Origin of the sequence: Enterovibrio litoreus (genome assembly GCF_045679545.1) — a bacterium.
In the GTDB taxonomy this organism is placed as follows: Bacteria; Pseudomonadota; Gammaproteobacteria; order Enterobacterales; family Vibrionaceae; genus Enterovibrio.
On sequence record NZ_CP166195.1, the window covers coordinates 980414 to 1037731 of the forward strand.

Sequence of the window (57318 nt, forward strand, 5' to 3'; positions counted from 1 at the left end):
TAAGAATGCGGTCGTTGCTGATCCCTGCTTCGTTATACATGCTGATAAGTTTGCGAGCTTTCGCCACGCTACCTTCAAAATCATAAGAAAGACGCGCGTCTACTTCGGTAGAAATACGGCCTGGAATAACGTTAAGGATTTCTTTACCGATGTTAACGGCAAGGCGATCGCTGGCATCTGCCAATTGCTGTTCTTCGTCTTGGCTTTTGGCTTTTGCATAAGTAATCGCTTCTTCAATGAGAGGCGCATACTGAGGGATTTGGGCAGCTTTCAGGATAAGAGAAGGGTTAGTGGTAGCATCCTGAGGTTGATATTTAGCAATCGCGTCAATGTCACCGGTGTCCGCAACCACGGTTGTGAGCTTGCGTAATTGTTCGAGTTTCGTGCTCATCTTATAGACCTTTAATGTAGAGTTTCACCATGACTGCCTAGCAGCCAGCTGCTGCTCGGTGACATTTCTATCAATCTGTTCTGAATAATGTCAGAAACAGACTGAACAAATGCAACGTACCCGAGCAAATGATAGGGTCATATTTCTTGTTTTACGCGACAAAGTCAACGATTTGAGTGGATAAATCTCACGACGATCTCACTCATTTCCCCCTTGATAACCAAATCTGTTGAAAGGGTGCTGAAACATTGCGCAATCCGAGTTTCAGAGAAGTGTAGATCACTGTTCGTTATCGACCATATTTAGCAGTGCCATGGCACAACTTGCACTGGTGGCTAACACGTCAATAGTCTGTGTTTTTAGTGCGCCAAGAATTGACAGCGCTTTTCGGCTTTCACTGGCCATGGCGATGACATTAGGAATGTTGATCAGATCCTGCATTTCTAAACCGACAACGCGATCGCGCATTAACGTATTGGCGCGACTGCCATCCAATTTAAAGAAGTCAAACCCACCAATATCACCCACAATGCCGTCATTGACACGCGCTTCGACGAACTCGCGTGCAGAGAAGCACCCCAGTTTCACCATGTGGCTGTTTTCATCCATATCACCAATACCGACCAAGGCAAATTCGGCTTTCCGCGCCTGATTCAAGGTTTCATTGATATTGGGATGATTCAGAAATACGTCTCGAATTTGTGGGGTATCCACATAAGCTGGCGCATAGAGGGTTTCACTGCTGCCACCGAACTTCTTGGCCAGACGACGGCAGATGTGGTCAGCATTAATGATGTCGCCGCTGCGATGCGTGCCTCCGATTGCACAAACAAACCGTGCGTTTCGATGAGAAACAATGCCCGGTTGGTCAGCGACGGCTGCGACGTTTTGGCCTTGCCCTACGGCGACAACCATGCCGTCTTGCAAGTTACCGTCGAGAAAAGAAGAAACCAAGGTGGCCACTTGAGTCCGTTGCTCTTGCACGCTAGGTTGGTCAAGTGCGATCAACGCGCGTTTGAGATTGAATTTTTCCATCAATCTTTGTTCAAGCTGCGCACTGTGCACAGGGTGAAATTTAACAGTAATCTCGACAATGCCTTCTTCACGAGCACGTCTTAGCAGGCGACTTACCTTGGCGCGGCTGATGCCAAATTTCTTCGAGATCTCTTCTTGAGTGGTGTTTTGTTGGTAGTAAAGAATAGCGATTTCGGTCAGAAGGTTCGTATCGTCCAGCAGGCTCTCAAAGTTGCTGCTCAATGTCCGCGTGGTACTCATTGTCTCGTCCTACTCTGAATCATTCGCTTTTAGTCTACTGACTTTTCCTTTTGTGAACAAATGTTCAGCTCGGTTTCATTTGTTCATGCTGATGTGGGCGATAAATCATATGAACTTTATACTTCACACTGTATTCATGTTTGAAAAATTGGTCATCCGTATCTAGATTGAAACATATCGTTGTCGCTTTTTAGCGGCATAGACGAATGATGGTATGCCACTGTTGAACAGTGGCTTGGCAACTTTATCGCTATATCTCTGATTTGGTTACAGTTTGGTTGGTTAGCTTATGAATGTTTTATCAAAGCCGTATATTTTTGTGTTTCATTTGTTTATCAGTAGCCAAAGTCAGCAAAGCGGAGCTTGGGCATGACATTCCAATCCCTGATACCTAACAGGACGCTTTGGGTTTCTGTCACGCTCCTTGTTGTGTCCTTATTTGCCATCGCAGGCGGGCGATTCGCTGGGCTGTTCCCCTCATTGTCATCCTATGCCGCGAATGTAGGCGTCAATTATGGTTATTTTGTTGATAGCACCAACAGCCATATTCTTGGCTATGTCAAAGACTCAGCGATATTCCGAAACATTGATGATCCCAAAGATATGCCTTGGGAGCTGGGTAAAAAAACCTATTGGGTCAAAATGGACATCGATAACTTTGACTCGGAACATCGATATCTGACGCTTTACTTTGACACTCCAATGATCGACCGACTCAACATTTATCAATATTCACAGGATGGTGAAGAAATCCAGCGCTGGCATTTAGGCGACAGTACCCCGCAGGGATATAGCCAATGGGACATGCCTCCCGCTGTTCAATTTACGCTGGATGGCTTTGAAAGCTCGACCATTTATTTACAGGTGTTCTCGACAGGCATCCCTGTCATGCCAATTTGGTTATTAGACGCCCAAGAATTTCACGTGTTAAGCCAACTTCTGCATACCGTATGGGGGGGCTTTATCGCGATTATGTTGGTGGTTGCGAGCTATAACTTAGCCGTGTTCATTTCGCTGAAAGAACGTGTTTATTTGGTTTATGCAGGCTATGTCACTACAGCCTTGGTTCAGCTTGGCGCTATTCATGGGTTTGGTATTTACTTGTTCCCTGCGCCTCTGCAAACCTTCTTTAGCAACAATATTGTTGCCTTAACTTTTGGCTTGTTCTTGCTCTCTCTTGTCTTTGCACACTTGTATCTCAGAGTTCATAAGAATCAATCTCTGCTTAGGCAGGTCGTTCACTACGGGGTCATGGTGTTGGGCAGCTTGATGCTGATCTCATTCGCTTTACCTGAACATATTTCTGGCACTTTTTTAATTGCGATTCAGCCCTTGTTCTACGGTTTGATTGGTGTACTGATTTGGCGGCGATGGAATGTGGATAAACGCTGGAGCAGCATGTTCATCTTTTCTTGGTTGCCACTTGTCGTTACGGGTATTTTCCCACCGCTGCTTGTGACGGGGATGGTTGAGTACACGTTGCTGACACGCTACGCATTTATGTTTGGCACGGTATTGGCTGTGCTATTTATGGCGCTGGCTTTGGCAGAGCGTTTTCGTCAGCAAAGAGAAGAGTCTGTTTATCAACTGACCCATGATGCGATGTCGGCAAAGCCCAATGCGAATGTGCTGTTGATGGTTGTCGATAAACTGATCAGCAAAAACATGCACTTTAATTTGTGTTGCTTTGAAATTGGACGTTTTTCAAGCCTTGCACCTTATATGTCAGCGGAAGAAAAACTCTATTTCATTGGGGAAGTGTGCGCAAAGCTCGATGGAGCATTAGACAGCGATGCAGTTCATGTCTTGGAGTCGGGCTTTCAGCAACCACATCGGGTTGCTTGCATCAAGGAAGGTCAGTTTGGCTTTATTGTGCTGTCGTCTGATAGTGAGAAAGTGGCGCTGTTATTGTCGAGCGTGATTGATGAACTAGACAGTTATGTGCAGTTGAATCATTTTGCGCTGAGAGTTCAGGGAGCGATTGGTACTAGCTTATATCCCAAAGACGGCAATGTAAGCGATGTGCTCTTCAATAAGGCCCTACAGGCACTCACTGAAACATCGTCTACGGCGAAAAAAGTCCGTGCTTATGATTCGCTGAATAACTTTAACCGTACCTTGAACATGTCGTTAGTTGCTGACCTGAGAAAAGCCATCGACAATGATGAGTTGGAACTCTACCACCAAGCGCAGATCGATTTGCGTACCGGCTCAATACACGGCTCAGAAGTGCTGTTGCGTTGGGACCACCCCAAATTTGGACAAGTGTCACCTGAGGTATTTGTGAAGCTGGCAGAGGGGGTCGGGCTAATCAATGATCTTACTTTATGGGTTATCAAACGGGCATTTTATCAACAAAGTAAATTGATTGAGCTTGGATACAGTCGGCGGTTGTCTATCAATGTCAGTGCATCCGATATTGCGATTCCTAACCTTGTCGACAAAATTGCCGATATCGCCCAGACCTATAATGTACCGACTGGATTGCTGTCTCTTGAGCTAACAGAGTCGACCATGGTCTCTGATTATGATCGTCTTAACAATGTCATTGAGAAGTTGTCAAAGTTTGATATTGAAGTGTCGATAGATGACTACGGTACTGGTTATTCATCACTGACGTATCTGTCACAGTTGCCGTTTACCGAACTGAAAATTGACCGCAGTTTCATTACGGGCTTGCCCAGCAACCCCCGCCAGCAAAATATTGTGAGAGCAACAACGGAAATGGCCAAGTCACTGGGCTTGATGGTTGTGGCAGAAGGAGTTGAAGATCTCGAAACCGCCGTGATACTTAAACGCTATGGTGTTGATATTGCGCAAGGTTACCATTATTCGCGTCCGCTGAGTTTTAGCCAATATTTGCTTTATCTCAAGCGGGTATGCCACCAAATGCCAGTCTCTGTTAAAAAGCCACGTCGGTTGGGCTCTCAGTCTGGTTAGCGCGCAAATTTCGCCCACCAAGACGCGCAATAATTCAAGACGGCGCTCAATCCGGATAATAGATAGCGCCTAGTCGGCATAGACGGCTCGCGCCAGTGACTTCTGGCAAGTTGCCGGGTTCACCTTTCAGTGCCTGACGTGCCAGCCAGGCAAAGGCAAGCGCCTCCATTGAGTCACCATCGACACCCTTGGCATCTGTTGTCATGACTTGCCAACTTGGCAGCGCGTGTTGCAGCGCCTTCATCAGGGTCGAATTTTTCGCCCCACCGCCACACACTAACAACTCTCCTGCGTCGTCATTGCTGAGTTCATTGGCGATTGACGTTGCAGTGAAAGTTAACAATGTCGCTTGTACGTCTTCTGGCGCGATCTCTTGCCCAAACTGTGTCAATTGCTGTGTTAGCCAGCCCTGATGGAAACGTTCGCGTCCCGTGCTTTTAGGTGCGGTTTGAGCAAAGTAGTTGTCGGTCAACATTTGTGTGAGCAGTGCTTGATCCACAGTACCGGAGGCGGCCCACTTGCCATCTTGGTCGTAGGGGGTGTTTTGGTGCTGTAGTACCCAGCTGTCCATCAACATATTGCCAGGGCCGGTGTCATAGCCAATCACCGGTTGGTTTGGTGTCATGATCGAAATATTGGCAATACCGCCGATGTTGAGTACAACACGTGTTTTGTTGTTTTCACCAAACAAGTAGCGGTGGAACGCCGGGACGAGCGGTGCGCCTTGCCCACCCAGTGCCATGTCTTTTCGACGAAAGTCAGTGACCGTGGTGATCCCTGTTAATGCGGCAATGATGTTAGCGTCGCCAAGCTGCATAGTGAAGGGCATAGGGCCACTAGGCTGGTGGAACACAGTTTGGCCGTGGCATCCAATAGCCGTAATACTCTCAGCACGCAGTCCTGTTTCAGCTAAGAACTGATTCACGGCGCTGGCGTAGGTTTTACCGAGGAAATGATCAATAGTGCCAATTTCTTCCAGTGTGACAGGCGCACCTTGGCTCAATGCAATGAGCTTTTCTTTGAGCGATTCCGGAAACGGATACATAGTTTGATGATGCGTTCGGGCAGATTGGTCATCAAAGTCGGCGGCGACCAAGTCGATCCCGTCCAGACTCGTGCCTGACATAATGCCGATGTAAATGCTCACGGATAAGCCTCTTAATGCGTTTAAATCTGATGGCTTAAGTCTCTCACAGTCCTAAGAATTTGGTGATCGAAATTGTGTTGAAGATGTGACTCGTCGTAGTATTCACCTCAGAGTTTATTATCAAGCAGGAGAACACCATGGGCCCATTGTGGCTTGATGTGGAAGGATGTGAGCTAGACGCAGAAGAGCGCGAGCTATTGGCGCATCCAACGGTTGGCGGCGTGATTCTTTTTGCACGCAACTTTCATGACAGTGAGCAACTTGCTGCGCTGAATCAGGCAATTCGAAAAGCAGCGAAACGTCCTATTTTGATTGGTGTTGACCAAGAGGGGGGGCGCGTACAGCGTTTTCGAGAGCATTTCACGTTGATCCCGCCCGCACAATCTTATGCACGAATGCCGGCTGGTGAGGCGCTTGCAAAAGAGTCTGGCTGGTTGATGGCTGCAGAGCTAATGGCGCACGATTTCGATTTAAGCTTTGCGCCAGTGCTAGACAGAGGGTTTGATTGTAAAGCCATTGGTAGCCGCGCATTCGGCGATGACAACGCCACTGTGATTCGGTATTCAGGCGCGTTTATGTCTGGTATGAAAGAAGCAGGCATGGCAACCACGGGAAAACACTTCCCGGGACACGGTGCCGTGCTGGCTGATTCTCACGTTGAAAGCCCAATCGATGGACGTGACAATCTGTTTGAACAAGACATGGCCATTTTCAAGGCTCAGATTGATGCGGGTACCTTGGATGCCATGATGCCAGCACATGTGATTTACCCCCACTATGATGATTTGCCTGCAAGCGGTTCGTCATACTGGTTGAAGAAGGTGTTGCGGGAGCAACTGGGCTTCAAAGGTATTGTTTTCTCAGATGATCTGAACATGGAAGGGGCAACGGTGATGGGGGGGCCAGCAGAACGAAGCCAGCAGGCTTTGAGTGCGGGGTGCGACATGTTACTGCTTTGTAATAACCGTCAATCATCGATTGAAGTGTTGGATAAGCTGCCAATCTCTGAGGTGCCACAAGCCGTCAACTTGGTGAAAAAACATCAGTTTACGGTGAATGAATTACAACGTTCTGAGCGTTGGCGTGACACGGCGAAGAAGGTTGAATCCTTCTATGCGCAGTGGCAAGAACAAAACGCTTAACGCTATCAATGACAATGTAGAATCCAGAACTCAACACTGAGCGACAGGGTGACGCTAGACACGAGTCACCCTGTCGCTAATTCTTCGTAAACGTGCTGTGATTCACGGCCAGGCTAGTTTTTCATCTCTTCGTCAGCACAGCACTCTTCTTGTAAGAAAGTTAGCACACCGTCCAATTGTTCAAACTGAGGCACACAGTAAAGTACACGGCCTTCACGACGTTGAGTGATGAGCCCTGCCGACATTAAGCTAGAGAGATGATGTGACAAGGTAGAGCCGGGTATACCTAAATCATGTTGAACGTCCCCAACGGCTATACCATTCCGACCAGAGCGCACTAAACGTTTGAAGATCGATAAGCGGGTGGGGTGCCCCAACTCTTTCAGTGCTTTCGCAACCGTTTCCAATTCCATGTCATTTACCCTTTGGGAAATTATATTTCGATATTAACAGAAATATCTTGATCACGTCTTCGATGATCTTTATATTTCGATCATTCTAGAAATGTAGTTAATTTAGGGTATTTATGAATACTGACGTTGTTACCTCTGCTTTGGGCATGTTTGCCTTCCTAGCGATAGAAATTACCCTTCTATTTTTGGCCATCAGCTACTTGGTTGGTGTTCTGCAAATGTACATACCGCCAGAGCGCATCCGTAACGTTTTGAGCAGTCAGAACGGTAAAGGCTACGTGATGGCTGCGTTCCTTGGTGCCATTACGCCGTTTTGCTCATGCTCGACGATTCCCTTTTTGAAAGGTCTTATCCGCGCACAAGCGGGATTTGGCACCATGATGGTGTTTTTGTTTGCCAGCCCACTGCTGAACCCAATGATCATTGGGTTATTTGCCGTGACGTTTGGGCTGGAAGTGACGGGGTACTACTTTGTATCGGCACTTGCTGTGTCGATTACCGCAGGATACTTGTTAGAAAAGCTAGGGTTCGAAAAATACGTCAAGCCAGAGGTTTATGCGGAACCGGATCAACGTTGTTGCGGTTCGACATGTTCAGGTTCGACTGAGCCCGTCAACAAATGGATGAAAATTTGGCAAGGCGTATGGAAAGACTTTAAAAAGGCGATGCCCTATATCTTTGTCGGTGTTGGGGTGGGGTCGCTTATCTATGGAGCAATTCCGACCGACTGGATAGCGTCATTTGCAGGTGCCGACAATCCGTTTGCGATTCCATTTGCTGCGATTGTGGGTATTCCATTGTACATCCGCGCAGAAGCCGTGATTTTATTAAGTGCGCCGCTTGCGGCGAAAGGCATGAGTATTGGTGCGATTGTGGCGTTGGTGATTGGGAGTGCAGGCGCAAGTTTAACAGAGGTAATATTGCTCAAATCAATGTTTCGCAACCAGATGATTGTGGCGTTTTTGACTGTGGTGTTAGGAATGGCTGTTGCAACAGGTTACAGCTATGGTTTGCTGTTTTAATGCGCGATGTAGGCACAAGACAACAAGCACATAGCACATAACCCACACGCTAAGCGGTATTAGCTGCTCAACACATAGGTTGAGACAAAGGTGACTTCAACATAAAACAATAAAAGCCAGGGAAATTCGTTTCTCTGGCTTTTTTCATCAATTAACTTTCTACGTCATCAATCGAACGGGTAACCCTCATGCGCAGGTCGACCCTGTCGCGGCTTGCGTCGCTTCTTGTCGCGTTGAGCAAAGTCGGCAAATTCGTCGTTGAACTTAGAATGTGCTTTATCTTTTCGAGTTGTGTCGTTTTTCAGCCACTGTTCCCACTTGGCCATCTTAATTTACCCTGTTCGTTTTCTCGTTACTTTGGAAACTTACCACCGCTAAAAGCTCTCGTTTTTAACGGGCTAAGACTTTGTCATTCAAATATAACCAAAATAACATGACATATTGATGAAGTTTCTTTGGCGTTTCCATTACGCCAATTCCAAGTAAGCATAAGTCCATACCACAAATTAAATACAACGAAAAAAATCATTGAGCTTGATTAGAAAATTCGATTGAACGGCGGGGTGTCTTACATTTTTGAGACACATGACTCATTGAGATGTGATGATGATGTATTGATCGTGATGAATTGGCTGAAAGCCAGTAAATTTGGGCGTTTTTGGGAGCTTAATGTCCTGATTTAAAGTGTGACGAGAAGCTGAAAATCGAAAAAAACGAGTGTAATTTTTGTCAGGGAATGACGTTTTTCACATTGTTACAATAACTTACTTTATTCGTACTCGACCAAAGAAAGTTTAACGGCTACCTTACTAACAAAGTTCATCACCAAATAGGTGTTTGATACTCGACAGAATTCAAAAACACCGCTATAACGCATAGAGAATCGATTTTCTTTGTTGTCAGGCTAATAATATTTTTCTTTACACCTTAACCGTTTAATGAAGAATATTGCGCAAAGTATGTTAAGGAGTTAAATAATGTTTAGTGGTCAAAGGTTTTTTGATGACAGGCATTTTCCAAAAGGTTTCGCTCGATCTGGCTATTTTACTATCAAAGAATCGCAGCTTTTGGAAACCTGTGGACGCACCATGAAAGCACTGTTTGAGGGTGTGATGGTGCCGCAAGACGAAGAGCAGCAAAAGTTTGTCGACGAGATAAACGGTCGTCGCGCTGCTGAGTCACAATACGCGCTGTGTTGGTTGAAGTATTTAAAAGAAATCAACCATAAGCATGTTGTGTATAACTTGTGCTCTACCTCTCGTAGCGGTGCTGTTGAAGATTACTCTGAAGCTGAAGCAGACGAATAAGCAACATCCCTGGGTAACCTCAACAGAAAGAAAAAAGCGAGCATCGAGCTCGCTTTTTTGTTTTGTTGACGAAAGATTACGCCAGAAGTTGTGCCAATGTGTAGGGGTGTCTCGTCAGCCCAAGAGCTTGTGCTGGCGTTAGTCCTTCACTGTTTTGATGGCACAAGTTGCTCCAAGCACGGAAGATATCCAGCAGAGGTAGCAGGCCTCCCGGTCGAAGTCGCCGTCTTGGCTCGTCAATCAGAGAACGAAAATTCACATGGAAGCGCGCTTGATACTCTTCCAGCATAAAGGTGCTTGCACACTGGAGCCACTTCTTTTCCGTTCCTGTTTCACGACCAAGGTGACATATTGCTTTGGCCGCTTCGCCCTTCTGTGTTAATGCCCAGCGATCACGCCACCAGCTCAACAACATGATGTCAATGTTGTCCGCGGTATCGTTTTCTTGCCATTGCGGTGTTTGAGCAACGTAGACGGGATGACAGCGTCGTTGTTCCATTCTTTCTTTAAAGACGCTAATGACTGCCGAGCGAAGCAAAGGTTCTTGTGGAAGATAAAGTGTCAATTCACCCCAGTGTTCAATCAGTTCCTGTAAACGCAGGTACTGCGCATATGCGGTGTACTGAGGGCGGATCAGGCAACCTTTTGATGGGTAATCCACATTGACTGGGCGCGTATAAAAGTCTTCAACATTGCTGCGAGACATGACTTCTTGGTATTTGGCATTCACTCGATTGAGTAAATTGTCACTGCTTGGCTCACCGACTTCAGCCAAGTGAATAAAGTTATCAGGCATGCGTCGAGAATTGGGCGTATATACGTCTGCTTCCTCATCTGGCTTTTCTTCATCCGACGAGTAGTTGATGTTTTGTAGCAGCACGTAGCCTTGGGCTGCATCCCCTGTCGCAAGCCACATCACGCCATTGTCACTTCGCGGTTGCAATGGTGCAAATGTTGAGGCCATCGGTGTCTCTTTGGCTTGCTGCAGAAAGCGTGCGTCAACACTTGCCAACTTGTTACGACAGCGTGCCGCTATTTGATCCAAGTGGTCATAGAATGTCTTGGGGTTCATGTCTAATTTGCGGCAAATTTCTCTGACCGGGTGGCCGGTGAACAATAAACCCAGAAGTTTTTGTTGTACTTCTGACTTTGAGTTAGCGTTCGACCATTTATCCACAAAGGTAGATTGGCAATGCTTGCACCGGTAACGTTGGCGTTCGCCGCTGTATCCGAATGCGTGATAGAACTCGCGATGAGTAAGTACAGGCTGGCCGTGGGCAATACAGCCTTTTGTTCCGCAAGCGGCTAAATTGCCTGAGTCTTGCGTTTTAAGCCTTGTAAACTCGCATTTTACTGCTTGGTTGTTAAGGAGAGGAGGAAAGGCGCCACACTCACGACATACCAGACCGGGACGAGACGGATCAGTATCTTGAAGCAAGTAGTACTTCGCATCACTCAATCCAAAGTTTCGACACGCCAATGTTTTACAAAAGTTGAGTTGTAACCCATCTGCCGCCGGCGGTAGCTTCCCTGTAGACACCAGTCCTCCTCGAGTTTTCTTACGTCTTTAATAGAAAATACAAACTGTCACACGCTTCGCTAGATATGTACTAAACAGCTTTTTTCAAGAAAAGAACCGATCAATCATGGCGTGATAAGCCACACCACCTAAGTAAATGCCGACAATACCCATAATGCCGGAAATCACTGGCGGCGCCGGTAATGGCAATTTGATTGCGCTGAAGAAGAAACCCACAACAGCGCCTGCTAAAACGGCCAAAAGAACTTCACTCATCACAATCCCTTCCCTTCTTGTCACTCACAGCATGTTTTTAATTGTGTATTTGCTGTTAACGTTTCTGACCTCAGTCTATGAGACCCGCAACATGCTTCAGCAGATCGGGATCACATTCGTTGGTATTCCATTTGGCTTTTCGTCTCTAATTTACCATTTATGTTGATTAAGTGATCTGGATTTTATTTCTGTCAACAAAATACCGGATTTTAGTGGCTGCGCCTTATCGCTTTAAGTGGATAAACTTCCTCCCTATTTTTTCTGTGCCAATTCTTCATTTAATGAGAAGACTTTTAATTTCAATCTATTAGCTTGGTCAATGACGACTGACTCTCTTCCATGTCAATCCTCGCTTATTTCCACAGTAAAACTAAGCTTTATTCATCATCTCATTATTAAGATGAGTGTATCGATTGTATTCCTTGGCCTGTAAGTAGGGGTAGGTATGAAAGGTGTAATAAGACTGGCGTGTATTGGGGTGTTGTGCAGCGTGATCTGGGGATGCGGAGATAGCGGTTCAGCAACTGCCACATCTACGAGCAGTTTGAAACTGCCTCAGCAATTGGAGGTCGTGACCAATGAAGATGAATAAAGTGCTGTATCTTTGCGTTTCTGCATTGTTTTGGTCAGGTGTTTCAGGTGCGGCCTTCAATGAAGCGGGAACAGAGTACTCATTGTCAGAGACGAAGAACTATGTGTGGAATGAAGCATTGCAGCCGATTGAGTTAGTTAACAGTATTTTGTGTTTTACGGCACAATTTAATGTTACGGAATTTGCCAATGAGGGACCTTATCTCGTTTTGGCTGATGAAGGTGCGTGTTTCGATGACAGCGATGATGGCTCAACAGGCCAATCTTCTGGTGCTAGCAATACCCCTTCTTATCTAAAGGCTGTCGCTAACGTGACGCGAGAATCCGATTCTTCACCTTTGATCGCCAATGTTTGGATTCCGGAAATGGCGGCAGGCTCAGGTGAACAGGCCATTCGATTTAAAGCCGTGATTTCGGAAGGTGCTTCGAGCACGGATCCTTTTGGTCAGTTTACTTTTAACTTTGAGTTCTTTGATAACTTTACGAATTTGACCCCTCAAGGTGGCGGTGAAGTACTCACCGTGGATTCTGTTGCCGGTTCAATTGGTTTTACCTTGTACGAATCGAGTCAGCAGGGCGCGCAATCTTACACCCAAAGTGCCAGTGTGGTGATGTCTAGCGATCGCACCGATGGCATCGCGCTGACCTCTTCAGACAATGGCGGCGCTTACGCATTGACGTTTAGTGCCAGTAATGTGCTGCTCCAAAATGCCAGTGACTTTGATAGCTTGCCTTACAAGTCGGGTGATAACAGTGGCACGTGTTTGAGCCGTACTCAGTTCAACAGTGATGTCCATCGGTATGATTTATATAATACGGTTTCGGGCACGCAAATTGATGTGAATGCGGGTTTCCCTATTCGATATGCCAGTGCAAACAATGCCAACTATGATAGCTATGGTTATATCGGGTATTGGGGTCTGTGGTCTGAAGTGGAAGGCGCGGTCACTAACGGGGAAACCGTGGTTAGGAATGATGGGGGTGTAGAGACGCCCTATACGGTTGTGACGGCCCCTGGGCGATTGATTAAAAACACGGTTAAAACACTCAATCTATCTGCTGCAAGAGGCGTGAATTTTAGTTATTGGGATAACACCGTTTTCAGTGATAGCAGCTTTGATCAATGGGTGGTCAAGTATCTCACTGCAGCACAAGACAGTGTGGGCTCTGATGGCTTCTATAAAACTGGCAAGCTGAGTTGGGGGCAAAATGGCCCGACGATTACGGCATTTGGTCCGACTCAAATTGTGTTGTCGAGTAATGAATCCTTGTACATGTATTCAGAGCAACTTGGCGGTGAAGTGAAGTACCTACAAGGGAAAACGGCGCTGACCTACTATGAACAAAGCTTTATCAACGGCAGTGAAACAGGAGCGGGTGAGTTCCTTAATGGTGGGTCAGCCACTTTGTACTGCTATGACAACTGCCCCATTGGTACGCTCGCTTTGGGGGATCTAACCAACTGGAGTGGGTCGAGTAGCCCCTTTGAAACCGCAAGCGGTCCGCATAACTTTACGTTTAGTACATCCGGTGTTAATTCTTTGACACTGGTCAGTTCAAACAGCAGTGAACCGGTGCGCTATGATGCATCGCTCACCCAATCAAATATCAATTCAACGCCGCACAGTTGGGGAGTGCGAAGTGGGCCTATGGTGACATCAACGGTAACGAATTCGTATGACATTTATGACCCTGCTGTCGTGACGGAGTTTTACGTCTGGGAAACGGGCTTGCAGCCTTGGAACCAGCTGACGGCTATCAAAGACGGAAGTGGGGGTGTTGTTAGCTTTGATAAGCCACTTCAATTTACCTATTCACATAGCGATGCCAATGACAGGTCGGGTTCGGCGGGTACGTTTGCAGGACAGACTTTCTTGATTAACTATGGCGGCAATGGCGATCTGTGGGGCATTCCGTATACACAAAATGGAGAGCGCTATGTCCCGCAATTTTCGCTATCAGATGCTGTGCTTATGGGTCCCTCAAACCAATATGTGATTAAAGCGCGTGAAATCGAACAGACCATGCAATCTGCGCCGGGACAATGCAGTGCGCTGACGTTATCCGATCCTGCGGTGGCAGTACCTACATCCGTATCAGGTTCAGCAGACATTGGCGACATGCCAATAGTCGAGGGTGAACCGTCGGTGATCGCTGGTGTGACACAATAGCGCCGCTGATTAATATGAAAAAAGCGCCAGAGTGTGCTCTGGTGCTTGTGTATTTTAGTCCATCAAGCGATGGCTAAATGCCACCGTGCGTCCGTCACGCTGCTAAATACAGGTTTGCCTTCAGAGGGTGGCGGTGGTGTTTGACCATGAACAAATGGGCCGTAGTCTTTAATGAACTGTTCGTTGTACTGTGAACCTGCGGCATTTGTGCCCATGTCCCAGTTAACAGACCATGTCATCACACCACGGAGCGGTTGCCCTTGCTCACGAAGCGATTAAGACTTAAGCGAGTAGATACAAATTATTTCCACGTAACTCACTGAAAAGGCTGGGGTATTTTAGGGTTTGTTAGTAGGGGAAATATCAGGGTAATGACGAAGTAATGTCAGGGATAACAATATTGGATAAAGAAAGTGCAAGTGTATATTAATAAATTAGACAGTAGTGCCGATGGTTTTTTGTAAAATCAAAAATCGAGGAGATAAATAGATAGCGCAGATTTCAATCTGCACTATCTATTTTTGAATTAAGTTAGCGAATAACGTCAATGCTTACTTTTTTCCCGAGCGACATTGCCAAATTATTGTCGTAATAGGCGGCTTCATTAATAAAGTGCGGATAGGCTTCATAGTCACCTTCCCAATGTACTTCACTGCCATCAAACAAGGTAAAAATAGGGTCACCATTGTGCAGGGGAGTGAAATCGGCGTCCTGCACATTTTTATGTACCATGCCAATGCGCTCGCCGTTTTCGTCTTCAGGCAATTTCAGCGTTTCTTCGTAGCGATACGCAGAAACCGTGGCTGGCAATTCAGGGACAGTATCGGTGTTAAACAACTCCACGAAATCGAGAATGTGCGTTGTCATGTTGTCCATCCATTCCAGCACATCTTGTCGGATAACAGATTGCGGTTGAGGACCCACTTCAATGATGATGCCTTGCTCTGCGATCGAGCACAGGAAGTAGTGTTCTTCAATCGTGCATTGGTCTTCAAACAGAATGACGGCGTTATCCATTTTCGATGCAACATAAGCGGCCAATTGTGTATTGAACGCATCGCATTTAAGCAAAATCAGGGTTGGCCCCATGTTGCTGGTGGTGTTGTGAAGGTCGATCACCAAATCTGTGCGCGCATTGCCCTTAGGGCCAAGTTGAGCATTGATGACTTTGGCACGACTTTGTTCGTAATTACTCAGTTCAGGGTTGGCAAGGTCGGCTGGAATGAACTGACGATTTAAGTCGCAATCAAGATAACGTTTGTTGTCTCGATAGGCATTAGGGTTGGCAAAAAGGGTTTCCGTTTCGAAGCTGTCGCGATGGATCAGCGCAGGGGAAGCCTGCCACTTTTTAAGAAGATAAATCCCGCTAAATTCATTGCCATGGGTACCGCCAACAATAGCTACCCGATTAAATGTGCTCATCCTTGTCCTCTCCTGATAGACGAAAAATCAATATATCAGGGAGATGATGAATCCCCAAGTGCTTCCCAAGACTTGGGGGGGGCATAATTATGCAGCAGGGTATAGCAGGATGCAGCAGGGTGTAGCTAAGCGTTGTGCCAACGGCCTTCGTACGCACTGGAGTAGTCTGGCACGTCGATGACTTTGTTGTCAGACGTTGGCTCTAAAGGCCCGACCACGGTTCTCATGGGGAGAATGCCTGCCCACACATCCAGATCCATGTCTGCCAAATCATCGTTCACGCCGTGACGCCCAATTTTCACCGAGGTTTCATCCAGCGGCATGACCAGCATCTCTGTCGCGGTAAGTTCCTTTTCGTTACTCGGTCGCGCTTGTTTGCTTCTTCCTGGGGCGATTTGCTCTAAAAATGCATCTAAAGCCACGGATTTCTGTGCGTTATCTTCAACGGTTTCAAAGCGACCGAATACCATGGCGCAGCGATAATGGGCACTGTGATGAAACGCGGAACGTGCAAGTACCCATGCATCAAAAAGGGTAAAAGTGAGGCAGCAGTCTGCACCATTTTTTAGATGTCTGATCATCGGACTGTTCTTGGCGCCATGAATATACACATGGTTACCAACACGCCATGCCAGCATAGGGATCACAGTCGGACCCCGTTGGTCATTGAATGCCACGTGCGCGAGTTTTGACTCATCGATAATGGCATAAAGTGCATCCTGATCTTTGACGGCTTTGTGTGCGGCTTTTTTAAGTGTTGTTCTCTGTGTTGTGCTTAACGTCATTGTGTGTTCCTTCACCATTTCACTTTATGTTGGCAATTTACCCATAAACTGGCACCCTACATAGAGCCAGTTTAATTAACTTAATGGATCCAATATGCCGTTAATCGATATCGGTGACTTGACCTTGAATGTTGATATGCCCTCTAAGCAAAGCGCTTTGTATTCAGCTATTCAGGAGAAAATTTTAAGTGGAAAGTGGCCAACCAAAGCCAAGTTGCCATCCTCGCGTTTATTGGCACAAGAACTCGCATTAAGTCGCAATACCGTCACGGCGGTCTATGACCAACTCAAAGCGGAAGGATATATCGAGAGCCGACGTGGGGCGGGTTTTTTCATTCAACTACTGAACCCAGAATCGTATCTGCTTACTCAGCCTATGCAGCCTTTAAATGCTGCGCCAAGTGCTGAGACAAAGCCTGCATTTGATGTGAAACTACGTAACCGTCCGTTTGCGACTGGCGTGCCGGATCTTGCGCAGTTTCCTTATCGAAAATGGGCAAGAACGCTGCAATGCCATGCCGATCGCATGATCCTTTCGGGTCAAAATGATATTCAAGGCAGCGTGAATCTTCGATCGGCATTGAGTGAATACCTCTCTATGAGCCGTTCCGTTGATGCCCCTTCGCACCGCATTATTATCACTCTCGGCGCCCAGCAAGCCCTCTACATTGCCATGAATGCTGTGCTAGAGCAGGACGATAAGGTGATGATGGAAAACCCCGGCTATGTGCAGATGCGCAAAGTGCTCAATCGATGCGGAGCAACACTCTCTTATCTGCCATTTTCTGCTGATTCAGGCGTTGATATTTCGGTGCTGGGTGGTTTTGAAGGAAAAGTGGTCTATCTCACACCCAGTAATCAATATCCCATGGGCTGCAGTATTGACACTAACAGTCGCATGAAATGCATTGATTGGGCGGTGCGTAAAAATCGCTGGTTGATTGAGGACGACTACGACAGTGAATTTCAGTTTGCCAACCGTCCGTACCCTTCATTGCAAGGACTAGCGGCTAAGTTTTATGGTGCGAAAGCCAATGTGATTTATATCGGAACATTCAGTAAAACCTTACTGCCCGCGCTCCGTGTTGGGTACATGGTGGTGCCAGAATCACTGGTTGATACATGCCTAAGCATTAAAGATGCCATTGGTGGCGATACCCCCATTCATGTGGAAGAAGCACTGGCAGAATTCATTGCTAATGGCGACTATTTGCGCCATATCCGCAGAATGCGGCATCTTTATCAGGGTAAGCATCGATTTTTCGTTGAGCAATTGCGGGAACAGTTGGGCGACCGGATTGAAGTGCTTAGCCAAGAAGCAGGGTTACACGTGACATTTCGCTGGCAAGGCGGCTCAGATGCCGCCACTGTGAAGCGAATGCTAGAGGCACAAGGCATTACCATCCGTACCTTGGATTATTACTGCGATCCGGACACGGTGGATGGCATGGAGCAATGGGTTCATCGCACACTGGTCGCCGGTTTTGGCAACAGTTCGCTGGAAGACATTTCACGCGGCATACACGCTCTCGCCAAATGCCTATATATGCAAACATCTTGAGGTTGTTTGGGTATAACCGCGTGTTGTAACGATTAACGCTGCTAGTCCACCAACTCGATGCCGAGCGCTTCGAGCAGCCCCAATGCTTCATAGCGAGAGAATTTTGCGGCGTTAACGTTGTTGTCTAATACGCTTAACGAGACGTTGGTCGATTCGGTGAAATCGGCGCTTTGGAGGTTGGTTCGCATAAACACGCTGTTGGTGAAATCGCAGTAGGTCATGGATGAATGGCTAAAATCACCGTCTCGAAAGTCTGCGTCATGCAGTTTGCACTCTTTGAGTGTTAACGCACGAAGGGTTAAGCCAAAAAACGAGTTGTCATTCATGATGCATTGGGTAAATGCCATATCTGCATCCACAGAGTACGTTGGCCATTCTGCAAGCGTCCAATCAACACCCACCAATTTACACTCAACAAACTCGATGTCTGAGAAACGTGATTGACGCACCTTCATCAAACTTAGGTTGCAACGACGAAAGGTACAGTTAATGAATTTGCATCCTTTGAACGTCGCTTCAGACAACTGACAATCACGAAATTCGCACTCTTCAAATTCAGAGCCTTCAACCTGTTGCCCGGTGAGTTCAAGCTTATCGAAAGTGTGGTCATAGTATTCAAAATGGCTTTGTAATTTACTCATGTTCTTCTCTATGGGGAGTGTGGTTTGACGAACCAAACAGGGTGAGACCCGAAACGTAAAGCGTTCTGTTTTTCACCACAAAATGTCGCTTTTTTCTATGGGGAACGATTATGGTTTATTGCTATTGTTATAGACAGCCCATATTAAAAAACAGGCTTTTGAATGACAAAAAACATCATCAATTTTTACGAACCGGACGCGCTTTATGGCTTTCTCTCCAATTTTTATGCGGCGCCTCTGCGTATAGAGAAGGAAACATGGCTAACGTCGGAACACTATTATCAAGCCTGCAAGTTTGATGACCAAGCATTGCGTCGAAAAATTCAACGTGCAGCAACCCCTGATGAAGCATTCATATTGAGCCGTGAATTTGAGTTTCAGGTCAAAACGGATTGGCTAGATAGACGTTGTGATGTGATGCGCTTTGTTGTTGAGCAAAAATTTCAACAACATGTGGACCTCGCTCAGAAATTGGCGTCAACGTACCCAGCAGTTCTGGTTGAGCGCTCAGATTGTGATGCTTTTTGGGGGGCGGGGCAGTACGGTGATGGTCTTAATAAACTCGGTGGTATATTGATGGACGTGAGGAGCAAGATTCTCATGCAATAGTCAACTTGAATATGCCAAAAAACACAGCATTTTGAACCATTCCCTTTGATGAAAATGCGTCAGTTTTCGTCTGTTTTCTGCTATGAATTCCCCGCAAATTCTGCCTTTATGTGCGCCATTCAATATCATAGAAAAATGACTAAAAAATAAGAATTAAACCTTATTCCCAGCTTTGCACTGCGCGACTTTTTGTCACGCTGCTAGAGTGACCTTCGAGCGTTTGAGTTTGATGAACCTTGGAAGCGATAGTGTATTCCCATGCCATGTTCTGAAGTGTCATGGTGTTACTCTCGGCTAATTATATGTATTTCAAAGTGACATTTTTATCCCTTTCAAGTCGTTCAAGCGACGGGTGTCAGTATCAGTTTGCCTGACGCATGTCGCGCTCAGTGTTTATCATCGGCTTATTCAGAACAGGCTTTGTTTATGAATCGGGTTTCTCTCGTTTTGGTCGATAACGTTTTTATTCATTTTTAATCAAGAAAGTAGCATTGGTGACTTTAATCAGCCGACAGAGGTATCACGAAGTGTACGAGGTTGGGGAAAAGGGAGTGGTGTAACCCCAATGACGTGAATTCGTTCACTCGTCGGATCTGATGAGCCAAAAAGGCAAAAAACACGGAATGTCGTGTTGCTTCCGAATGTGAGCATGTTCAGTGCTTGCACTTGGCCTGAGGCATATTCAAACGCACGATGCTAATACCCAAGAAGGTGAGTTCCATGGTTGATACCCATCAGAATTTGGCCTCTCAGTTGCAGGAAGCACTGCTTATTGTAGAGGATGACCCAGATGCACAGAAGAAACTATGCCAAGCATTGGAAAGTGAAGGGTCGATTATCACGGCGCATTCTCTTAGTGTGCCAGCCGCATTGCAGCAGCTTTTAACATCGGTAGTGATAATTGGACGATGTGATGCAAACACCTTGTTTTTGATGAAGGAAATACTCTCTTATTCTCCGCGAACGAAAGTGTTGGTTGTTGTTGATTCTGACAGTAATAGCGATGCTATGTTAGCGATGGAATCCGGTGCATTTGACGTTGTGGAAAGGCCATTTGATGACGCGCTGCTAAGAATGCTCGTGCGTCGCGCTCGGCATATTAGTCAGTTAGAACATGAAGTTGACCGCCTTAAAAGTTATGAGCGTAGACAAGAGTCTATTGTTGGCGGAAGTCTGCAAATGATGCAGTTAATGCGCATGGTAGATCGGGTGTCGTTAACGGATATTAACGTACTGATTTACGGTGAGAGCGGCACCGGAAAAGCGTTGTTGGCGAGAGCCATCCATGATCGAAGCCCGAGAAGCCAAAAGCCATTTGTCACCATCAATTGTGCATCGATTCCTGAAGAGCTGCTTGAAAATGAGCTCTTTGGTATTGAGAGCGACACGCTCGGTGTTCGGCGAGTCAAGATTGGCAAAATTGAGTCTGCTCATGGTGGCACCTTGTTCTTAGATGAAATCGGGGATATGCCTCTGCATGTTCAAGCCAAGGTGTTGCGCTTTGTGCAAGATCGCGTGGTTGATCGCATTGCCGGCCAGCGATCTATTCCTGTTGATGTGAAGCTGGTCTGCGCCACTCATCAAGACCTAACCCAACGCAGCACAGAAAAGCGCTTTAGAGATGATTTGTTGCACTGTATTGCTGAAGTGCCGATTAGCATCCCGCCTCTTAGAGAGCGAAGTGACGATGTACTTTTGCTCGCCAAAACGTTTTTGCTTCAGTTCAATCAATCGATGAATCGCAATATCGCTGGATTCACCGAAGACGCGCTTGAAGCATTGCTCGCTTACATGTGGCCAGGAAACGTGCGTGAGCTTCAAAATAAGGTGAAGTCGGCCGTGATTATGGCGGATGGCGATAAAATTACCGCAGCAGATTTGGCGCTGACAAAAGAGCACAAGAAAGATTCGGGGTTACCACTTAATCTTCGCCAGGTCAGGGAAGAAGCTGAGCGCCAAGCGGTGACACGTGCATTGGCTCGTGCTGAAGGCAATATGTCGCAAACTGCCAACCTACTCGGCGTATCTCGTCCGACGTTATACACCTTGATTGAAAAATATGCACTGCCGCGCTGAGATGAAGCGCGCATTGCAATAAGTCCAGCGTCTTAATGGTGAGAAGTGGAGTCGAATAGGCTGTCAATCGGCGTAGGAAAGTCGACAAAGCATATACAGTGAATAGTAGGCAACCCTTGTAGAGCGTTTTTTAGTGAGTTACTGGAAATGCAGAGTTCGATGGTTTGCCTGACCCCTGTAAGATTTTCTTGCGCCTTTGTCAGTTACAATGACGTGGAGTAGTAGAATGAGAGTCGCTGAACTTGTTGATAGTAATTTGGTGCTAAAAGCTGACGTTGATATTTGTATTGCTGACAACTTCTCACTCGATATATGCAGTTATGAATCTGGAGATCAGCTCGTCATTTTCAGTCCTTCCACTGAAGACGTACTTATCTGTGATAGTGCAACGAGTGTTTTTCTCTCTTTGATTGAAAAGAACTTACCCCTTGGCGCTGCTCTTTCTGCATTGTCTGTCTGTGAGCCTGAATATGCGAAACGGCTACTGCATGAACTTGAACGCATGGAAATAATAAAGCTTAATCACGTGCGTTGGCGCTAGCCTAGCTTCTACATAAAAAACAAAGGCGTAGGCACACACCAAATCTGCCGCCTTCAAGCTGAAATAATCCAACAGGTGCGGTATGCTGGGCGTATTGTTAACCCATAAGCGAAGCCGCAACGTTGCAGTACATTCGAATTAAAGATGCTATTAAAGAGCAGATTCAAAGCGGGCAGCTGCCAGCGGGTGAAAAACTGCCATCAGAGCGAAAACTGGCTGATACTTTTAAAACTACCCGTGTGACGTTAAGAGAAGCGCTGTCGTTGTTGGAAGCCGATGGTCTGATTTATCGTGAAGATAGACGTGGTTGGTTTATTTCCCACCGTGCGCTACGTGTTGATCTGTCTTTGCCTTTCGAATTTTCAGCGACAGCGTCTAGCCAAGGCCGTACACCTTCCATTGATGTCCATCGTGCTGAGAGCTTGATGGCGAATAAAGAAAGCACGCAATTCCTCTCGCTACCGCCCTTTACCGAAGTGTTTAATATCTGCCGTATTCATCGTCTCGATGGTAGGGCCGTGATGTACGCTGAGCACTATGTCCGCGTCGAACGATTACCTCATTTACTCCAGCATCCCCTAGACGGAAATTTAGCCGAACTCTACCGAGAGAACTGGCAGCTCAATATCAGCAAGTGCCGCTATGCTGTGTGTTCTTCAACATTTGATGAGCCGATTGCCTCAACGATCAAATCAACCGTTGGCGCGCCATCATTGCGAATCACTCGCATACATTTTGATGAGGCAGGTACTGCACAGGAATGCGTTATTGAGCACTGGCGTCACAACGCGGTATCGTTAGACATGATGGTAGAATTCGGTCGGTAGTTGGGCAGTGATGGAATGGCTGAGTCAAATTAACAGCGCGGAATGTCAATTTGCCTCGTTCTAGATGCTAGGTACTCGATGCGAAGTGCTACTTTGCTGCCTGAGCTTTTATCTCTTGCTGACGCTCAATGCGCTGTATTTGTTTGTGCAATGTCGCGGCATTGAAGGGTTTCACCACAAAGCCATTCACGCCATGTTGAATTAATTCTTTTACGCGCTCTTTGTCTTGCTCACAGGAGACAATGAGTACCGGGGTCTTTTTCAGTTTTTCATCACAACGAACTTCTTTAAGTAATTCTCTGCCGTCCATTTTGGGCATGTTCAGATCCGTGATGAGCAAGCCATAACTGCTCTTCTTCATCATTTGAAAGGCCTGCCATCCGTTGGTGGCTTCCTCCAAATCCAAATAGCCAATACTTCTCAGCAAATTGAGCATGACGTGTCTCATGGATGTCATGTCATCCACGACCAGAATTTTCATCAGTGAATTATACCTTCGTATCGGCTTATGAATAAAATATAGCTCAACACTCAGTAACTTCGAGAAGAGACGTTAACTTATATTGCTTTCAGATCGAGAGGATTGCTCAATATCTTAGGTATTTAGGCGCGCGCCTGATCGGAGTTACACGGTTTCAATTGGCAAGAAAATTATCATCGGTTGAATTGTGTGGGGTGAGGACGTTGTCTTTGCGTGCTCGCTGTCCCTTCTGCGATCGATGTTGACTTCGCCATTTCATAAAGTGTGTTGAAGCGGGTGTGATAGGTATGCTGGTTGTGAAAATCCTGAATATAGCGTCGAGAAGCACGGCCGATTTTCAAGCGTTTATTGTTGTCGGAAAACAGGTCTAAAAGCTGATCTTGCAGCAGTTCGCTTCCGGATTCAGTTGTCCAGCAGATCGGATGGTCGTCATCATGACAATCATTACCAATGCGATTGGACGCAATCGGCAGCCCCATCGACATGGCTTCAAGAACACTGGCGTCGGAATGCTGGGGACGTAGACACACAAAAGTATCAATATGCGAGTGGAAGTGGTGCTTGTCTTTTAAGCGGCCGCAAAAGCGAACCTGTTCTTCTGCTGCATATTGGTTTTTCAATGCCCTGCGGAGTTGATTTAAGTGCGGGTTATTGCCTGCCACAAGCAGCAAGGTTTGCAGTCTGAATGTAGGTGAACGCATACATGCCGCAAAATATTCATCGAAAAGCACCTCTAAGGAAGCTTTGCTTTGACCCGCCACGTCGACACCAACCACAAAGCGATGCGCTGGGACAGGAACGGTTCCGACAAAGTGATTCGTGACGTTAGGATCAATGGCTTTTAAGCTGGGGCAACATTGCCGGCTATTGATTCCAGACCGAATGAGTTTGAGTCTCTCTGGTGAGATGTTGGCAACGTGAGTCAGCCATGCTTTGTCGGCTTCTGACTGCGCAATGACAAAGTCAGAAGAATAGGACAGTGTTCGATGCATCCACTGGCGAAACCACGACCTAAAGCCGCCGCGCTTTCCCGTCGGGTTTTGATAAAAATGCAACTTTACTGGAATGTTTCGTTTGTGTGCGACCCATTGTATTGGAAAGGTCTGGTCGCCGTAGGTTTGGCAGATATTGGGTTTAAGTGCTAGCAGTGCCTTGTGGCATTGACGAAGTTTCGAGGGCAATAAGCCGTTTAGGTCTAACTCTAAGCAACTGACGTGGTTAGGTATTGTTCCTGTTGATGGTATTTTCGACTTTTTGAGCACGACAAGGGTGTGTTCAAAATAAGGATGAGGGAACGCACGGATATTGGTGAAGACCTGATCATTCAATACCGTATCGGTTAGAGAGCCAACAAAGTGACAGATATGGAGAGGCTGCTTTACAGACATCATACTGAACCTCATGCACATGCGAAAAAACCGTTGGCTAATAATCGCACAGTTACTTGAGTCAACATTTCCGATTTCAGAGACAACCACTAAAAAAGAAGAGGGGGGTTCCCTGAACTGATTCTGCTGTTGTCTGCTTAGGTAGACGCTTAGGTTTGACAGAAAAAAGGAACGGCCGCAAAGCGCGCCCCAAATCTCTACTGCATTTCTTTATCTAAGATGAGGTAGGGTTGCAGAACCGCGCGGTTTCTCCCGCCGTGCTTCGCTTTGTAGAGACACTGATCGGCCGCTTCTAGCAATTGGTTGGGCTGAGTTTCCGTGCTTGGTTCGCAGGTAATACCACCAATACTGATGGTAATGATACCGCTGCTGGTGCTGCCTTGGTGGGAAATGCAGAGATCGCGCACAGCCTGACAAAGCTGCCAAGCCACCCTTTGTGTTTTTTCAAGATCGCAGTTAGGTATCATCAAGGAGAACTCTTCACCGCCAAAACGAGCAAGCGGTGCCTCCCATTGTTTTGCCACATCATTCATTGCTTGAGCGACGCGCAACAGTACTTTGTCACCTTGTAAGTGACCATAAATGTCGTTGTACGCTTTGAAATGGTCAATATCTATCATCATGACAGAGAGCGTTGTGCCGGTATCGACGGCATCATAAAGCGCGGTACTTAAACGACGGCTGAAGGGACGACGATTGAGTAGGTGTGTTAGTTCATCGGTTTCTGCTTCAACACGGAGCCTTTCATTTGCCACAATAAGCTCTTCTTGAAGCTCTGCCATTGCATAGTGGTCACGTTCCCGAATCGTGAGCTCGCTAAGCATGGTAGCAAAACGTGTCAGCAACAGACTTTTGTTCTCATTCCATTCCAATGATTGGTGGTTGTTGGTGGCAGCCAAAATGCCAAAACTCTTTCGTCCATCCGTGAGAGGAAACATTGCTAAGCTGTGTATGCCAACATCTTTGAGAAAATCGTGTTCGGCGAGTGTGTCTTCATCAAACGTATCTACATCAATCAGCGCCACATCCTGCGCCTCCATTAGCCAGCGTTTCACCTTGTACATATCGCTCAAATCAATGGCAGGCTGTTCACTGTTTTCAGGGAAGGTGGCGCGGTAAATGATGTTGTCGTGATCGAAAGAGAGCCAGAATATGTGGTCAGACCCAAGCAATTTTGCCATTTGAGGCATGCAGCAACGAACGTCGTGTTCAACATTGGTTTTGTGACCTTTTAGCAGCCGCAGTGACAAATCAGCAAGCAGTTTGTTAGCGTGGTTTTGCCATTCTATCGCCTCAGTACGGGCATTGACCTCTTCGACTAACAACGTTTTATGTTGCTTCAACGTGCGTTCTTTTAACCGTTTTTCAATAGCGTCAGTGCGAATACGTTTATACAGTTCTTGCACTGATTTTGCCAATTGGCCTAATTCATCTTGGTGATGAATGAGTGAATCGGGAATCGCAAATTTATTGACTTTATTGAGGTCAATTTTATCGATGTGTTCCACCAATGATCGCAAGCGAGTGACGCAGGTTTTTCCGAGCACGATAATAAGGATTAGCGCCACCAATAAGGCTTCTATAAGATAAAGTAGTGCGGCGGGAATAGCCTCTTGCCAAGCACTTTCTTCAATTGCATCCAAGTCTAAATAAATATCGAGTTGAGCAATCCCGTCATCCAGAGTTGTGAGAGGGTATTTTTTGTATCTTCCGTCCTTCTGATTCTGGGTAATATTATCCGCCCAAAACTGTTCGCCATCACGGCTTGTGAAATGAACATTTTTCACATAAGGCGTATCTGCAAGGCTCTGGAGTTGCAACAGAAGTAAGGATGTATCTGTTTTTTTCAAAGAATAATGAATAGTCGCTAACGAGCTATCTGCACGCTTTTCGAGTGATGTGATGGTCGAAGAATAGGTGTTGGTGTAATTGATATGCAGTTGAACGGCGACGGAGATAACAGCGAACGTTAAGCTCAGGCCAAGAACCAGTGCTGATATTTTGGCTTGGATACTTTGGCGCATCTTTGGAAAACTTTTGTGCATGCAAGGCTCATCATAATTAGGCGTTCGCTGTTACTTGCAGCAGTTTACCTCAAAAAATAGCCGAATCTGGTGTAAAAGATCACCAGTGCGCTAAATCGTGTGCTGTTTGGCTGTAAATGCATCAGTTTTAATGAGTTTTTTACATTTATGCGAACCTTTTTAGTCTACTTTGGGTGTGATTTTTTGACCTCAGTGATGGCTAGTGCGCTGTATTTTGAGATCGCACCATCACTAGGATGGGTTGTCTTTTGACACGCAAATTCGATGGCTACCGGCTAGAGTTTGCTTGCCAACGTCCAAGCATTCTTCTTGATGCGTAAACTTCTGAAACTCAACGCCGAGAATAAATGCGCCAATAATGAGTACCACGACGATAACCCATCGGAAAATTTTTAATTTCATTTCAACTGCCAATCCTTTGATTAGGTAGGGTGTTGTTATCATATTCAGTTTACTTAAGCATAAACAGGTATCAGTATTCAGATTGAGTCATGACGCTCCTATCACGTTACCGCACAGCATAATCTTCTGGAGCAATAGACCCAGATTTGCAAAAAAGAAAGAATAGATAGTAATGAAAACAACAATTTATTTGAGCCGGATTTCTGGCGGCCATGAAATCTGGCTCTATACTCAGATCTTGTACACATCAGGTTTTCACATGCAGAAGAGATACCACATTGAAAACTAGAAAAAGAATTCGGAAGTTCTTCCCTTTAGATTTCTATGGCGCAGACAGGGGTTGGCGATTTGTCATTCGAGCGTATAACACATCGGAAGTTTTTGATGCGTTAATGTGGCGTTCTTATCTTTCAGTTCGCAGACGAGATTTTAATTTGTTGCACCTTGCTATCGAAACCTTCTCCTATGAGAGTGACTACTCAGAAGGGCATGTCGCAGAAATTTCAGGTTCGCATGGCACATTGATGCGCGTAAAAATGCTAGGCCCGGTTGTTGAAGTGGGTGCGTTAAACCAAGCTTATTTGGAAAAACAACCTATCGATGCTGAGTGCAGCCCCGCCATTCCTGTCTTGTAAACCAAGGTTGCGTAGATTGAAATATGGTTAGCGGTGACGTTGACGAATAGGAATGCAAAAAGCCGAGTGAAAAACTCGGCTTTGTTGTTTTTGCAGTGTCGCTTGCGCTTGGTGTTGCTTTAAGATCGTTTGATCGTCAGGCAGCTTGGTCTTAAGAACGTGCGATTATCCCATTGGGCAATCTTATTCGGCGCCTCTAAGAAGGCACCGACGTTTTGCTGGTTGATGCAGGAAGCCAATGTGATATCACAAAGGTTGTGCCAAGCATCGCGCACGAAACCCATAGGCAGGCAACCAATCCATCGTTTTGATATATCCAGCCTGATAGTAGGGTGCCTAATAGCCTTCCCATTGCATTTGCCATGTAGTAGAAGCCAACGTCCAAAGACACCCCATCTTCGCGTGCATAGCTCACGATGAGATAGCTGTGTAGCGACGAATTAATGGCAAAGATGGCGCCAAAAATCATCAGACCTGAAACAAGACTTATCTGCGGCGCAATGTTATTCATTAGCGCAAATGCAATCAGCCCAGGGATCACCGTCAAAAGACCTACCCACGCCATGGCTGAGCGTCCATCAGGTACTTTCCCAGAGGCTTTGCCAGTGATCTTCGGTGCAAACCCCTGTACAACACCGTACCCGATTACCCAAAGCGCAAGAAACCCGCCAACGGTCCAATGATCCCAACCAAATTGACTGGCGAGAAAGACAGGAAGCGCAACCACAAACCATACATCCCGTGCGCCAAATAGGAACATACGCGCAGCCGAAAGTACGTTGATAGGGGCACTTTTAGAAAAAAGTTGGGTAAATTTCGGCTTGTTCTTAGCTTGTCCAATATCGGCTTTGAGGAAGAACAGGCTGCTTAACCAAACCACGGTGAGTGCGCTGGCCATCACTAGCACGGCCCCCTGGAATCCAAATACCGTGAGTAATGCACCGCCGAGGAAAAAGCCCGCGCCTTTTAGGGCATTTTTTGAACCAGTCAGCACAGCAACCCATTTATATAAAGTGCCTTCGGCATTGGCCGGAACCAGCGTCTTTACGGCACTTTTAGCACTCATTTTATTGAGGTCTTTGGCAATGCCAGACAACGCTTGTGCTGCCATGACCCAACCAACCGTAAGAATACCTGCTGGTACCATTAGCATCGATAGGGCAACGATTTGTAGCCCCAAGCCAATATTCATGGTGCGGTTCAAACCAATATGAGCCCCAAGCCAGCCTCCTACTAGGTTGGTGATAACACCAAAGAACTCGTAGAACACAAACAACAAGGCAATATCGAGCGGGCTGTACCCCAAGCTGTAAAAGTGAAGCACAACCAGCATTCTCAGCGCACCATCTGTGAGGGTGAATGCCCAGTAATTACCGGTGACGATCAGGTACTGTTTCAGTTCTGAAGAAAGTGCAGCAAACGGCATGGTTTGCAGGCTCCTATTGTGCTTTGTCGATACGGCCGACCATCAGTGCGAGTTCGGCTGTACGGTTTGCGTAACCCCACTCATTGTCGTACCAAACATAAAGTTTAACTTGCGTGCCATTTATCACCATGGTGGAAAGCGCGTCAATCGTACCTGAGCGAGGATCTGTTCGATAATCGATAGACACTAATGGACGCTCTTCAAAGCCCATGATGCCTTTTAGCTGCCCGTCAGCGGCGATTTTCAGCATTTGGTTCACTTCCTGTTCGCTGGTTGGACGGCTCACTTCAAACACACAATCTGTCAACGAGGCGTTGGTCAGTGGTACACGAACAGCATGGCCGTTCAGTTTGCCTTTTAGTTCAGGAAATATATGGGTAATAGCAGTAGCAGAGCCTGTCGTGGTAGGTATCAGTGAACTGCCACATGCTCGGGCACGGCGAAGGTCTTTATGTGGCGCATCAATAATGGTTTGCGTGTTAGTGATGTCGTGAATGGTTGTCATCGAACCGTGCACGATACCGAGTTGTTCATGGATAACTTTCACTACAGGTGCAAGACAGTTTGTGGTGCAAGACGCGGCAGTTACAATCCGATGCTCGGCTGGCACATATTGGTCATGGTTAACACCCATTACCACATTAAGTACCCCGTCTTCTTTCACGGGTGCTGTTACCACAACGCGCTTCACGCCTTGGTCTAAGTAGGCGTTGAGCAGTGCCTTTGTTTTCATTTGTCCTGATGCTTCAATCACCAAATCACAGCCAGACCAATCGGTATCTTCAATGGCACGGTTTTGGCTGCATTGAATCACGGTATCCCCAATGATGATTTTATTGCCTTGCGCGGTAGCTTCATGGTGCCAACGGCCATGCACTGAATCAAAATTCACCAAGTGAGCCAGTGTTTCTGCGTCGCCAGCGGGGTCATTAATGACTGTAAACTCCACATCTTTCTGATCGAATGCAGCACGAAACGAGAGGCGTCCCATGCGCCCAAATCCATTGATACCGATTTTGATAGTCATGCGTTGTCCTTATTGTTCAAACAGAGGCTTTAAATATTTGGAAAATCATATATACGAAATAACATATGTAAAGTGAAGATTTATTGACAAGGAACTGACCGATAGCGTCAATGTGGCCAAAATGAAGAGAGTCGTGCTGGAAAAGCCTTGGAGTGATTGGGGTTTTGCAGCGACATAAATCGGTCAGTTAAGCCGTACAGAGAACGGTAAGTGTACATGAATCGCATAATTTTAAATCATATTCGTAACAATATGTTTCCACAGGTAACAAATATACAAATTGTTAACGTAAAGAAAGCGCTCTAAGTGATAGAAAAAACGAAAGTTCACCTCCAATAATGCCTTGAATTAACGTTATTATGTTGCTGGATTGTAACATTTGGCGTTTTAGCACTTGTCGAGAAAGTGTGCAAAAATAGCGATCAAGCGAGCAAATCGTGCTCAATTCATCATTTAACTTTTTTTGTAGGAGTAGAAATGGCCTTTTTCGTGGTTGTTTTTCTATCTGTTGTTGGTGGCATCCTTGCTGGTGATCATTTCCACTCGTACATGGTGGGCTTTTCGCTAGCCACAATGGCTGTAGGTTGCTGTTACTGGCTTAGCTTTCGTCATACCAACTACCCACAACTTGCACTTCTGATGCTTATTTCCGGATTTGCAGTGAAAATGGGTATTACTGTCTTTGGCGTTATGTGGAGCCTAGAACGTGAATTGCTTACATCGCCATTTGTGTTTGCGTTGTCATACCTATTCTTTTCTTTGGTGGCAACGTACGGATACTTTAAATACAGAGAGTATCTAAGCAAACGTATTGAGGCAGTGAAAACCAGCCTTCAAGGCAGTTAAGTCTTAGTATTCCAATAGATTGTTCAATAAGAAGGTGGCTTTTTGCCACCTTCTTTATTTTTCCCCTTCACATACGCCGACTACAACCCTTTGCAGTTTTCTGCACTACTTGTTGCCATTCCTTCTCTTTTGTTTTCTCGGTCGAATGAGATATTCAGGTATCTAGACGAAAATCTACTACAATTTATATGTCTCGAAAATAAGACTTTCCGTCAGGGATCCATGGCCAATAAAACCCTCAATATCATTCTCTCTTTCCTGTGCGTTTCTATGCTGACACTTTCTGTCGGGTATAGCGTTTATCAGGCTAATTTTGTTGAAGAACTCAATGATGAGTGGAACGCTGAATCTCAAGAACAAGTGAGTGTGGCGCTGGAGCTCGCAGCATTAGAACGGGCATTTGGATATTTGGGATTTATTCATCACTTCAAGAACTATGTGTTGCGACGCTCAGACTTCTATTACGTTGAAGCAACACGAAGTTATTGGGAAGCCAATGATGCATTGCTCAATCTCTTGCTGGCGGATTTGTCTGAATCTAACGTCAATGACATTGTTGTTATTCAAGGGACGTTGAATGAGTACTTTCGAAAACTCAATGAAATCTATTTGGAACTTAAGTTGGAATCCGCCACAGACGTCGATAAACGTGTAAGGGTTGATGACAATCAAGCAAGGGAGGCACTGATTCGACTGCGATCTGGCTTGATCCCTAACCTTGATCAGCACTACAAAAGTGCGAATGTAATCAATGAGAGCAATAATGTTTGGTTATATGTGTCCAATTCATTTCCCTTGCTTGTCATTGTGCTGCTCGCCATTGCAGTCTCAGTGATCACCCGTCAGCTGTTTTACCGGTTACGTGAATCGAATGTCATTTTCAATTCTTCTCCGGATGGTTGCATATATGCTGATATAGATGGGAATATTTTGCGCGCCAACCCTGCCGCAACGACGATTTTTGGATATAGCATGATAGAGCTCCAGTCCATGAAAGTGGAAGATTTGATGGATGCATCATTGCGCTCGGAACACATCACTTATCGAAAAGCATTTTCTGAAACGACACGTACGCGGTTAATGTCAGATTCGTCCACGGAAGTAAAAGGGCTAACGAAGTCAGGAGATACTAAGCCTCTATCGATTGCGATTGCGTCGTTTGAGTATGAGAATACCTACAGAAATATCGCTATTATTCGCGATCTCTCGCTTCACAAAAAACTGGAGAAAGAATCGCAATATGACCTGTTGACTAACCTTCGAAATCGTCGAGCTATGGAGCAACATTTAGATCTGGAAGTGAAGCGGGCAAAACGCTATGGCAGAAATATGTCGGTGCTGTTGATAGATATTGACCACTTCAAAGAGCTGAATGACAGTGAAGGACACACCGCAGGTGATGAAGGGTTGGTGATGACGGCAGATCACTTACGAAATGTGTTTAGAAAGGTGGATCATATCGGGCGGTGGGGCGGCGATGAATTTCTAGTGATTTGCCCTGAACTTAGTGCTGAAGATGCGATTTGTCTTGCTGACCGTGTATGTATGCGATTTGCAAAGTTGCCATTCCCTTGGCGTACACCGCTAACAATGAGTATCGGGATTGCTTCAATGTCACCGACTCGCGTGTCTGGTTCGCTTGAAACCTTGTTTGATGAAGCAGATAAGGCACTCTATGCGGCGAAATCGCAGGGTAGGAATCGGCAACAACACTTTGAAGAGCTGCGCCGACCTAAGCTTGCAAACTAGATTAACTTAACAGCTTGCTAACCAACGGCAAACCATTCCCTTGAATGCTATCGGTCAGTGGCGTCCGGCTTGACGACCGAACGACCCTGTTCGTCGAAAAAAGGTGTGGGGATGTTAGTGCCCTTTATCTTGTTTTTCAGCATAAACGACATGACCGTCACCAGTGATGAAAATGAAAACTTAGGACTAGGGCTTGTTGGGGGCGTCCCTTTAGCAAATTTCCCCATGACATAAAATTTCACTGGACCAAAAGCGGCGTCGCGGCCTTCTCCATGAATGGCTGACGTCGGAATACCAGCAAACGGCATTTTTCTGCTGATGGTGTTTGCGATCGGTGAATGGCAACAGGCGGTATAAAAGCGATAGATTCCTTTCGAGGTCATTCGCATGCAACGTAACTGTTCGGCGCCTTGGTGAATCTCCACTTGTGCTGGTGCAAGTTGGAACAACTCTGTGCCGCCCCATTCATCCAACCACTTATCTCCATTGCCTAATCGATTGGCAAACCCTTGGCAGTCATCGCAATAACACACCAAATGGTTGCCTGTTTTGGGCGACACGTTTTTTAGCGTGCCCTGTAATGCGCCACATTCGCAACGCAGTGAGAGATCGGTCATTGGGCAGTCCTTTTTGGAGTTGGTAATTGAAATTATATCTGATTTAACCTTTAGTTAAGGTTGAAAAAATCACCAATTTCCATCACTACAGTCCATGCTCAAATGTATTCATCATGTGAGATCTGAACGAAAAGGTAGATGCGCTTTGGCATCGTCAAGGTACTGCTGTATTAACGAATGCTCCCGCTGCAAATAGTCGCCAATGGCTTGATGAAATCCTTGATGCTGCAAGTAATGCGCAGAATAGGTGTAAACAGGTTCAAACCCACGCATCAGTTTATGTTCACCCTGTGCGCCCGCATCAAATCGCTCAAGGTTGTGTTTGATGCAATATTCAATGCCTTGGTAATAGCAAAGCTCAAAGTGTAGGTTTTCATATTCGGCTAAGCATCCCCAATATCGGCCATACAGGGTATCGGTAGATTTGAAATATAGTGCGCCAGCCACAGGGTCGTCGTCGACGTATGCGAGTATTAATACCAAGCGGTTTCCCAGTGATGCCCCAATGCGCTCGAAGAACCCTTGATTCAGATAGCCAGTATGTCCTGAACGTTTGAGATACGTGCGCTGATAGAAGCGGTAAAACGTCGACCAGTCAGACGCGGAGGCGGCGTCGCCATCGAGGATCCTTACTTCGACACATTGATCGCCAATGCTTTTTCGTTCTTTGCGAATATTCTTGCGTCGACGCGACGTTAGTGTGGCCAGAAAATCATCAAAGGTCAGGTAGTTTCGATTAAACCAATGGAACTGTACGGCGCGTCGTTCCAGGAATCCGTGGTCAATGAGCGAAGGTAAGGCAGATTGCGTTGGGAAAAGGATGTGGGCGCCGGAACATTGGATTTGATCTGTGAGTGAGCGCATGCCGCCTAACAGATACGTTGTGATTTCTACTTGGTCTTCGCTTGCTGAAATCAATAAGCGTGGGCCAGCAGCCGGAGTAAAGGGAATAGCACAAACCAGCTTAGGGTAGTATTCGATCCCTGCGTCTTCGTAGGCTTCCGCCCATGACCAATCGAACACATATTCGCCGTAAGGGTGGCTCTTGATAAAGCATGGCATGGCGGCCACGAGCTTGTCGCCGCGATAAACGGCGAGATACTGGGCTATCCAACCACTTTTGCGGCCTATGACTTCACTTTGCTCTAACGCAACAAAGAAAGCATGGCGAGCAAAAGGGTAGTCATTCGAGAGAAGAGAATTCCATTCCTCTTCACTAAAAGCATCGATTGTCGGGACTGACCGGCACGTCAAATCCTGTGTCTCGCTTTGTTTGCTGTCCATGCTGATGTTTGATGTCCTTTGCTTTAAATGCATCCCTGATACGCATCTTGGGTGAGCTTCTGACGAAATACAACCCACAGAGATGGAGGGTATTCGCGTCTTCTTTTGGCTTGAGGGACGACAAGCTCTGAAAGCACCAATGTTCGTTATTACCTTTAAGCGTGGTACAACGTACCAATGAAAACATCAAAACCAATACAATATGCCAGATTGTTATGTTGGTGACATTTAATACTGGATTATCAAACTATATTGGCGTTTTACTCTTGCTGGATGGTCGTTACATGGCATAAGATTTCATTAACAATCTGGTAACAGGTTGGGTTTTTGTCACGGTTCACAAGGAATGAGAGATGCAAAACAAATTTCTGATCGAAGCCTTCCAGACACCGGAACAGGTGTCCCACACCTTGCTCCCTTACTTTGCTACGTTGAGCAAAGATCCCTATGTCGATAGCGATGTGCGCTTTCGCAGTTATGCGTGCTTTGCGATCGACCCTGAGGGTGAGCTCTCGCGTCTGCCCCATCAGGCATTCATGCAATCTTCAGATGTGAATCGTGTTGTGGGCGATATTGAACGCCACTTTGCCCCAATGGATGACGATATGGTGAGCCTGCCTGAGTTCACCCATCTCATTCGATCGTTTGCGTCTGCCACAGGGATAGATAGTCAAGGTGGCCAAATTGACGTTCACCAAATTCGTGTGACATGTTCAGCGGAAGATACCAGCGCGCCAGCACCAGAAGGTATTCATCAAGATGGTTTTCGCTTTGTCGGTATTTTCTGTGTGCAACGACAGAATATCGCAGGTGGTTTTACACAAATTTTCACCTCGCCCGTCGAGCAGCACCCGCATCTCAATACCGTCTTAGAACCCAATCAATTCGTTATTATTGATGATCAACGCTATTACCATCACATTTCAGAAACGTTATCGAGCGAATCCGGCAAGGAGGGCGTACGCGATGTCTTCGTATTTACCGCTTAATCAAAACTCTGTTGAATCTCTGCGTCGCCAGTTTCCAGCGTTACAACGTGAAATAGGTGGAGTATCCCCCATTTACCTTGATGGCCCCGGTGGCACGCAGTTGCCAGATTCCGTTATTGATGCGTTTGGTAACTATCTACGCGCGGGTAACGCTAACTTAGGCGGTAAATTTCTGGTGAGTGAGGAAACCGGATTACTGGTCGAACGCGCACGAGAAAGTGCTGCTGCGCTGGTGGGGGCGGCGTCGCCGAGCGAGATCTTCTTCGGCCCGAATATGACGTCTGTGACATTTTCATTTAGCCGTGCGTTAAGTCAACAATGGCAAGCAGATGATGAAGTGATCGTGTCAGTGGCAGATCATGGCGCCAATCGCTCTAGTTGGGTGATGGCGGCACAAGACCGAGGGGTAAAGGTACATTATTTGCCGGTGAAGGATGCGCGTGGTGAATTGGATCTCAATGCCTTGGATACGCTGCTGAGTGACAAGACCAAATTGGTTGCCCTAACCGCTGCAAGCAATATTACGGGCACAATAACCGACCTGAAAGCGGTGATAGAAAAATGCCACAAAGTCGGCGCAAATGTGTTTGTTGATGCGGTTCATTTGTTGCCGCATCAGCTGGTGGACGTGCAGGCATTAGATGTGGATTTCCTAGCAGGTTCAGCTTACAAGTTTTATGGCCCCCATCTTGGTTTTCTCTATGGAAAAGCCCAATGGTTATCATCGATTCAACCTTATAAAGTCGAGCCCGCACCGAATTTTGCGCCCAACTGCTGGGAGACTGGCACGCTTAACTTTGAGGCTCTGAGTGCGTTTGTGGCCACCGTGGAGTATCTCGCATCACTAGGCGAGGGGGGGACGCTTCGAAACCGGCTCGCGTCGGGCTACGACAACCTGCATCAGTACGAAGCATCACTTTCTGCTTATTTTTTGAAGCAATTATTATTGGTAGAAAATGTGCAATTGTTCGGCTTGCCACAAGCAGAAGGCCGCACCGCGACGTTTGCCCTTCGTTTTGGTGAACGAGACCCTGCAGAAATCGCGGCTGCGCTTGGAAAGCGTCAGATCTATGTGTGGAGTGGCCATCTTTACGCTGACAAGCTCACGGACGCGTTTGGCGTAACCGATAAAGGCGGCATTCTTCGTGTGGGACTAATGCACTACAACACGGTTGAAGAAATTGACGGTTTCTTTGAGGCATTGAAAGCAGTGCTTTGATTGCCCAATCTGATGTGAAGACGTTAAAAAGCCGACAATTGTCGGCTTTTACTTCAAACTTCAACTTTCAACCTTCAACCTATGGCCACTTGGCTAGCTAACCAATTTGTAGCTGATCACGTAAAATGTATCATCGTCAGGATAGATCTTGCGGATCAGGGGTTTCAGCTCATCTAATGGCAGAAATTCTTGTGCTGCATGCACTTCACCAATGTCTTCAAATGCAATCTGCTCGACGGTCAGGATGTCAATCTGACAGACATACTCGTCTTTTTCGAGCGTATGAACATCCACACGTGTGCCCGGCACATAATGTGATTCAGACACATCGCGGATCGTGATGGTTTTCTTGCCAGATGCAACAAGCGGCGTTAGCCATTCGAAGAAGGTGATTTTAGTTGGTGCTTGGCTCACAGTGATGCCTTATGGTCTGCCGTTTTCGGACGCGCATTAAATCATAGTGCAGCAAAATTGCATCGCGTTTTTCTACTAAAAAATGACGAAATGAGCAGCATGAGATTCCTTCCTGCCATAAAACCCGGTGTCCCGCTATCTTGCGGCCTCGGATTTAACGTATAATTGCGGGTTATACCCGAGTAAGACACAGAGAAGCGATGAGATGTGGTGGTAAAAAACCGCGTTAATCACATCGCTGAACGTGATCAGCACATTTGAGATAAGAAACGTTTGTGAACACAAGTAGCGGAATACGACTAAACAAATTCATCAGTGATTCTGGTTTTTGCTCGCGTCGCGAAGCAGACAAATTCATTGAGCAGAAAAAAGTCACCATCAACGGCATCGTGCCTGAGCTTGGCACTAAAGTGTTGCCCGGCGACGAAGTGAAGGTGAATAACAAACGCATCGATAAAGTGCCTGAGAGCAAAGAAGACCGCGTCTACATTGCTTATAACAAGCCAATTGGTATTACGTGTACCACGGCGAGTAACGTGCGTGGCAATATTGTTGACGCGATTCGTCACCCAAAACGTATTTTTCCTATTGGGCGTTTGGATAAACCATCTGAAGGTTTGATTTTTCTGACCAGTGACGGCGATATCGTTAATAAAATCTTGCGTGCGGGTAATAACCACGAGAAAGAATATCTTGTCACGGTTGATCGTCCCATCACGCCAAAGTTCCTTGAATTGATGTCCAACGGTATCCCTATTCTTGATACCGTCACAAAGCCTTGCGTGGTAGAAAGACAAAGCAAATTTGTATTCAAAATCATTCTGACCCAAGGCTTGAACCGACAGATTCGTCGTATGTGTGAATACTTGGGTTTCGAAGTGACTAAATTAAAACGCATTCGTATTATGAATGTTCGTTTAGGAACGTTGAAACTGGGTGAGTGGCGTGAGCTGACACAGGAAGAAATGGACGATATCAATGCGGCCGTGGTGGACTCTAAAAGTACCTTTGAGCCAGATGACGGCTATGAGGGTATTGGTGTCGGCGACGTGAAAAGCGCTTCCAGTGATGCAGCAAAGCAGAATTTAAAATCAGGCAAGATTGCTTTTGCGAAGCCGAGAGCGTCCTCGAATGGTCGTCATGATCGCACTGGACGCGGTGATAAGCGTTCTTTCTCGAAAGATGGCCAGCGCAATGACGGTGCTCGTAAAGAGGTCGCACGCGGAGAAGGCTTCAAGAAAGGGGGTAGCCGCCAAGACACTGAGCGCTCTGGTAATGCGCGACGTGATGACACCCGATCAGGTGATTCACGAAAAAACGATTCGCGCAGAGATGATTCACGCCGAGGTGGCCCTCGACCAGACAGCGCCCGCCCACAACGCTCTGATAGAGATGGTGCGCGCCGAGATGGGGCGAGAAATGACAGTTCTCGTAGCGGTGGAGCATCTCGCAAAGCGCCGTCGACTGGCGCACCGAATAATCGAAAACCGAAAGACCGCCGTCCATAGCGCCATACTGGGTGAGTCCACAACAAAGGGGAGTGATGATGTCGCTCCCTTTTTTATTGGGTGCAATTCAGGCGTTTGACACTGTTGATGGGACTGTTGATGTGAGAGAGAAAATAGAAGGTAATCGGCAGGGGAGTCGAGAGTGTGCATCCTTGCATCCTCTCTTTCTTTGAAGAAAGTTGTTCGTCAGCTCTGTTGCAATCTGCTAGAAAGGACTCTCTTTGTTCAGTTCATTACAAATTTCGACAATCGCAAGCGAAAGGCCAGATGCTATCATTTGTTGCTGACGCTTAACTTGCATTTGGTAGAACTCTAAACCTACATCAGTATCAGGCTGCATCACGTCCAGTTTTACCATGCCCATTTTCTCTACCAAGTTAAGCTTCTTGATGGCATTGAGAATGAATGGGTGCGTAAACGTGTACTCTTCACTGTCGTTGTTCAATTGATTTCGTAGCTTGATGATGTCATTGATGTCTTGATAAATCGCATCAGGTAATACACCCAATCCATAGAGCAGCTTAAGACGCACCGCGATGTCTCCCAATGGACCCGTATCGTCCAACAATGGACCAACAACCGATTTGACTGCGAAGTCATCCTTACGAAAGATTCGTTGAATGAGAGAGTCAATTGCATCTGTAAACACTTCTACAGAGGCAATAAAAAACCCTCGCACAGACGGTGCGCTGTTGAGCCTTTCTATAATCTGCGTTTCTTTTATCGGTGCTACCATTTTAGCCTTGGTGCTCTTCCTCTGTAACGGGAGCTTTTGCTCCCGTTTATCATTCCCATTCAGCGGGAAATTGACTTTAAAGCTGGTGGTAGATCGACTCAATGCTTTGCGCCTCTTTGCTTGTTTCTTCTAGACCGCAATAGTGAGCAAGCGTTTTAACCACACCGTGTTGTTGTAAATAGCTTTGAAGTTCCACGGCTTGCGGATCAGTGCTGTTTTCATACTTCAGCGCGGCAGCAATGCCTTTTAACAAAGCATCGTTATCGGTTTGGTACTCCATTGTACCGAGTAATGGTCTGATTAATCTATCGTTTTGCCCCAACTTTCTGATCGGCTCTCGCCCCACACGATCGACTTCATCAACCAAGAATGGGTTGGCGAAGCGCTCAATGATCTTGTCAATGTAAACATAATGTTTTTCACGATCAAAGCGATAGCGTCGAATGAGGACTTCACCACTTTCCATCATGGCCTGCGTAACGTCTGTACGGATGACAGGATCGTTTATCGCTTCACGAATGGTGCGGTAGCCATGGAGGCATCCTAAGTAGGCCGTTATACAATGGCCTGTGTTAAGAGTGAAGAGCTTGCGTTCAACATACGCCATCAGATTGCTGGTTCGTTCCATGCCAGTAATGGCAGGAATTTCACCTTTGAACTGCTGATCATCAACAATCCATTCGCTGAAGCTCTCTACGGTGACTTCAAGTGGGTCGTCGTTCGCCGCATCCATCGGGGGAACGATACGGTCTACGGCAGAATCGACGAACCCAACGTACTCGTCAGTTTTTGCTTGCTCTTCTTCGTTTAAGTGGCGGTATACCTCGGCCTTTAGGTGGGTACTTCCGCGCACCATGTTCTCGCAGGCAATAATGTTTAACGGAGATTCATTGCCGTCAGAAAATCGCTTTTTGAGGCCCTCGGCAATGGTGCGTGCGATTTTGTCTAACACGTTTGCACCGACGGCTGTGGTGACTAAATCTGTGGTGGCTATGCGGTCGATCACATCAGCACTCATCGAATTAACCGCTGAAATATGGCTGACTGACTCAATGGTACTTTCTGTACCCACTACACGAACATTGTATTGTTGTTTATGGCTCAACTGATCAATCAGTGGCTCATTGACGTCTGCAAAGGTGACGGCCACGTTTGAATCAGCAAGGAGTTTGCCAATAAAACCGCGACCAATATTACCAGCACCAAAGTGAACTGCTTTTTTCATGATTCTTACCTCACCAACAAAGTCGATCTTTTGTTCCAAGATCTTGTTCTAAATAAGGAGCCAGCAAGTGCTTGCTCCTTTTGATCTAACTGGGCTTATGCAGCTTCAGTAGAAGAGAGTATTTCTAGAACTTCATTAACGTCTGTCGTTGAAGAAAGGCGTTCAATGGCATCTGGATCATCCAGTGCGTTGGTGATGGCAGTAATAACTTGGATGTGCTCGTCATTTTTCGCTGCGATACCAATAACCAGTTTTGCCACATCGTCTTCATCATCAGTGAAACGAACGCCAGCAGGGTATTGGCAAATCACGATACCTGTTTTCTTGACCTTGTCTTTCGCTTCAATGGTGCCATGTGGAACCGCGATAGACTCGCCAAGGTAGGTTGAAACCAGTTTTTCACGGGCAAACATGGCATCCACGTACTCAGGCTCGACGTAACCCAATTCAACCAAACGTTCACCTGCGAAGCGAATCGCGTCCTCTTTGTTGTCTGCACGAAGGCCAAGATGCACGTTCTTCTTCTCTAGTTGAAACGCGGGTAAAGGTTGAGGCTGTAGGGTCTCATCGTTAGCTGCGAGTAATGGCTTTTTAAGGTACTCTGCATCATTTGCGGCCTTTGGGCCTTGAGCTGCCAACAGTTGGGTCACCAAGTTGTTGTAAACCTCACCATCTAAGAAGTTTTGCAACGAAATGTGGTGAGCGTGCTCTGCATGTTTACGGGCACGGTCAGTCAGGTCAGAGTGCGTAACCACGATATCAACGTCTGATGGCAAGTTGTTAATCGCCACATTGGTCACCGTAATATTAAGGCCTGCGTCTTTCACTTTCTTACGCAGCAACCCTGCCCCCATGGCGCTTGAGCCCATACCCGCATCACAAGCAACAATGATGCTTGTCACAGATGCCATGTTTACGTTACCGCTATTTTTAGCTGCAACTGCACCTTTTGACGTGGCTTTCATGTCTTTCATTTGTGATGTTGCTTTGCTCAGTGCATCTTCGTCACCGTCTTCATCGGTGGTGCGCTGTGCTTTTAGCAGAATTGATGCAACGAAGAATGACACTGCGGTTGAAGCCGCGACTGATAACAGTACGCCCACCAACGAGCTTTTCGGTGTCATCAACAATATCGCGAAGATAGAACCCGGTGATGCAGGTGATACCAATCCAGCGTTGAACACCGTCAGAATGAATACGCCAGTCATACCGCCAGCAATAGCAGCTAGCAGAAGACGCGGGTTCATCAGTACATACGGGAAATAGATCTCGTGGATGCCACCAAAGATTTGGATGATGGATGCACCGCCTGCCGTCTGTTTTGCCATACCCTTGCCGAAGAACATGTAAGCCAGAAGAATACCAAGACCTGGGCCTGGGTTGGCTTCAATCAAGAAGAATATCGACTTACCCGTTTCTGCAGCCTGCTGAATGCCCAACGGAGAGAAGATACCGTGGTTAATTGCATTGTTTAGGAACAGAATTTTCGCTGGTTCAACAAGGATAGAAGTAAGAGGAAGAAGGTTTGCTTCAACAAGGAAGTTAACCCCTGATGCCAGTAAGTCTGAAATGACTTTAACAAATGGGCCAATCAGGAAGAACGCAATGATGGCACACAGCATACCAATGATGCCGGATGAGAAGTTGTTAACCAACATCTCAAAGCCGCTTCTGACTTTGCCATCCATTTTCTTATCGAAAGTTTTGATGGCTAGACCACCCATTGGACCGGCGATCATTGCGCCCATAAACATGGGAATGTCTGCACCGACAATAACCCCCATGGTGGTGACTGCGCCCACAACTGCGCCACGGTCGCCGCCAACGAGCTTACCACCGGTATAGCCGATAAGAAGCGGAAGTAAGTAAGTGATCATAGGGCCAACTAAGGCAGCCAGTGTTTCGTTTGGCCACCAACCGGTTGGAATAAACAGTGCTGTGATTAAACCCCACGCGATAAACGCGCCAATGTTAGGCATAACCATGTTTGAGAGAAACCGACCAAAATTTTGTACTTTGATCTTCGCATCTGGTGATATCATAAACGTTACCCGTTTGAAGTTTCTTTGAATTGTGTATAGCGGTTCGCCAAAACCGCTGGTTTGTTTGTCCTCAAAATCAAATTACCACACAAATTCTCAAAGACACTGATAACGGGTTTTTTGTGACCCCCGTCACCATTATTCCCTCTTGATCTTCAAAAAAAGTGAGAGCCATCTCGCATTTGTTGTGTGGTTTTATTTCATTTTCGCCATAAATCAAAAGTCAATATTTTTTTATCGCCTCAATGTTGGTGGCTGTCACATTTTTTAGTATTTTACTTGTGATATTTATTGTGATTAAGATCACTTAATTGGCTAATTTACGGGAATGTTAAAAAGTTTGAGTGATCTAGATCTCTTTATGTTTATTAATTCGCACCGTTAAAAAATAGAAGCACTTCCCGGTGCTTAATCCTGTAATTTTTTTACATAGTGTGATTGCTTTGTTTGTTTTAGGCCTTATACCCAAGCATCTTGAGGTTGTTTGGGTCTAGATTCCCAAATGTCTTGAAGAAGCCTGAGAATATCGCTGTGTTAAAAAATGTGTCGCCGGATAAGACTTGGTTAATAACCAAGCACTCACATTGATGCTGTTTGAGTATAGTTATCACTCTGCTATGCTGGCTCGAGAAAATAAGCTGGAGTGATGGAATGAAAAAAATTAAACACGAAGCCCAGTTACTGAAAAAAGCGCTGCAAATTGGAGAGCAGTACGCGGCGAAACGCGGGTTTACGAGCTTTGATGATGGGACGTCCAACAAAATCAAAATTGAATGTATCTACCGTCTATTGGTGGATGACAAAATTATCGTTCCTCTTGCCTCTGACAAGGAAGACGGCCCAAATATGAAGCACAAACTGGTGCTTTGGATTCAAAAACAGCTTCCAGAAGGACACCCACTTCTCGCTGACTAATTACCAAAACTAAACTCAGACCAAAATAAAGCTTCACCATTTTTCATCTCGCGCAGATTGGCAGTATGCGTAAACAACATGAGAGTTCTGATCATGAAAAAGACAGCACTTATCTATGGCGCCATGGGGTTGATACCCTTTGTCGCTTTCGGCATTTTGTTACCTATCTGGCCCATTGACTGGCAGAGCGCACTCGTTCACACCTTTTTGAGTTACAGCGCTGTCATCTTGGCGTTTCTTTCTGGGGCTGTTTGGGGAATGACAATCAGTGGCGCAAAGCCTGATAAGCCAACGAATGGGTTAACGGTAGGGATTGTATTTTCTTTGGTTGCGGTTGGCGCTTTGTTGATGCCGTATCCTTATTCGCTCTACCTACTGATCGCATCGTTTGTGATTTTGTTTGCGCTGGAAGTGGGGCTGATGTTTAAAGGAATTTATCCCTTTTGGTATACCCTCATGCGCGCGGCATTAACCGCTATTGTGGTGGTGTGCCATATTTTCTTACTGTATTGGTTAGAAGGGATAGGACTGAGTGGGCTGCCTTCTCAGGCGATATAAACGAAAAGCGCCGTGAGGCGCTTTTTTTATTCAATATTCATGTCACTCGCGGTTAATCTTCCAGATCTTCCTGCCACGGCATTTCCGGCAACATTTCAAGATGCTCTTCGTAGCGTTTTAAGTTGAACTCACCACTACCTTTCGCCACATCGTAGATTTCCACCATTAGCGCACATGCGATGTATTCGATAGCTTCCTCTTGAGAAGAGCCCGTCATGCGCAGACGCATCAAGGTTTCTTTTACTTTCTTTGGATTATTGTCGGAGAGTTGATTCTCAACGATTTCAATCAGGTGTTCACTGGTAAGGATGTCGTCGTCATTCATGATTTTTTGCCTTGCGCTTGCGTGGTTATGTTTTTCGCTGAGTATGGTACGGCAAAAGGAAGCCTAACCGCTACTGAGACAACGAAATTATATTTTTACCACCATACTTAAGCAGTTATACCCAAACAAATGCTCGCTGAAAAAGCATCTTGAAGTTGCTGGGTATAGTCATGACTTGGGAGTATTAAATGAATACGGAAGAAGTACGAGTAGAACATGACAGTATGGGTGAAGTGGAAGTGCCCAAAAATATGCTTTATCAAGCCCAGACTCAACGTGCGGTAAACAACTTTACTGTCAGTGGACGTCGGATGCCGAAGACATTTATTCGTGCGCTAGCAATGGTTAAGTATTGTGCCGCCAGCGTAAACAGCAGTTTGGCGCTATTGGATGCCCAAATCGCTGGAGCAATCACTGAAAGCTGTGAAGACATTATTGCTGGAGAATATTTCGACCATTTCCCTGTTGATGTATTTCAAACAGGTTCAGGTACCAGCTCTAACATGAACATGAATGAGGTGGTTGCTACGCTAGCAACTATCAAGTGTGGCGTAGACATCAGCCCCAATGACCATGTCAACATGAGTCAAAGCAGCAATGACTCCATACCCACAGCGATTCAAATCAGCGCGGTACTTGAGTGCGAAAATCAGTTGCTCCCAGCACTTGATACAGTGATTGCGGCCTTAGAGAGTAAAGGAGCAGAAATAGGGCATATCGTCAAAACTGGACGAACCCATTTGATGGATGCGATGCCAGTGACCTTTGGCCAAGAGTTGGACGCGTGGAAACGGCAAATTGCCAGTTGTCGACGCGGTATCGTTTTTGCGTTAGAAGAGGCCAAAAAGCTCGCACAAGGCGGCACTGCCGTAGGAACCGGCATTAATGCTCACCCGCAGTTTGCTTCCCTGTTTGCCACAGAGATCACTGCATTAACGGGAATTCAATTTGAAGCGCATGCGCATCCCTTCAATGCGATGGGGAGCCAAGATGCCTTGGTAGGTTTATCGGGACAGCTGCGAAATCTCGCTGTGGCAGTGATGAAAATCAGCAATGATTTAAGGTGGATGAACTCGGGGCCTTTGGCTGGGCTGGGTGAAATTGAACTTGAAAGCTTGCAGCCGGGTTCATCGATTATGCCCGGCAAGGTCAATCCCGTTGTTCCTGAGGCGAGTGCCATGGTCGCGGCGCAGGTGATGGGAAATGACGCCACCATTGGTATTGCAGGGCAGTCAGGAAACTTTGAGCTTAACGTGATGTTGCCGCTAATTGCCGACAATCTACTGGAAAGCATTCATTTAATGGCCAATGCGCTAAGTCTTCTTGCGACAAAAGCTATCTCGACGTTTAAGGTGCGTGAAGAGCGTGTGGGAGCGGCATTGGAGAGAAACCCAATTCTGGTAACAGCACTTAACCCTGTCATTGGATATTTGAAAGCGGCGGATATTGCGAAAAAAGCTTACAAAGAGAATCGGCCAATCATAGATGTTGCCCTTGAAGAAACGGATTTGACACGAGAGCAACTTGAAGCGTTGCTAGACCCTGTCACGCTAACACGTGGAGGGATTGCGGATAAATAGTGGAGGGATTGCGGATAAATAACAGAGAGATATCAATTCCCCGTTTAACGTGGGTGTATGCAGGAAAGTGTACGAAACAGCTTCAGCATCAAGGGCGCATCGCCTTAAACGGCAACTATTGATCAATGCGTAGATTCTTTTCTTGGTTTGCCCCGGTATACCTGAGACAATTCATCCGTATTTTTTATATCAGACGGCTTAATATGAAACTTTTAGTTCGCAACCTTGCGCGCATCACGACTGAGCACGAACTGCGTGTTCTATTTTCTGCACATGGCTCAGTGGGTGAATGCACGCTTGTTTTAGACCAAGAAACGGGTCTGTCGAAAGGCTTTGCGTTTGTTGAAATGCCAAATGAAGATGAAGCAAAAGCAGCGATTGCAGCTCTGAATCAAAGCGATGTTGCTAAGAGCAAGATCCGCGTTAAGAAAGCAGACAGTTAATTCAACAACACTGATTGATGAGAAAGCCAGCCTTCTAAGGGCTGGCTTTTTTGTTGGTTGAATTTTCTATCGCGAGTATCGACTTAAATGCCTGTCACGCAAGATAGATTTATGATTCCTTGTTCATGGCGACGGCATTAATGCAGTAGCGAAGTTTGGTCGGTGCTGGCCCATCTGGGAATACATGCCCGAGGTGTGCATCACAGACGTTGCACGTTACTTCAATACGGGTCATGCCGTGAGTAATATCCATGTTGTATGCCACGACATTCTCCTCAATTGGTGCAGTGAATGACGGCCAACCTGTGCCCGAATCAAACTTTTCTTGCGCATCGAAAAGTCGAGTATGACAGCAGGCGCAAGCATAAATCCCGGGCTGAAAAATACCGCACATCTCTGAACTAAATGGACGTTCAGTACCGTGCTTACGTGTCACATAGAATTGTTCTTCGCTCAGCTCGGCCTGCCACTCCACCTCCGATTTTTCAACCCAACGTGGTGGGGTAGGGTTACCGTTTTTTGCAGTGGTTATTACAGACTCCCAGTTAAGCATAATGTCACCTTCTTATGTGTTGTCATGGTTATTCGCGCGACAAAAATGACGCGATGAAACGATAAAGGTAAATCGCGTCATGCATGAAAAGACCGCATGGATCACAAATTAATTTCATGTTGCTCTCAGATAGAGATCGGCGCCACACGTCGTGATTTGTACTATGTTTGAACCATGAAGAGTCTTCAGCTTCTCTCCCTACGCCTTCGAGATATCTCGCGCTATCAGCAGACAGCATGTGTTGCCATGTTGTTTTTGTTGATCATGATGACAAGTGGCTGCTCGCCTTCTTACCCTACGACAGATACGTTAACGAACTTTTCTCAGATCAAAGAAGATGAAATGATTGTTGTCGGGCGACTCAGCGTGTTGCCAGCGGTGGTTGGCGCTTCGCTAAAAAAAGAAACGGACACTTTTGTCCCTTTTCAAAGGGAAAGAGTGCTGATTTGGATTCGTGCAGACAAGACTTCGGCCAATTCACTCGGCTTGTTGGCTGATTGGGCGCACACGTTCTACTTTGCGGTTCCAAAACAGACTCAATTGCTGATAGGTTTGGAACGTGCGTTTGATGATGATGGCGATCCAGCTTATGCCATGTTGGCACTTCCAGAGCCGCTGAAATTTTTGGTGCGCGTTGACGACAACGTCGTGTATATCGGCAATCTTCGAGTCTATACCGACGAGTTTGATGAGATTGTTGCGGTTGAAGTAGTGGACGAATCTCAATCTGCTCTTCGTGATGTTCGAGAGCGCTTTGGCGATAAAGTGCGATTTCGTGTCTCCTTACTCGCCCCTCCTCAATATTTTCGTTGAACACACTTGTTGGCATGTTATTTCGGGAATCTTCGCTACCTCGCTACCTCGCTAATTTGCGGTGTTTTCTTCGTCATTTAAGTTTTCCAACGCCTCTACTCGCCGAATGTCTTCAGCAGCGAAATGCGTGGCTTTTAACGCGGTCAACGCGACCGTTTGCTCGTTCTCTGAATGAAACGTTTGGCGGAGGAGCGCTTGTCGAGCGACAAGATAATCTTGGAACGTTTGGTTAAATGTTGCTTCTTGCGCATCGAATATTTCTAAACGTTGTGCTGCCTCTTCACCAATGAGGGCACGGATCTGATCGGTTTTACTCTCGTCATTACTGGATTGAATCGTATTTAATTGCCCAATCAAGGCGGCGTTTTGGTAGCTCTCTTTCATGTCAGGCGGTAGCTGGTCGAGTTCCGCTTGCCACTGCGCTTGATAGCTGTCTTCATCCAATGCGAGTAGTTCCAACGCCAATCTTTTGATGGCCATTTCACGGGTCAGATTTTGCTCATAGAACAAGCGCTTTTGCTCATCTACAGTAAAGTGCTGTGATTGAAGCGCCATGCTTTGATGATGAATATAGTGAAGATAATCAATGCCATCTAGCGAATCTGGTGGCGCAACCTGTGATAGGGCGTCACGATAGACCTGATACTTCTCAAACAAGATTTTTTGTTGTTCACCAAAACTGAGTGTATCTGCAAACTCGACATAATCTTGGTTCACTTGTGCCAAATCTTGCTCGCCCAGCGTGGATAGGAAATATTCAAAAGTATCTCTATCTGACGAGATATCAACGTCAGTACCAAGATGAGAACGCACTTGTGCTTGCCCTTCTTCCTCATGCACGGTGTAACCATGCATAAATACAGCAAATATCAGCCCTACCACTATAAGCAGAATGATTTTATATGAGGTAAACGAGATTCGCATGTGTGAGTCCTCACCCTGATAAGGCTTATAAGCCCTGTTGCTTTAATCGATTTGCGTGCTGGCGATAGATGGTGACAGGGTCGGTTTCGAACAGATCGTGTAACCCTAAAAGCTGATTAACCTCATCAAGGTGGTTCATACGGTAGTTACTGCGTATCACACGGCCTAAATGGGTGGAACAGCGACCCACAAGCCCATCATTTGGCTCAGAGAAGAAAAGCCCGGTAACGAACAACACGGGATCGCTCAAATCAAAAATGTTGGTAGCAGTGCTCGTGCCAGACCAAGAGTAATAGTAAACGCCATTGGCGGCGCGGTAGCTACCTTCACCACAGCGAGAGGCGGGAATACCTTCAGGGTATTTAGCATTGAAGGCCAACGAGCCTTTGGTGGTCAGCGATTCGAGCGACGCTAAAGGGTTTTGGGGCAATTGACTGCCACCAGATAAAAAACTGATCAAGCCAGATAAAGCCTTGGCTGCACCGACTGCGACTGTTTCGCCCGCAGAGCCCGGTGTGAAGGCTTTTCGCACAACATCTGCAAACTCTGATCCTTTGTTTACACCACCTACACTCGTGACAGAGGCCACGAATTGTGGCGCAACCGAAGCCACATATCTTGCTGTCGGGCTGCCGTGGCTGTGTCCGATAAGATTAACCTTTTTAGCGCCTGTGACCGCCAGAACCCAACGAACTTGTTGCAATAATTGCTCACCGCGCTTTTCTGAACTGTTCGTCGCTGAAACCTGTGCGACAAAGACTTTTGCCCCGCTACGGGTTAATGCTTGTGGGATGGCATGGAAATAGTCAACGCCCGCTATTCGGTCGAAGCCAAACAGGCCATGAACGAGCACAATGGGGTATTTGGTTTGGGTGTAGCCTGTGGCAGACACCCCGCTCGTCGTTGAGCCCGCAAATGCGGAAAACGAGGTGGCTAAGAGTAACAATGACAACATGAATCCTTTCATGGTAATTCCTTCTGGTCAGTCCTCTGATGTGGGTTATATATTAACCACTAGTCAACCATGAATTTTGTCTTAATATTGAGATGTTATTGAATTGTTAGTCTTTCGGGTTGAAGTGCAGAGCGAGGTCGCAGGGAGAAAGGCGTTGGAAAAAAAAGAGCGCCGTAGCGCTCCTTTCTTCGTGAGGTGATTAGCCTTCGCGAGGTGACTAGCGATTAACTGACGCCAATACCCCATTTGATTTCGTTGTTGGAATCATCAACCACTTCATCGAGATAATTTTCGACTTGTTGTTCTACCATTTTGTCAGGTTCTTCGAAGTAAGCGATGTGGAAAATCGCATCACCTTCATTGACCAGTGGCAGTGTTTGTTGGCCGATGATGATACCACCAAGCGGTGCGATGGTTTGGATCTCTTCGCTACCGACAGGGCTGCTTATCGAGGCAAGCAATTGACCTTTGCTGACGCGTTGCCCTAGAGAGACATGCGAACGCAAAATGCCGTCTGACTCAGCTCGTAGCCAACGTGTTGCGCGAGCAATAACAGGCTCAACTTTTGACTTTCGCGCGCTCTTACGAATCATGCCAAGGTGCTGCATAACACGCTTAACGCCGTTCACGCCTGCAGTAATGGCATACGGTTCGAAACGCAGCGCTTCACCGGCTTCATAAGTGATGACGGGAATGCCTATTTTTTCTGCTTCAGAGCGCAAAGAGCCCTCACGAAGCGCAGCATCGATAACCACAGGGGTACCAAATGCTATTGCCATGTCATTGGTTTCTGCGTTAGACAAGTTTGCTCGAATTTGCGGCAAGTTTGTGCGGTAAATAGCCGCGGTATGAAGGTCGATAATGAAAGAGCATCGACGAACAATTTGTTCGAAGATTTGGTGTGCCATTCGACCAGCAATAGAGCCACGCTCTGAACCCGGAAAACAGCGGTTAAGATCGCGACGATCAGGAAGGTAGCGAGATTTGTGAATAAAGCCGAACACATTGACAACAGGGATCGCAATCAGAGTCCCTTTTAGTGTTGCAGGGTTGATGCGCTCAAGTGTCTGACGAACGACTTCAACGCCATTCAGTTCGTCGCCATGAATGGCGGCGTTAATCATCAAAACAGGGCCTGGCTTCTTTCCATGAATGACTTCCGCTGTCACCGACAGCGGAGAGTGTGTGTAAAGCTTGGCGACTTCAAATTCAACGCTAGCGCGCTCACCTGGCGGGATGGTGACCCCGCCAATTTCAAATGCATTATTTTTATTATTGGCTTTTGACACGTGTCCTTGTCCTCGGAGCAGAGACTATTTTCTCTATATGTTCAATGACCAGCGAAGCTACGTCTTTTCCGGTAGCTGTCTCGATCCCTTCTAAGCCTGGTGATGAGTTAACTTCCATTACCAGAGGTCCGCGCTCTGAGCGCAGTAAATCTACACCTGCAACATGAAGGCCCATTGCCTTGGCCGCTGCAACTGCAGTTTTACGTTCTGTTGGCGTGATGCGGATCAGTGATGCGCTACCGCCACGGTGCAGGTTCGAACGGAATTCACCAGGCAGAGCTTGACGTTTCATGGCTGCAATAACTTTGTCGCCAATAACGAAACAGCGGATGTCAGCGCCGCCAGCTTCTTTGATGTATTCTTGAACCATGATATTGGCTTTCAAGCCCATGAAAGCTTCGATAACGCTTTCTGCTGCTTTACGAGTCTCAGCCAAAACCACACCAATACCTTGTGTGCCTTCCAATAGTTTGATCACGACTGGCGTACCGCCAACCATGCTCAGAAGGTCTTTAATGTCACCCGGTTTGCTTGCAAACCCAGTGATTGGCATACCGATGTTTTTACGCGACAGTAATTGCAGTGAACGCAATTTATCACGTGAACGTGAGATCGCCACGGAGTCGTTTACGGTGTAAATACCCATCATTTCAAACTGACGCAATACCGCGCAGCCGTAGAAAGTCACAGAGGCTCCAATGCGAGGGATAATGGCATCAAATTCAACCAAGTCTTCACCCGCTATATGAATAGAAGGTTGTGTTGAGTTGATGTTCATGTAGCAGCGCAATGCATCGATGATTTTGTATTCGTGTCCACGTTGCTCACATGCTTCAATCAGGCGGCGGGTGGAGTAGAGGTTTTCGTTTCGAGATAGAATTCCGATTTTCATAAAATTAACCTTTTGGCGCTTCAACGATGAATGATGCTTCTGAATCGACCAGCAAACGGCCTTCCATTGCGGTACGTCCCAATAACATTCTAAACATCATGTTATCGCGTGCTGTTAACGTCATCTCAATTAAATAGCGCAATTTGCCAATAACGAGTTGTGTTTCTATGACATAGCGGAGTGTTTCGTGACCACCAGAATCGCGAACCGTGCGCATGTCTTTTACTTTGGCGTGACACTGTTGTTGAGTGACATTGTCATCTTGGATAGGGTGAACCCAAAATTTGACCCATGTTTCATCGTCTTTTTGGTATTCCTCAATGCCGAACGTATGTAAGCAAGACGTTCGCGCTCCTGTATCCACTTTTGCTTTAATTGCAGAGATGTTTAGCTCAGGTAGGCCAACCCATTCACGCCAACCCACCATCATTTTGTCGCTGGTGGGTGTAAGGTTTGAGTCCTCAACGCGTGTCGGTTGAGTTGTGTTGTTGTCAGTCATCTCTGTCAATGCCCCGGATTGTGAGTTTCGGTCTGATGGAGTGAGCGCGTCAATCGTTGACACTACTCAACTAAACGATAGTTGCTTTGCGAATATATTCCGCTCACATTTGTAAGAATTGATTGGATAATCAACACTATCGTTATAGCTCCGGCGGCACAATTATCGCATCCACATTGACAGCACCGCACTAAGGAGGGCGCAAGGTACAGCTTTGCCTTAAGGTCGACAAGTCAATTTTTCATTTATCACGATGAATATTATTTATCAAAAGGATGCGGCTTACCCTTTCGGTGCTGGCGCAGAAAAGCGTTCGCGTCGCACGGACGGTTTTAGTGTGTATTTTTGCACATGATGTGTAGCTCTTAATCCTCCACCTTGAGGTTCTTTGGGCATATCTGACGAGACAACCAATATGCCTAGTCACACTGAAACACAACACTCATCGTGACTAGGCATAGTGATAATGATGGTAAGCCGCCCTATTATGCCATTCGCAAAGGATATCGACTAAGCCTTCTTCATTATTATGCTGGCCGACTTCTCGCTCTATGAAACCATGCTTCTCCCAAAAGTGACGTGCGCCTTGATTGACCTCAAAAGTATACAGCCTCAGATCGCCGCTGGCGGTTTCTTTAATCAACTGAACCAATGCAGAGCCAATCCCTTGTCGTTGCGAGCCAAGCGCAACATAGAGTTGGGTAATAAAGGTGTCGTCAGCCGCGATCATGCCCAATACGCGGCCAGTTCTGCGCTCAATGGCAAGATAAATCCGGTTGGTCGCAGCAAGAATACGGTTTAAATAGTAGCGATGTGCTTCTAGGTTGTGTGCCTCAGGAATGCCTAAGGCTTTTTCTTTACTCGCTCGCCACATGTTCACGGTTTGTTCTGTGTAACGTGGATGGTAGTCAACAATCTCAATTCTATGGTTCATAGGCTCTTCTAAATCAAACGTTCGACGGTGCAGGTTTAGAGGGCTGGACTGAATTGCTGCAATGCACGTGTGAAAAAAGCGCTGTTGGGGTCTTCGGCATAATCAGCAAACGGTGCACAGATTTCGAAACCAAAGCGTTGATAAAGCCTCCGCGCCGGTTCAAATTCAGTTTCAGTGCCCGTCTCTAAACTTAGACGCGAGTACTGACGTCTGCGTGACTCTTGAAGAATATGTGCGAGCAGGTTCGCAGCAACGCCACGACGAAGGAAGTGCTCCGATGTGCGCATGGACTTGATTTCGCCATGGGAAGGGCTGATTTGCTTGAGTGCGCCACAGCCGGCGAGCTCACCGTCTATCCATGCACTCCAAAGTGTTACATCAGGGCTCGCTAGCCCGCTGAGGTCGAGCGCATGAACACTTTCAGGTGGGCTGATTTCATGCATCCGATTGAGATGTTGTTGGAGGAGTGCTTGAATTTCTTTTCCACTGAGATCGTCTACGCGTATTTCCATGATCGCTTCCTCCTAAAATTGAAACCACTCAGCATTTAGCCCTGTGTTTGGGCGCTGTTCAAGTTTGTGTTTTCGGAGTAAATGACATGCCATGCGCTATAGGGTGGTGATAAATAGCCGTTTATCATATTTATGGCGAGGTTATTCACTTTATCTAGGTCAAAGTTCGGGTGAATAATTCAAGTTTTAGGAAGTGGCTTATGCATCAGTATGAGTTTGAACTTACGATATAGCTCACATATTTTGGCGATCTGCCTGCATAGGTGTGACTAATATGTGTCGTTTGATAACTCGGCAAGACAAGCAAAGAGTCAAGAGCACTTTGCTTGTCTTGGCCTGAATTGTCTTCGGGTTAGTAAGGGCTAGAAGGGTTAGAGGGGTTTGAGCTTTGCGGCTCGTGTGGCTTTCTGTTTCATTCTCACCATCAACAACAGGCTGAACATCACAACACTAATACCTAGCCATTGATATGGTCCTAAGACTTCGCCAACGAGGGCTATACCCAGTGTGACTGCTGCGACAGGGTTTAGCATGCTGATCATTGCCATTGAGTCCGGACCAATTCTTTTAATTGATCGTGAAAACGCCCAATAGGCAAATGAACTGTTGAGCAAACTTACCCAAAGCAACCCCGGTAGCTCATGCATAGTCAGTGCCTTAGGCATGCCTTCCACTAAGAAAGCAATCGGCACTAGCATTAATCCACCGAGGGTTAATTGCCATGCAGTCAGGCGAAAAATATCGGTGACTGGCCAACTTTTTAACCATAGTGATGATCGTGCGACTAACGCGGTGGCAATGAGTGCAGCCGCCGCACCAATCGGGTCAATATCCGCACTCGGATTAAGAATCAGAACAACACCACCTAGCCCTATCAGAGCAAGAAGTAGCATTCTAAATTCTGGCTTTTTCCCTTCCACTAACCACTGTATGAACATGAGCTGTAATGGCAATGTTGCGCCTAGTGTGCCCGCTACTGAGCCCGGCAGGCGATAGGCCGCAATGAACAGTAAAGGAAAGAAAGCCGTAATATTGAATACGCTGAGCAGTGTCATCTTGCTCCAAGGCAAAGGGGGTCTGCCGGGTTTGAGTAGCAATAGCAATAAGCCTGCTGGCAGTGCACGCCATACCGCCACCCAAAACGGAGATAGGTCGTGCAAAAAGAGGCTCACTGCAGCGTAGGTGCTGCCCCATAAGATGGGGACGAGTGCTGCAAGTAAGTAATTCGCCACGATGTGCTCCTGATAAATATTTCGTTAAAAAGTATCTTTTGTAAAAGATAAACTATTCGCTTTCGGCGTATCGATCAAGTATCTTTTACAAAAGATAAATTGGGAGGTGAAATGAAAACGGACCATGTTGACATTATTCTGGCGCAATGGAAGACGCAAAGACCGGATCTAGACTGCTCGCCGATGGGGATTGTTGGCCGTTTAGGCCGAGCGAAACAGTTAATGACAGTTCGCCTCGATGATGTGTTTAAGCAATATGATTTAAGCAATATCGAATTTGATATTCTCGCGTCACTGCGCCGAGTGGGAGAGCCTGTTACACCGACAGAGCTCTATCAGACATTGATGTTGTCATCTGGTGCGATGAGTACTCGCGTTGATGGCTTGGTTAAGCGCGGATATGTCGAAAGGCAAGCCAGTGAAACGGATAGGCGCAGCTGCTTAGTCACACTGACGCCGTTGGGTGTTTCATTGATAGATAAAGTGGTGGAAGCACATGTCGAAAATGAACGCGAAATGTTGTCTGCACTCAATGAGGACGAACAGGGGCAACTCGCCGCGTTGTTGAAAAAATGGCTAGTTGCTAACGAGTAGCCCGTTTTTTCTATATTCTCAGGTATTGTGACTAAACCGACGGCTCTAGTGCGTCATACTTCCTAGAACTGTTGAGGAGGCGAATGCGTGGAACTGATACCCGTTAGTGAGTTAGTGAAAATGGATTTACATTGGTTGAGAGGCGAAGACAATCGCTTCCAATCCGTGCTCAAAAGTTTGAAGCAAGGCGAGGGTATAAAAGAGGCGGTTCAGCTCATTCGATGTGCTTGTGGCAAGACCTATATTCTACAAGATGGCGGTCATCGTATTTCGGCTGCGTTTCGGCTATTTCAAGAAACAGGCAAAGATCTCTGTATTCCTGTGTCCATCTTCCAATCACACATTCCTTAGTCGTGTTGCTATCCTAAGAATTCGGCATCTTCTCCCGTTCGGGTATATAGTTATTCATTATGCATTGATATGAATATTGGCGTCATAAATGACGCTAACGTGAGGAATGAATGATCCGATTGATCTACGCCAGTGCCGCTACCGTTGATTTTACGGAGTCTAAATTGATGCAGCTTTTAGGCAAAGCGCGTTCAAATAACGAAAAAGAGAATGTTAGTGGCTTGTTGTTGTATGCCAAAGGGAATTTTTTCCAAATACTGGAAGGCCAAGAAGAGGTTGTCGAAAAACTCTATCATCGAATTGAGCAAGATGATCGACACCATCGTGTTGTTGTCATTGACCGCAGTGAAATCACCCAACGAATTTTCCCAAATTGGTCCATGGGTTTTAAAAATTTGGAGCACTTTGATCGGAAAGAATTACGTGGATACAATGACTTTCTCGATCGTAAACTGTCTGCTGATGAATTTGGTGAAATGGGTAAAGATATTATTTACTTGATTGAGCAGTTTAGTCGCGCTGTGTAATAACGTCCTATTTAACAGAAAGGCCTCTACGTTTTCTTGTACTTGTACTTGTACTTGTACTTGTACTTCTACTTCTACTTCTACTTCTACTTCTACTTCTACCTCTATCTATCTCTCTCCCTACCTTGATGTGATTCCGTAACATAATCAAAAGCTAAACAGAAAACGGAGGTGTTTCTCGTTTATGCGTCATATTGATGCATTGCAACAAGATTAATATATAGCCATAGCACATCGCTTTCGTTCCTTTTTGCGTGGTCAGTGGTTTGATCGTAGATGCCGCACTTTTTGATTGTCGTATCAGCGATTTTGAACGGCAGAGGATGATAGATCATGCTTTATGTTGATGGCTTAGTTGCCGCGTTACCTGCAATAAACAAAGAGAGATATCAACGTCTAGTGACCGATGTTATTCCTTTGATGCGCACTTATGGGGCGATCAAGGTCGTGCATTGCGATGATCAAGGAACAGATGCTCATCCTTCGCAAGCCGGGATCCTAAAATCATCTTCCGTTGTCTTGTTTTCTTGGATTATCTGGCCATCTCGTGAAGTGCGAGATCAAGGCATGGAGAAAATGCTCTCTGATCCGCGCTTTGATGACGTCATGAATCCCGCATCTCTCGAAGGCGAGCGAATAGAATTTGATCCGTCACTCATTCCTCAATGCCATTGATGTACGCTAACAAACTTTTTCGTCATTAGCATTTTTAGCTTGTTGAGTTACATTCCTC

The 57318-nt window shown here is 46.4% G+C and carries 58 protein-coding genes and 1 pseudogene (1 of these 59 running past the window's edge); 26 read left to right on the plus strand and 33 right to left on the minus strand.

What is annotated here, in order from left to right:
• Positions 1–391, minus strand: partial view of a transaldolase gene (tal, locus tag AB8599_RS19735; RefSeq protein WP_407333435.1) — the 5' portion only. 560 nt of this gene lie to the left of the window's left edge; 391 of the gene's 951 nt are visible here — the first part of the coding sequence; the start codon lies at positions 389–391; the stop codon falls past the left edge of the window.
• A gap of 279 nt (positions 392–670) precedes the next feature.
• Positions 671–1666, minus strand: coding sequence for a sugar-binding transcriptional regulator (locus AB8599_RS19740; protein WP_407333436.1), 996 nt, complete (start codon positions 1664–1666; stop codon positions 671–673).
• A 369-nt stretch (positions 1667–2035) separates the two neighbouring features.
• On the opposite strand from AB8599_RS19740, the gene AB8599_RS19745 reads away from it, so the two are divergent.
• Positions 2036–4606: an EAL domain-containing protein gene (locus AB8599_RS19745; protein ID WP_407333437.1), complete on the plus strand. Its 2571-nt coding sequence runs from the start codon at positions 2036–2038 to the stop codon at positions 4604–4606.
• A gap of 46 nt (positions 4607–4652) precedes the next feature.
• Here AB8599_RS19745 and AB8599_RS19750 read toward each other — a convergent pair whose 3' ends face one another.
• Positions 4653–5747: an anhydro-N-acetylmuramic acid kinase gene (locus AB8599_RS19750; RefSeq protein WP_407334439.1), complete on the minus strand. Its 1095-nt coding sequence runs from the start codon at positions 5745–5747 to the stop codon at positions 4653–4655.
• Between the two features lie 143 nt (positions 5748–5890).
• Here AB8599_RS19750 and nagZ point away from each other — a divergent pair, with 143 nt between their 5' ends.
• On the plus strand, positions 5891–6895 hold the full coding sequence (nagZ, locus tag AB8599_RS19755; RefSeq protein WP_407333438.1) for a beta-N-acetylhexosaminidase: 1005 nt from the start codon (positions 5891–5893) through the stop codon (positions 6893–6895).
• A gap of 113 nt (positions 6896–7008) precedes the next feature.
• On the opposite strand, the gene AB8599_RS19760 is transcribed toward nagZ, so the two are convergent.
• A complete protein-coding gene (locus AB8599_RS19760) occupies positions 7009–7308 on the minus strand; it encodes an ArsR/SmtB family transcription factor (RefSeq protein ID WP_407333439.1) in 300 nt (99 codons plus the stop codon).
• Between the two features lie 113 nt (positions 7309–7421).
• Between AB8599_RS19760 and AB8599_RS19765 the strand changes: the two genes are divergently transcribed.
• Positions 7422–8330, plus strand: coding sequence for a permease (locus tag AB8599_RS19765; protein WP_407333440.1), 909 nt, complete (start codon positions 7422–7424; stop codon positions 8328–8330).
• Positions 8331–8497: 167 nt separating this feature from the next.
• Here the strand turns inward: AB8599_RS19765 and AB8599_RS19770 are convergent, their stop codons facing one another.
• Entirely contained in the window at positions 8498–8656 is a 159-nt protein-coding gene (locus AB8599_RS19770) for a hypothetical protein (protein WP_407333441.1), read from the minus strand.
• Between the two features lie 651 nt (positions 8657–9307).
• On the opposite strand from AB8599_RS19770, the gene maoP reads away from it, so the two are divergent.
• Complete coding sequence (maoP, locus tag AB8599_RS19775) at positions 9308–9637, plus strand: DUF413 domain-containing protein (RefSeq protein WP_407333442.1); 330 nt, start codon at positions 9308–9310, stop codon at positions 9635–9637.
• 76 nt (positions 9638–9713) lie between these two features.
• On the opposite strand, the gene AB8599_RS19780 is transcribed toward maoP, so the two are convergent.
• Positions 9714–11177, minus strand: a complete 1464-nt coding sequence (locus AB8599_RS19780; protein ID WP_407333443.1) for a lactate dehydrogenase — start codon at positions 11175–11177, stop codon at positions 9714–9716.
• Positions 11178–11261: 84 nt separating this feature from the next.
• Positions 11262–11432, minus strand: coding sequence for a XapX domain-containing protein (locus tag AB8599_RS19785; protein ID WP_407333444.1), 171 nt, complete (start codon positions 11430–11432; stop codon positions 11262–11264).
• A gap of 445 nt (positions 11433–11877) precedes the next feature.
• On the opposite strand from AB8599_RS19785, the gene AB8599_RS19790 reads away from it, so the two are divergent.
• Complete coding sequence (locus AB8599_RS19790) at positions 11878–12024, plus strand: hypothetical protein (RefSeq protein WP_407333445.1); 147 nt, start codon at positions 11878–11880, stop codon at positions 12022–12024.
• A complete protein-coding gene (locus tag AB8599_RS19795) occupies positions 12011–14194 on the plus strand; it encodes a hypothetical protein (protein WP_407333446.1) in 2184 nt (727 codons plus the stop codon). The genes AB8599_RS19790 and AB8599_RS19795 overlap by 14 nt, the downstream gene beginning before the upstream one ends.
• An 83-nt stretch (positions 14195–14277) precedes the next feature.
• Here AB8599_RS19795 and AB8599_RS19800 read toward each other — a convergent pair.
• The 3 genes and pseudogenes from AB8599_RS19800 to AB8599_RS19810 form a co-directional block, all read right to left on the minus strand.
• Positions 14278–14466, minus strand: a pseudogene (locus tag AB8599_RS19800) (chitinase); the annotation flags it as partial.
• Positions 14467–14725: 259 nt separating this feature from the next.
• Entirely contained in the window at positions 14726–15616 is an 891-nt protein-coding gene (locus AB8599_RS19805) for an aspartoacylase (protein WP_407333447.1), read from the minus strand.
• A gap of 125 nt (positions 15617–15741) precedes the next feature.
• Positions 15742–16401: a pyridoxamine 5'-phosphate oxidase family protein gene (locus tag AB8599_RS19810; protein WP_407333448.1), complete on the minus strand. Its 660-nt coding sequence runs from the start codon at positions 16399–16401 to the stop codon at positions 15742–15744.
• A 94-nt stretch (positions 16402–16495) separates the two neighbouring features.
• On the opposite strand from AB8599_RS19810, the gene AB8599_RS19815 reads away from it, so the two are divergent.
• Positions 16496–17962 carry a PLP-dependent aminotransferase family protein gene (locus AB8599_RS19815; protein WP_407333449.1) on the plus strand — a complete coding sequence of 489 codons (1467 nt, stop codon included), beginning with the start codon at positions 16496–16498 and terminating at the stop codon, positions 17960–17962.
• Positions 17963–18003: 41 nt separating this feature from the next.
• On the opposite strand, the gene AB8599_RS19820 is transcribed toward AB8599_RS19815, so the two are convergent.
• Entirely contained in the window at positions 18004–18603 is a 600-nt protein-coding gene (locus AB8599_RS19820; RefSeq protein WP_407333451.1) for a pentapeptide repeat-containing protein, read from the minus strand.
• Positions 18604–18765: 162 nt separating this feature from the next.
• Here AB8599_RS19820 and AB8599_RS19825 point away from each other — a divergent pair, with 162 nt between their 5' ends.
• The 4 genes from AB8599_RS19825 to AB8599_RS19840 all read left to right on the plus strand — a co-directional run bounded on the left by AB8599_RS19825 (position 18766) and on the right by AB8599_RS19840 (position 22656).
• Positions 18766–19212, plus strand: a complete 447-nt coding sequence (locus AB8599_RS19825) for an NADAR family protein (RefSeq protein ID WP_407333452.1) — start codon at positions 18766–18768, stop codon at positions 19210–19212.
• A gap of 720 nt (positions 19213–19932) precedes the next feature.
• Entirely contained in the window at positions 19933–21288 is a 1356-nt protein-coding gene (locus tag AB8599_RS19830; protein ID WP_407333453.1) for a sigma 54-interacting transcriptional regulator, read from the plus strand.
• 226 nt (positions 21289–21514) lie between these two features.
• On the plus strand, positions 21515–21829 hold the full coding sequence (locus tag AB8599_RS19835) for a hypothetical protein (RefSeq protein ID WP_407333454.1): 315 nt from the start codon (positions 21515–21517) through the stop codon (positions 21827–21829).
• Between the two features lie 122 nt (positions 21830–21951).
• Positions 21952–22656, plus strand: coding sequence for a UTRA domain-containing protein (locus AB8599_RS19840; RefSeq protein WP_407333455.1), 705 nt, complete (start codon positions 21952–21954; stop codon positions 22654–22656).
• 88 nt (positions 22657–22744) lie between these two features.
• On the opposite strand, the gene AB8599_RS19845 is transcribed toward AB8599_RS19840, so the two are convergent.
• The 4 genes from AB8599_RS19845 to AB8599_RS19860 form a co-directional block, all read right to left on the minus strand.
• The gene (locus AB8599_RS19845) at positions 22745–23137 is read right to left on the minus strand and encodes a response regulator (RefSeq protein WP_407333456.1); all 393 of its coding nucleotides are present in this window, start codon (positions 23135–23137) and stop codon (positions 22745–22747) included.
• Positions 23138–23310: 173 nt separating this feature from the next.
• On the minus strand, positions 23311–24525 hold the full coding sequence (locus tag AB8599_RS19850) for a glycosyltransferase (RefSeq protein WP_407333457.1): 1215 nt from the start codon (positions 24523–24525) through the stop codon (positions 23311–23313).
• A 197-nt stretch (positions 24526–24722) separates the two neighbouring features.
• Complete coding sequence (locus AB8599_RS19855) at positions 24723–26549, minus strand: diguanylate cyclase domain-containing protein (RefSeq protein ID WP_407333458.1); 1827 nt, start codon at positions 26547–26549, stop codon at positions 24723–24725.
• A 252-nt stretch (positions 26550–26801) separates the two neighbouring features.
• The gene (locus AB8599_RS19860) at positions 26802–26972 is read right to left on the minus strand and encodes a hypothetical protein (protein WP_407333459.1); all 171 of its coding nucleotides are present in this window, start codon (positions 26970–26972) and stop codon (positions 26802–26804) included.
• Between the two features lie 392 nt (positions 26973–27364).
• On the opposite strand from AB8599_RS19860, the gene AB8599_RS19865 reads away from it, so the two are divergent.
• The gene (locus AB8599_RS19865) at positions 27365–27607 is read left to right on the plus strand and encodes a hypothetical protein (RefSeq protein WP_407333460.1); all 243 of its coding nucleotides are present in this window, start codon (positions 27365–27367) and stop codon (positions 27605–27607) included.
• Positions 27608–27803: 196 nt separating this feature from the next.
• Here AB8599_RS19865 and arsJ read toward each other — a convergent pair whose 3' ends face one another.
• On the minus strand, positions 27804–29033 hold the full coding sequence (arsJ, locus tag AB8599_RS19870; RefSeq protein WP_407333461.1) for an organoarsenical effux MFS transporter ArsJ: 1230 nt from the start codon (positions 29031–29033) through the stop codon (positions 27804–27806).
• Between the two features lie 13 nt (positions 29034–29046).
• Entirely contained in the window at positions 29047–30060 is a 1014-nt protein-coding gene (locus AB8599_RS19875) for an ArsJ-associated glyceraldehyde-3-phosphate dehydrogenase (RefSeq protein WP_407333462.1), read from the minus strand.
• A 477-nt stretch (positions 30061–30537) separates the two neighbouring features.
• Here AB8599_RS19875 and AB8599_RS19880 point away from each other — a divergent pair, with 477 nt between their 5' ends.
• A complete protein-coding gene (locus tag AB8599_RS19880) occupies positions 30538–30906 on the plus strand; it encodes an NADH:ubiquinone oxidoreductase (protein WP_407333463.1) in 369 nt (122 codons plus the stop codon).
• Positions 30907–31128: 222 nt separating this feature from the next.
• The gene (locus tag AB8599_RS19885) at positions 31129–32655 is read left to right on the plus strand and encodes a diguanylate cyclase (protein ID WP_407333464.1); all 1527 of its coding nucleotides are present in this window, start codon (positions 31129–31131) and stop codon (positions 32653–32655) included.
• A gap of 47 nt (positions 32656–32702) precedes the next feature.
• On the opposite strand, the gene AB8599_RS19890 is transcribed toward AB8599_RS19885, so the two are convergent.
• Together AB8599_RS19890 and AB8599_RS19895 are read right to left on the minus strand one after the other, a co-directional pair.
• On the minus strand, positions 32703–33272 hold the full coding sequence (locus AB8599_RS19890; RefSeq protein WP_407333465.1) for a DUF6151 family protein: 570 nt from the start codon (positions 33270–33272) through the stop codon (positions 32703–32705).
• Positions 33273–33383: 111 nt separating this feature from the next.
• Positions 33384–34556 carry a GNAT family N-acetyltransferase gene (locus AB8599_RS19895; RefSeq protein WP_407333466.1) on the minus strand — a complete coding sequence of 391 codons (1173 nt, stop codon included), beginning with the start codon at positions 34554–34556 and terminating at the stop codon, positions 33384–33386.
• Positions 34557–34909: 353 nt separating this feature from the next.
• On the opposite strand from AB8599_RS19895, the gene AB8599_RS19900 reads away from it, so the two are divergent.
• Positions 34910–35545, plus strand: a complete 636-nt coding sequence (locus AB8599_RS19900) for a 2OG-Fe dioxygenase family protein (protein ID WP_407333467.1) — start codon at positions 34910–34912, stop codon at positions 35543–35545.
• Positions 35523–36764: a cysteine desulfurase-like protein gene (locus tag AB8599_RS19905; RefSeq protein ID WP_407333468.1), complete on the plus strand. Its 1242-nt coding sequence runs from the start codon at positions 35523–35525 to the stop codon at positions 36762–36764. Before AB8599_RS19900 ends, AB8599_RS19905 begins: the two co-directional genes overlap by 23 nt.
• A gap of 93 nt (positions 36765–36857) precedes the next feature.
• Here the strand turns inward: AB8599_RS19905 and yqfB are convergent, their stop codons facing one another.
• Complete coding sequence (gene yqfB / locus AB8599_RS19910) at positions 36858–37178, minus strand: N(4)-acetylcytidine aminohydrolase (RefSeq protein WP_407333469.1); 321 nt, start codon at positions 37176–37178, stop codon at positions 36858–36860.
• A gap of 275 nt (positions 37179–37453) precedes the next feature.
• Here yqfB and rluF point away from each other — a divergent pair, with 275 nt between their 5' ends.
• Positions 37454–38686: a 23S rRNA pseudouridine(2604) synthase RluF gene (gene rluF, locus AB8599_RS19915; RefSeq protein ID WP_407333470.1), complete on the plus strand. Its 1233-nt coding sequence runs from the start codon at positions 37454–37456 to the stop codon at positions 38684–38686.
• 205 nt (positions 38687–38891) lie between these two features.
• Here the strand turns inward: rluF and AB8599_RS19920 are convergent, their stop codons facing one another.
• The 3 genes from AB8599_RS19920 to AB8599_RS19930 all read right to left on the minus strand — a co-directional run bounded on the left by AB8599_RS19920 (position 38892) and on the right by AB8599_RS19930 (position 42689).
• Positions 38892–39422 (minus strand): MltR family transcriptional regulator, encoded by a 531-nt coding sequence (locus AB8599_RS19920; protein WP_407333471.1) that lies wholly within the window; start codon positions 39420–39422, stop codon positions 38892–38894.
• A 76-nt stretch (positions 39423–39498) separates the two neighbouring features.
• On the minus strand, positions 39499–40647 hold the full coding sequence (locus AB8599_RS19925; protein WP_407333472.1) for a mannitol-1-phosphate 5-dehydrogenase: 1149 nt from the start codon (positions 40645–40647) through the stop codon (positions 39499–39501).
• Between the two features lie 95 nt (positions 40648–40742).
• Positions 40743–42689 (minus strand): PTS mannitol transporter subunit IICBA, encoded by a 1947-nt coding sequence (locus AB8599_RS19930; RefSeq protein WP_407333473.1) that lies wholly within the window; start codon positions 42687–42689, stop codon positions 40743–40745.
• Positions 42690–43340: 651 nt separating this feature from the next.
• Here AB8599_RS19930 and AB8599_RS19935 point away from each other — a divergent pair.
• Both AB8599_RS19935 and AB8599_RS19940 read left to right on the plus strand, forming a co-directional pair.
• Positions 43341–43604 (plus strand): DUF5062 family protein, encoded by a 264-nt coding sequence (locus AB8599_RS19935; protein ID WP_407333474.1) that lies wholly within the window; start codon positions 43341–43343, stop codon positions 43602–43604.
• 93 nt (positions 43605–43697) lie between these two features.
• Complete coding sequence (locus AB8599_RS19940; protein WP_407333475.1) at positions 43698–44162, plus strand: DUF3429 domain-containing protein; 465 nt, start codon at positions 43698–43700, stop codon at positions 44160–44162.
• Between the two features lie 52 nt (positions 44163–44214).
• On the opposite strand, the gene AB8599_RS19945 is transcribed toward AB8599_RS19940, so the two are convergent.
• A complete protein-coding gene (locus AB8599_RS19945) occupies positions 44215–44487 on the minus strand; it encodes a hypothetical protein (protein WP_407333476.1) in 273 nt (90 codons plus the stop codon).
• 188 nt (positions 44488–44675) lie between these two features.
• Between AB8599_RS19945 and AB8599_RS19950 the strand changes: the two genes are divergently transcribed.
• Positions 44676–46067 carry a class II fumarate hydratase gene (locus AB8599_RS19950; RefSeq protein ID WP_407333477.1) on the plus strand — a complete coding sequence of 464 codons (1392 nt, stop codon included), beginning with the start codon at positions 44676–44678 and terminating at the stop codon, positions 46065–46067.
• Positions 46068–46270: 203 nt separating this feature from the next.
• Entirely contained in the window at positions 46271–46510 is a 240-nt protein-coding gene (locus AB8599_RS19955; protein ID WP_407333478.1) for an RNA recognition motif domain-containing protein, read from the plus strand.
• A gap of 109 nt (positions 46511–46619) precedes the next feature.
• Here AB8599_RS19955 and msrB read toward each other — a convergent pair whose 3' ends face one another.
• Positions 46620–47063: a peptide-methionine (R)-S-oxide reductase MsrB gene (gene msrB, locus AB8599_RS19960; RefSeq protein ID WP_407333479.1), complete on the minus strand. Its 444-nt coding sequence runs from the start codon at positions 47061–47063 to the stop codon at positions 46620–46622.
• 174 nt (positions 47064–47237) lie between these two features.
• On the opposite strand from msrB, the gene AB8599_RS19965 reads away from it, so the two are divergent.
• On the plus strand, positions 47238–47876 hold the full coding sequence (locus tag AB8599_RS19965) for a hypothetical protein (protein WP_407333480.1): 639 nt from the start codon (positions 47238–47240) through the stop codon (positions 47874–47876).
• Positions 47877–47927: 51 nt separating this feature from the next.
• Here the strand turns inward: AB8599_RS19965 and AB8599_RS19970 are convergent, their stop codons facing one another.
• The 8 genes from AB8599_RS19970 to AB8599_RS20005 form a co-directional block, all read right to left on the minus strand.
• Complete coding sequence (locus tag AB8599_RS19970; protein ID WP_407333481.1) at positions 47928–48800, minus strand: lipase secretion chaperone; 873 nt, start codon at positions 48798–48800, stop codon at positions 47928–47930.
• 25 nt (positions 48801–48825) lie between these two features.
• A complete protein-coding gene (locus AB8599_RS19975; RefSeq protein WP_407333482.1) occupies positions 48826–49767 on the minus strand; it encodes a lipase family alpha/beta hydrolase in 942 nt (313 codons plus the stop codon).
• 212 nt (positions 49768–49979) lie between these two features.
• Positions 49980–51044 carry a succinylglutamate desuccinylase/aspartoacylase family protein gene (locus AB8599_RS19980; protein WP_407333483.1) on the minus strand — a complete coding sequence of 355 codons (1065 nt, stop codon included), beginning with the start codon at positions 51042–51044 and terminating at the stop codon, positions 49980–49982.
• Positions 51028–51936, minus strand: a complete 909-nt coding sequence (rimK, locus tag AB8599_RS19985; protein ID WP_407333484.1) for a 30S ribosomal protein S6--L-glutamate ligase — start codon at positions 51934–51936, stop codon at positions 51028–51030. Before rimK ends, AB8599_RS19980 begins: the two co-directional genes overlap by 17 nt.
• A gap of 4 nt (positions 51937–51940) precedes the next feature.
• Positions 51941–52435 (minus strand): ATP-dependent zinc protease, encoded by a 495-nt coding sequence (locus tag AB8599_RS19990; RefSeq protein WP_407333485.1) that lies wholly within the window; start codon positions 52433–52435, stop codon positions 51941–51943.
• A gap of 451 nt (positions 52436–52886) precedes the next feature.
• Positions 52887–53369: a GNAT family N-acetyltransferase gene (locus AB8599_RS19995; RefSeq protein WP_407333486.1), complete on the minus strand. Its 483-nt coding sequence runs from the start codon at positions 53367–53369 to the stop codon at positions 52887–52889.
• 35 nt (positions 53370–53404) lie between these two features.
• Positions 53405–53881, minus strand: coding sequence for a GNAT family N-acetyltransferase (locus AB8599_RS20000; RefSeq protein ID WP_407333487.1), 477 nt, complete (start codon positions 53879–53881; stop codon positions 53405–53407).
• Positions 53882–54252: 371 nt separating this feature from the next.
• On the minus strand, positions 54253–55113 hold the full coding sequence (locus tag AB8599_RS20005) for a DMT family transporter (RefSeq protein WP_407333488.1): 861 nt from the start codon (positions 55111–55113) through the stop codon (positions 54253–54255).
• 111 nt (positions 55114–55224) lie between these two features.
• On the opposite strand from AB8599_RS20005, the gene AB8599_RS20010 reads away from it, so the two are divergent.
• The 4 genes from AB8599_RS20010 (at position 55225) to AB8599_RS20025 (ending at position 57260) form a co-directional block, all read left to right on the plus strand.
• Positions 55225–55707, plus strand: coding sequence for a MarR family winged helix-turn-helix transcriptional regulator (locus tag AB8599_RS20010; protein WP_407333489.1), 483 nt, complete (start codon positions 55225–55227; stop codon positions 55705–55707).
• Between the two features lie 87 nt (positions 55708–55794).
• Positions 55795–56058 carry a hypothetical protein gene (locus tag AB8599_RS20015; RefSeq protein WP_407333490.1) on the plus strand — a complete coding sequence of 88 codons (264 nt, stop codon included), beginning with the start codon at positions 55795–55797 and terminating at the stop codon, positions 56056–56058.
• Between the two features lie 110 nt (positions 56059–56168).
• Entirely contained in the window at positions 56169–56585 is a 417-nt protein-coding gene (locus AB8599_RS20020) for a BLUF domain-containing protein (protein WP_407333491.1), read from the plus strand.
• Between the two features lie 333 nt (positions 56586–56918).
• Positions 56919–57260 (plus strand): DUF1428 domain-containing protein, encoded by a 342-nt coding sequence (locus AB8599_RS20025; RefSeq protein WP_407333492.1) that lies wholly within the window; start codon positions 56919–56921, stop codon positions 57258–57260.
• Positions 57261–57318: the final 58 nt, after the last annotated feature.

Bases quoted from the DNA above. Each gene is read 5' to 3' on its own strand.
- AB8599_RS19740 (WP_407333436.1), bottom strand. From the start codon at position 1,666: ATGAGTACCACGCGGACATTGAGCAGCAACTTTGAGAGCCTGCTGGAC.
- AB8599_RS19745 (WP_407333437.1), top strand. From the start codon at position 2,036: ATGACATTCCAATCCCTGATACCTAACAGGACGCTTTGGGTTTCTGTC.
- nagZ (WP_407333438.1), top strand. From the start codon at position 5,891: ATGGGCCCATTGTGGCTTGATGTGGAAGGATGTGAGCTAGACGCAGAA.
- AB8599_RS19760 (WP_407333439.1), bottom strand. From the start codon at position 7,308: ATGGAATTGGAAACGGTTGCGAAAGCACTGAAAGAGTTGGGGCACCCC.
- AB8599_RS19765 (WP_407333440.1), top strand. From the start codon at position 7,422: ATGAATACTGACGTTGTTACCTCTGCTTTGGGCATGTTTGCCTTCCTA.
- AB8599_RS19770 (WP_407333441.1), bottom strand. From the start codon at position 8,656: ATGGCCAAGTGGGAACAGTGGCTGAAAAACGACACAACTCGAAAAGAT.
- maoP (WP_407333442.1), top strand. From the start codon at position 9,308: ATGTTTAGTGGTCAAAGGTTTTTTGATGACAGGCATTTTCCAAAAGGT.
- AB8599_RS19785 (WP_407333444.1), bottom strand. From the start codon at position 11,432: ATGAGTGAAGTTCTTTTGGCCGTTTTAGCAGGCGCTGTTGTGGGTTTC.
- AB8599_RS19790 (WP_407333445.1), top strand. From the start codon at position 11,878: ATGAAAGGTGTAATAAGACTGGCGTGTATTGGGGTGTTGTGCAGCGTG.
- AB8599_RS19795 (WP_407333446.1), top strand. From the start codon at position 12,011: ATGAAGATGAATAAAGTGCTGTATCTTTGCGTTTCTGCATTGTTTTGG.
- AB8599_RS19805 (WP_407333447.1), bottom strand. From the start codon at position 15,616: ATGAGCACATTTAATCGGGTAGCTATTGTTGGCGGTACCCATGGCAAT.
- AB8599_RS19810 (WP_407333448.1), bottom strand. From the start codon at position 16,401: ATGACGTTAAGCACAACACAGAGAACAACACTTAAAAAAGCCGCACAC.
- AB8599_RS19815 (WP_407333449.1), top strand. From the start codon at position 16,496: ATGCCGTTAATCGATATCGGTGACTTGACCTTGAATGTTGATATGCCC.
- AB8599_RS19820 (WP_407333451.1), bottom strand. From the start codon at position 18,603: ATGAGTAAATTACAAAGCCATTTTGAATACTATGACCACACTTTCGAT.
- AB8599_RS19825 (WP_407333452.1), top strand. From the start codon at position 18,766: ATGACAAAAAACATCATCAATTTTTACGAACCGGACGCGCTTTATGGC.
- AB8599_RS19830 (WP_407333453.1), top strand. From the start codon at position 19,933: ATGGTTGATACCCATCAGAATTTGGCCTCTCAGTTGCAGGAAGCACTG.
- AB8599_RS19835 (WP_407333454.1), top strand. From the start codon at position 21,515: ATGAGAGTCGCTGAACTTGTTGATAGTAATTTGGTGCTAAAAGCTGAC.
- AB8599_RS19845 (WP_407333456.1), bottom strand. From the start codon at position 23,137: ATGAAAATTCTGGTCGTGGATGACATGACATCCATGAGACACGTCATG.
- AB8599_RS19850 (WP_407333457.1), bottom strand. From the start codon at position 24,525: ATGTCTGTAAAGCAGCCTCTCCATATCTGTCACTTTGTTGGCTCTCTA.
- AB8599_RS19855 (WP_407333458.1), bottom strand. From the start codon at position 26,549: ATGCGCCAAAGTATCCAAGCCAAAATATCAGCACTGGTTCTTGGCCTG.
- AB8599_RS19860 (WP_407333459.1), bottom strand. From the start codon at position 26,972: ATGAAATTAAAAATTTTCCGATGGGTTATCGTCGTGGTACTCATTATT.
- AB8599_RS19865 (WP_407333460.1), top strand. From the start codon at position 27,365: ATGTGGCGTTCTTATCTTTCAGTTCGCAGACGAGATTTTAATTTGTTG.
- arsJ (WP_407333461.1), bottom strand. From the start codon at position 29,033: ATGCCGTTTGCTGCACTTTCTTCAGAACTGAAACAGTACCTGATCGTC.
- AB8599_RS19875 (WP_407333462.1), bottom strand. From the start codon at position 30,060: ATGACTATCAAAATCGGTATCAATGGATTTGGGCGCATGGGACGCCTC.
- AB8599_RS19880 (WP_407333463.1), top strand. From the start codon at position 30,538: ATGGCCTTTTTCGTGGTTGTTTTTCTATCTGTTGTTGGTGGCATCCTT.
- AB8599_RS19885 (WP_407333464.1), top strand. From the start codon at position 31,129: ATGGCCAATAAAACCCTCAATATCATTCTCTCTTTCCTGTGCGTTTCT.
- AB8599_RS19890 (WP_407333465.1), bottom strand. From the start codon at position 33,272: ATGACCGATCTCTCACTGCGTTGCGAATGTGGCGCATTACAGGGCACG.
- AB8599_RS19895 (WP_407333466.1), bottom strand. From the start codon at position 34,556: ATGGACAGCAAACAAAGCGAGACACAGGATTTGACGTGCCGGTCAGTC.
- AB8599_RS19900 (WP_407333467.1), top strand. From the start codon at position 34,910: ATGCAAAACAAATTTCTGATCGAAGCCTTCCAGACACCGGAACAGGTG.
- AB8599_RS19905 (WP_407333468.1), top strand. From the start codon at position 35,523: ATGTCTTCGTATTTACCGCTTAATCAAAACTCTGTTGAATCTCTGCGT.
- AB8599_RS19920 (WP_407333471.1), bottom strand. From the start codon at position 39,422: ATGGTAGCACCGATAAAAGAAACGCAGATTATAGAAAGGCTCAACAGC.
- AB8599_RS19925 (WP_407333472.1), bottom strand. From the start codon at position 40,647: ATGAAAAAAGCAGTTCACTTTGGTGCTGGTAATATTGGTCGCGGTTTT.
- AB8599_RS19930 (WP_407333473.1), bottom strand. From the start codon at position 42,689: ATGATATCACCAGATGCGAAGATCAAAGTACAAAATTTTGGTCGGTTT.
- AB8599_RS19935 (WP_407333474.1), top strand. From the start codon at position 43,341: ATGAAAAAAATTAAACACGAAGCCCAGTTACTGAAAAAAGCGCTGCAA.
- AB8599_RS19940 (WP_407333475.1), top strand. From the start codon at position 43,698: ATGAAAAAGACAGCACTTATCTATGGCGCCATGGGGTTGATACCCTTT.
- AB8599_RS19945 (WP_407333476.1), bottom strand. From the start codon at position 44,487: ATGAATGACGACGACATCCTTACCAGTGAACACCTGATTGAAATCGTT.
- AB8599_RS19950 (WP_407333477.1), top strand. From the start codon at position 44,676: ATGAATACGGAAGAAGTACGAGTAGAACATGACAGTATGGGTGAAGTG.
- AB8599_RS19955 (WP_407333478.1), top strand. From the start codon at position 46,271: ATGAAACTTTTAGTTCGCAACCTTGCGCGCATCACGACTGAGCACGAA.
- msrB (WP_407333479.1), bottom strand. From the start codon at position 47,063: ATGCTTAACTGGGAGTCTGTAATAACCACTGCAAAAAACGGTAACCCT.
- AB8599_RS19965 (WP_407333480.1), top strand. From the start codon at position 47,238: ATGAAGAGTCTTCAGCTTCTCTCCCTACGCCTTCGAGATATCTCGCGC.
- AB8599_RS19970 (WP_407333481.1), bottom strand. From the start codon at position 48,800: ATGCGAATCTCGTTTACCTCATATAAAATCATTCTGCTTATAGTGGTA.
- AB8599_RS19975 (WP_407333482.1), bottom strand. From the start codon at position 49,767: ATGAAAGGATTCATGTTGTCATTGTTACTCTTAGCCACCTCGTTTTCC.
- rimK (WP_407333484.1), bottom strand. From the start codon at position 51,936: ATGAAAATCGGAATTCTATCTCGAAACGAAAACCTCTACTCCACCCGC.
- AB8599_RS19990 (WP_407333485.1), bottom strand. From the start codon at position 52,435: ATGACTGACAACAACACAACTCAACCGACACGCGTTGAGGACTCAAAC.
- AB8599_RS19995 (WP_407333486.1), bottom strand. From the start codon at position 53,369: ATGAACCATAGAATTGAGATTGTTGACTACCATCCACGTTACACAGAA.
- AB8599_RS20000 (WP_407333487.1), bottom strand. From the start codon at position 53,881: ATGGAAATACGCGTAGACGATCTCAGTGGAAAAGAAATTCAAGCACTC.
- AB8599_RS20010 (WP_407333489.1), top strand. From the start codon at position 55,225: ATGAAAACGGACCATGTTGACATTATTCTGGCGCAATGGAAGACGCAA.
- AB8599_RS20020 (WP_407333491.1), top strand. From the start codon at position 56,169: ATGATCCGATTGATCTACGCCAGTGCCGCTACCGTTGATTTTACGGAG.
- AB8599_RS20025 (WP_407333492.1), top strand. From the start codon at position 56,919: ATGCTTTATGTTGATGGCTTAGTTGCCGCGTTACCTGCAATAAACAAA.